Consider the following 57,347-nt stretch of genomic DNA (forward strand, 5'->3'; position numbering starts at 1 on the left):
CGGTACATCGGCAAGCTCGTGCAAGGTTTTTGAGAGGTTTTACACTTTTTCTTTGCACTTTAGCAGACTTGATCTCGCTTGAAAACTAGGCACTGTAAACCTTTGCTGCTTTTTTCAGCAAACCCTAAGTAAAGACCAAACTAAGGGTTATAAGGTTGACTATAGTTTCCATTCAATTGGTTTCCCCAGCGAGTGGGGACCTATTCGTTGCGTCATGAGCCGTTTGTGGCGTTTGATTTAGTTTCCATTCAATTGGTTTCCCCAGCGAGTGGGGACACGAGAGCCGTATCCAAAACCGCTTGAAATTTCAAGGTTTCCATTCAATTGGTTTCCCCAGCGAGTGGGGACATGGATCTGGCACGGTATGAGATGGCCAAAGAAAGGTTCAGTTTCCATTCAATTGGTTTCCCCAGCGAGTGGGGACGAATTGATTCCCTAAGCACTAAGCCAGAATAAGGAATTAGGGTTTCCATTCAATTGGTTTCCCCAGCGAGTGGGGACTCTCCTCTCTCGTGCTTTAACTAAAACTACTGATGAAACGTTTCCATTCAATTGGTTTCCCCAGCGAGTGGGGACGTATACGATGCTTGGAATGAAGAGGTAGTAAGCCTTTCGTTTCCATTCAATTGGTTTCCCCAGCGAGTGGGGACCCTCTAGAAGTGATTTGATGTTACCCAAACTACTAGAGAGTTTCCATTCAATTGGTTTCCCCAGCGAGTGGGGACTTAAGAAAATGAAATAAGGATAAGATCCCCTGAGTAAAAGTTTCCATTCAATTGGTTTCCCCAGCGAGTGGGGACTTTAGAAGCAACAGGGCAAGATCTGGCTCAACTAGAAGTTTCCATTCAATTGGTTTCCCCAGCGAGTGGGGACTTCAATCAAATTCCACGTCTCAGTTTTATAGTGTTGGGTTTCCATTCAATTGGTTTCCCCAGCGAGTGGGGACAGTAGTAGCACCACCAACCGCAGCATCATAAACTACGGATGTTTCCATTCAATTGGTTTCCCCAGCGAGTGGGGACCTCTCGCCTATAAACTACGGGTGGAGCGGGCCACCTTTAGTTTCCATTCAATTGGTTTCCCCAGCGAGTGGGGACTTTGGCAGAAGTATGATCCCGCGTTCAGCACTAGGAAGTTTCCATTCAATTGGTTTCCCCAGCGAGTGGGGACGATATCAACCCAATAGTAACCCTCAGTATTTGTTCATTATGTTTCCATTCAATTGGTTTCCCCAGCGAGTGGGGACATGCTGAATTTGGCTACGAGTATGAGGGTATTACCTGTTTCCATTCAATTGGTTTCCCCAGCGAGTGGGGACCCCCCATATTACTATAGGGGGCTTAGTGGCGTTAATTGAGTTTCCATTCAATTGGTTTCCCCAGCGAGTGGGGACTAAGATATCAACCCAATAGTAAGTATTTGTTCATTATTGGTTTCCATTCAATTGGTTTCCCCAGCGAGTGGGGACTCCCCCTCATTCAACCCCATATCCTGCAAGGTGTCCAGAGCAGAGTTGCGAGGGGGAGGCAGAACGAAAGAGGATGCGCCTTGAACAGTTGCCTCAAAAGCCGTAAAAGCCTTATGGAGAAAAGCATCGAGGTCTGCAACGTAATCAGTAGGGTTTCGAGCATTTTGCCGATTCCTCGCAGCGCTCAAAATTAGCGATTGAAACTAACACAATCAAACAATCGTAGAACCAGGTGGTTGAAGAACTGGAGAACCACCCCAAACCTCCACCTGGCCCAACGTATGGGCAGACAACGGATAAAACCGAATACTATCCTCCGACTCAACCTGCCGCCGTAAGCGATCGCGTAACTCCTGGTATTTAGCAATTGGCAAGACACATTCAAAGACACTATACTGAACGCGTCTCCCATAGCCTTCCAACAGATTGGCTACTTTTAGACGACGCTTGTTACATGAGATATCGTAAGTGACAAGATAAAGTAACATTAGCGGATCAAATAGGGTTTGTAACCCAAAGCAGGATTAGAAACAAACTGTTTAAACAGCTTTACCTGACGATTCAATAGATCCCAGCGAGGTTGCAGGCCATCCGCTGTTGCCAAAGGTTCCTCCATCCTCTGAAGAAACGCCCGCAAAAACTTTCTGCGCCCTTCCTCATTGAGATAACAGGCTCCTGCGGGATAATCAAAATCCGTATCAACAGAGACGATGGAGCTATTAACCAAATACAACACCAAAGAATCCACCAACGGGGCACGAAACTCTTCCACCAAATCTGAAGCCAGGGCTGCATGGCGCTCCGACCCCTGATGCAGACACGCCTCATAAGGATCTAAGCCCTGAAGCTCAATCAGGCTCAACAAATGGTTCCACAACACCTGATAACCAAAACTGAGCATGGCATTGACCGGATCAAGCGGCGGCTGCCGCGATCGGGTTTGAAATGAAAAGCTTTCACTCGTGAGACATTCACCAAACACCCTAAAATAGCAAGCCGCTGCGGCCCCCTCAAATCCCATCAAACGTTCAATTGCATCAGCCTGCTCAATTTGCCCAACCAGGCTGCTCAACTGTTCAATCACATCCTTAAGCGTAGCTGACTCCACACGGCGATACTGACGCTGCAATAAAACACGTCCATTCTTCACCTTCGCCCGCACAATCGCTTTGGCGACACTCAGACGATCGCCCGTTGATAGGGCTTGCTGTTGCCGTGCTAGGGAACGATACCCTCGCTCAATGGGCAACAATCGCCCATAGCAACGGCCCATACGCGACAGATAAACAATGGGAATATTACGATAGAGACAAGCACGAACCAGTTGAGTTGTAACCTGGGACTGACCAAAAATTAGAATCTGCTCCAGCATAGGCAATTGCGCCTGATCAAGCAGATCTTGCCCTTGCTTGATGAGTACCTGTTCCTGTTTGAGCGAGAGAGCACAACCGGATTGAGAGATGTAGAGGGAGCGCATAGTTACCTGGTTAAAACCTCGCAATGGGAGTACAACCAAAAAACTTGAGAGACAATGCGGTTCTATCAACCAGGTTCCACGCACCAAAATAATTTTCAGCTTCGGTATTCGCTGAACTTTCAGGCTTTAGTACAAATTTTCTTCGGTATTTTTTCCAAAAGGAGAGATACTTTAATTCCTGCTTTACAGAGCAATTGCCCCTACCCAACGCTCCGGTAGAAGTCATTAACAAGACTGACGCATTTGTGTTGTGTGTGGAGTGCTTCGTATCCCACACACAACACAAATATTCCAGGTACGGTGGACTTGCGCAAATCCTGATTAACTATGGAGCGATCGTAAAACGTCCTGATTGAGCAAATTATAAGGATTGGCAAAATCTGTTTGCCCCAATTCACACAGCACCTGACGTGCTTTTCTGAGAATCTCCTCGGTTCCCTCCAGGTTTGAAATTCCCTCAAACTGATGGATGTATCGGTTCCGCTGATCACAGTAAGAACTCAAGGCTTGCAATGGTTCTAGGGCCGTATCCTGGCTATATTCTAAAATCGCCATATACGTGGGTCGGTTTGGAAACCCGTCCAACCGTAACGGAACATCTCTGAACCGATACCCTTGCAAAAATTGGTAGAGATCAGGATGCTCAATCGAAAGAGCAGACCAAAAACCACTGGTCTCCGCAAACGATGCGGGTAAAGATGGGCGCGACGATAACTGCCGATTTACAAAAAACTGCAACGCCTTTTCCTGAAACTGAGATACCCGCACTAAAAAATCTGAAAACTTCTTATTCTTCAGTTCCACAATGGCTTTGAAGTATGCCTCTCGCATGAGAGCGATTGGGTTCCGTTGTAAAAGCGCCTCAAGCTCCTGCTGCCAGCGGCTATCCACACCACTTAAGCAAAGACCGCTTAATGCTGGGCCTGCCGATATCGCTTCCTGCGCTTGTTGAAAATCGAGGGAAAGCCGACAATGCCCGTAATTGAGTAACGCCTCTAACAGTGGAGTCGCCAGCCCCGACATCCGTAGCGTCGTCAATGCTCCACTGTAGTTATAATCCTGCAATTGCTGCCGGATGACCTTTGCATCAAACTCCTGTCGCAAAACCTGTACATTCGTCTGGAACACCCGCATCTGGTGGCTCTGCTGCTCCTTTGGGTTCCGCACCTGCCACACTCGGCTTTTTGGCGCATATCCCGCCGCCTGCAATAAGCTCCAGGAAGATTTCATCACAGGCGTACCCGAAGAGGCATTCAATTCGAGAATGTCTTGAGGGGTGGCCTGGGCGATCGCCATCTCCAACCCCTGCCGCGCCGCCTGGACTGACAGCAGCAGGTTCACAGGGTCATCTGATAGCCCATCGCCTGTGGCGAGAAACAGCACCCGCTCCTGGGGCAAATGAAAAGGGTCATCCATCAGCCACCCCTGAGTCAATTCAGCTCGCTCCTTCGTCGCTGTGGTGTAGAGCAATAGCACCTGCTTGATGGTCTGCCCCTCAGCCACTAGATGACGCATCAAACTCACAATGGAGCCATCCTCATGGGTATGGTCTGAGACGGGATCTTGTTGTCCAACAAAGGAAAGAATCAGGCTAGGCATAGGGAAATCAGGGGTATGAGGCCCACCATCTCGATCTATCACCTTGTAGATGAGAAATATCAGGTGCAGCAATTTCGAGGAGGCAATCGGGTTATGTCACTGTTGTTTCTTGAACTGCACCTGGGCGTGAATCAGGTCTTAGATGCTATTCACTTATAATTTGCCTTGATGTAGCTCTATCTCAACATCTTCATACAGTGCTGCTAAAGTATCTAAGAAATTGACACGATGAAGCTCAAACCTGCTTGTCTCATATAGTTATAGTATTGCAAAACCCACAGCCCCTCAGTATTACGACAAAAACACTCGACTCGCTGATGTCAGGTATTGATCAAAACATACTCCTCTAGGCGTTCTAGGGTTTGATAATCGGCAAACTTATCAATATCAACGCGATCGAACGCTTCGCACATGGTTGCGAAACAGAACCGCAATGTTTAAGGCAAGGGGGACATGAGTATCGCTAGCTCCGACCATTACCTAAACAGCACCGTTAATATGCTCATGCTTGATCAGACTCTCGGCTTCCAGATGAAGATAATCTTCAGGGGTAAGGGGGGACTGAGGTGAAGCAATCATAGCAATGAGGAAATCAGAACGGATTTATTGTAAATCAGGCGTCATGAGGTGAGTTAGAGGTGGGGCAATCGCCTTTACTAATTTCTGGTGAACCTTCACCATCAAACTCGCTTCCCGAAACATAGGAAATGATTGATTGGAAATGAAGTTGAGATAGCTTATTATTCTGAGTTCTAGCTCTATCGCGTTAGAAACTTTCCACTCACCAAAAACATCTATAGCTTCTAGCCCTTTTAGACGATGAAAAAGCTTATTCCGTTTCGGCGCAATCTGATCTGTAAACACCGTTAAATCTTTGCAAGTTTGTTTCCAATGGGGCTTGCCTTTTCTTAGTAAGTCATATAGAGGAAAACCATGAAGCCCTAATTTCTGGCGTTCTTTGAACTCTGATAAAAGATGTTCCTGTTTTTTATTACCTAAGTAATCTGGCAATATTTCCAGGATTGAAAGTTTAACTTGGGGAGAATCATTATTGGGTTCAACATGATCAGGATAAGTTACTTCAGCCCATCTTGAAATCAAGCCTTCAACAGAACGAAAGCTGTGGAAAAAGGCTTCTACTGCATTTCCTTGAGTTAAGCGAACTAATGCTAAATAACCAGCTTCATAAGCAACCCACCAATAGTATTGCGATCGCTCTTTTACTGCTTCAGCCAACTCCTGGTCTGATAACTTCTGCAATTCAAGCACAAACTCATCAAATTTTGCACAGTTCCATAAGATAGCAGCATTTAGTAAGATTTTAGTATCGTCGTCTTGTAGATAAGGTTCAATGATTGCTTGTACACCTGGATAATCAGGACGACCCAATAGAGTTTTAGCTTCCTGCTTACGAATTCCCATCAAGTAAGAAGAGCTAGATAAAATCTCTGTTGATCTGGTACTTTGCTCACTACTAACCAGAAAACGAACGCGATCGCCAAACCGCGCCAAGCTGGAAAACTGCACCGCTGAAGAAATCGCTGGTGTCCCAGCTTGATGGCTCACGTACACCATCTGGGGCTCTGGAGCAAATGTTAGTCCAGCAATTTCCCGTTGAACCAATCCTAAAACAGCATCCCAATCATCCAGACCTTTATCAAAAGGTTGAGGCTTGAGAAGTAGCGGTTTCACCTCAGCCTTTGGAAAATACTGATGAAAATAAGCCTCCAAGATCGGGTAAAGCGCACAGGTATCTTGCCAATAGGGACACCGTTTCGTCTCACGATCGCCTTCAGCAAAGAGGTTCTCCTGATCGCTGACTAAAACAATAATTTGATCAATCGAAACATCCTTGGCATGTAACTCCTTAGTAAAGCTCTGCAACAACGGTAGCGTTAATTTCGGTTTCACCTCATCTGGTAATTGCTCATACGCAAGTCCCAACACCCTGGCAGGCAGTCGATATAGATCTTCATCATCATTGGGTTTCGTTGGCTTAAAAGGCAACCGATGCAGCAGCTTTTTGATGTCTGGATACCAGTCCTTCCAATCCTCATGGCCTCCATTTGTAAGTTGAACATCACTGCTTCCAGTTGTCACCAGCCAAACATTCATGATAATTTTCCCTACCAGAGCCGAATGAATTCCGTTTCTTGATCCAAAAACTTGAGAAAATTCTTTGCTCTCTCCTGCTCCTGCTTATCCTCAAGCCCGTTAGGAAAGATCGTCAGCAGTTCTGCGTACTGAGCGGTTGGTTTCCAGACCGTTTTGCCTTCGCTATTTTGAGTTTTGCGGAAGCGCGGGTACATCCGATGCCATAATCGCCCCACCCGTCCCATCTTCCCAGTCAGTTCAGACTGCTTGATCGAGAACCTGGGATCATGGAACCACTCGATCGCTAGACTATCTTCCTCATCCTCTGCCACCCGTCCCCAAACTTGGACATTGCCTTTGTGCCAAGCTTCCCGAATACCAGGTGTTAGATTTCCCTGGGCATGGATGTTTTCTAACCAGGAAAATTCTTTCCCTTTGTCGTAAAAAACATCCAGAAACTTAGTAATTGCTGTCAAACTCTCATTAAATGGAATGTACAAAGGGTAGGAACGCTTCGTAAATTGCCAATGGCAACCAATCAGCTGCCGCTCGTACTGGGGGAGAAATCGAGGATGATATACCCGTCGCCAGGACTTCCCAAACCCACCCAACAACATGGCAAATCTCATCAGCCGAATGGTAAATTGCTTCAACTCATCCTGTTGTTCCGATGTCAAATCAGACTTCATCAACAGCACATCAAGAATGGCAACTCCAGTTTTATAGATTGGAGCTGTGTTACTTCGCTGAGTGGGCGATCGCCATTCATCTAACTCTAGATTCGGTGCATTGAAAGAGACACCGAGCAACCCAACCGTCGCTTCCTCACCCTTTCCAATTCCACCCCATAGCAGCTTCGTGATCCTATCTGCTGTTCTTTCATCAGTAATGCCGTTAAACAGTCGTCGAGTATGTCCCCGCAAAGCTGCTTTAAAGAGATTAGGACGAAACTCCCCCTGTCCATCAATGAGTTTTGAAGCCTGACCTTCACCTAACAAAGAGAAACTTACCAGCTTATTGCCACTGTGAGTTGCAATCTGCCCATAACCTGCACTGACCCGTGAGCCAATGCCTTGCTCTAATGCAGCCTGCCAAACATCCCAGACCGATTTCCACTGCTCATCTCTTAGAGTTTTTGTACTGGAAATACCAAATACAAAGGTCGGTTGATGCAGGGAGATCTGGATGAATGCGCTGTGAGATCCGTGGTTCTTGGTCTGCCAATCCTCCTGAGGATGCACTATGTCTACCAGGGAGTCATCTAACCATTCGGCGTTATCAGGATAGCCCCCATGAAAGCGCAGTACACCCGGATGGAGTTCACCATCTTTTCCTTTACCTCCACAGAAAAACAGCACCTCATTGGCAGGATAAAGCTGTTTACAAGCTCTTAAAAAAGCACCTTTCATGCTGGAACCAGGGAAATAAGCCCATCCCCGTTCTCCAATCACTGGGCGAATCACGCCTGCATCCTGGCCACTATTGGTGACCATCCGCCAGGTAAATGAATAGGTGCGTGTTTGAATATGTGGCTCAAACTGGGGAACAGTCTTATGATCACAGGCTTGCTGCCACTGTTGTGCCCAATCATAGGCTTGTTGGTCAGCTTTCTGGCTTGGAATTAATCGCTGGATTTGCGATCGCCCTCCCACCTGTGCCTGAAACATCAACGGCACATAGTCATGATCTGGCATGGCGAATTACCTCCCGTTGTTAGGCTTCTTGTAACGTTGCGTCCACCAAACCAAGCTGTCGCAAAGCTCAATGAGAATTGCCAAAGCAATTTTACGCTGCTCAATGTCAAAGGCCCATAGCTTTTCTGACATCGACTGAATAGATCCAGTATCACTAGTCACTTTGTCATTAGGAATCGTAATTCCAGCCTGCTTCATAATTTTGCATAGCGCATCCCAAGTGGCTTTCCAGAAATCTGCTTTGTCTTTGTCTTGCTGTTTCTGCCCCAGACGCAAATGCTCACCCCAAAAGCGTTCTAGTCCATACGCTGTTGTAGCCCGCATTTTATGGCTTTCGCCCAACACATCTTTATCGCGGAACTTCAGTGTCAGTTCTTGGGCAACCCGATCGATTTCGTATAGTTTCCAGGTCATGCTGCTACTCCTTCGCCTTTCAGCGTGATCTGACAATTACCAAACCCGATCGACTCCAACCCGCCTAAATAAACTTCACCACTCTTAACATCGTTCCCAAAAGGCTCCCAGGCATTATTAGGATCTGTATCTCGAATGGCGATCGGGAAAACCATGATGGTTCCTTCGGGCAGTGCTTCTGTGTTGAAAAAACCACCGCCATCCACCCGCTTTTCATCGTCCTTCAGGCGAACTCGACTTTGGCGGTACAAAGCCATATCGTGAATCATGCCAATCTCATCATCTTTAACTACCACCGCAGGTAGTTCTTCATCATTGGGAAACCAGGCCTTTAAATTTGTGGTTTCTTTTAATTCCAAAAAACCAAAATTGAAGAAGAGTTTCTTCTTTCCTTCCACATTGAGTGGTTTGAGGGTTGATGATCCAGTATATACAGCAGGTATTTTGGCCTTCTTTAGTTCATCACCCACAATACGCTGATAGCGCTTTAAAAGCTTGGGACAACTGACCCATACCACGGGCTGCCCTGGGCAGAAGACAGGCAACCATAGGAGAGAAGCGTACTCAAACTTCACTACTGATTCCGTTGTTGCATCCGATTCACCTGTTTGGGCTGGAGCGCCATACCAAATACTCTCATCTCCCTCTGCTTTATTCCGCATCTCCGAGCGAAATCGACCTCGAATCGAACTACCAGGAATAATTCCGGTTTGTGTAAACTGATCTCGGAAGATCAAATTCAAGTTGCCGCTCTCTTCTCCTGCGGTTGCTCCCACATGCAAAGGTGCAAGAGCTTCAATAATGCCGTAGGCTCGTTTGTACACAATTTTTCTCCTTATGCAACGCCATCAATTTCAACAGGAAGACATAATCCACAGCCCAAATGTTTGAGGGGTAAGCCTTCTCTCGGAAACCAGTCTTCTGGAAACTCCCACCAGGTTTTATCCAGAGTGTGTTTGAACACATAGACCGTTCCTGAAGGGACGGCATAACGTCCCCGCCCCAATCGACCTCGCTCAGTCGAACGCTGTCCAATTCGATACCGATAGGGAATGGGTTTATCCGTCAGCATCTTGATTCCTTCTTTGGGGAATTCGGAATGCTTGGGATAGCGATAAGACAGATAATTAGATCCCCAAACTCCAGGCGTAAGCAGAGCGCAGGCTTTTTGAATTTTGGTTGTTAATAACTCATGAATGGTACTGCCTAGAGGAATTTCATGGCAGCAAATTTCTACCATATGGCTTTCTCCTCCGAAGCGATACCAGCCATCGGGTAAGGCATAGGTAGATAGATAAACCAGGCAAAAGCCTTCATCCATCTGCACAGCATTTTCCAGAAATAATCCATCTTTATCCAGCACATGACGCTCATCAGGCTTCATCTGCGGATGCAGGAATGACACATATTCCCATGGCGCACGGCCCATCTCGTTATTCTCTCGAATGTCGGCAGTTTTGGGTCTTTTCCAGGAATCAATACTCTGCCACCGATAGGTTGCTTCTATCTCTTGCTTTTGTGGATCACGCTCCCATTTCCGTTGGGGATTCAACCTCCACTCGTCGTCTTTACTGTCATCAATAATGCGATGGCGTGGCATGGGAACGTAAAAATTGGTGACATCTTCGTGGTTTGCCCAAAAAGGCCCAGACACGAACAGTTCTTGCTTCAGTGTTTCATGGGAAGCAAATTGTTGGCTTTTGTTTTCACTAAAAAAGAGTCCTGCCAGGGTAGCAGCATCGGGCGGAAACTTTGCACCCGATCGCCCGACCAAATTTTCAGGGGACAAGAAGGCTCCAGCACTTCCGTAAAGAAAGCCCAAAGGCGACACAATGACTAGGTATTTGAACATAGCTGCCATCCTACCTGCACTAAATCGTTAATCCATCGCACGACCGCAACCTCACTGTTATCCCCCGCAATAGCCGCCCACTGTCGTTTTTGCCCAATTTCCTGCCCTAAGTCATCAAAATAAAGATCAAGCATGGCCACTGCCAACTCTCGATCAACTGGGTTGTTTTCACTGTCCACTTCACGCAACCGAATTGCATGACGCGCCTTCAGTGTCGCCCAATCACTATAAAGGTGATTCCAATTTGCCTGCTCTCCGGTTTTCCCATCTCGATCACGGTACTTCGTCAAAATATTTATGTAGTCCCAAGGGCAAGTCCACTGGATATACTGACCACTATTAAAAACAACTCGGATGGTGACGCGATCGCGGTTTAAACTTTTGGCTCGTTTCTCTGCTTCTCGACAGTGTTGTAATACATCTCGTTGCGGCACATTATGACCTGCCCAAACAAAACCAACACTGTAAGTAAAGCGGTTCCTATTTTTAAAGTCTAACTCTTCAGCTAAAGCAGCTTGCAATTCTCTCCATTGATCTGACAACTGGATTAACCAATTGCGAATCTCAATGGGTTTTAGCTTTTCTGGTTTTTCTTCAGTTTCAGTATCCTCATTGTATAGAACACCCATGAAGTCATCACCACCTGCATAAATAACTCGTCCCTTCGCCTTAGGAAACAAGCCTTTTTGATCTTCAAACTTCTGTCCCCAATTCCTCACCAATTCACTAAAACGAGTCAGGTCTTGATCGCGCTTTTCTTCGTCGTCAGGGTGGCGATTGGCTAACATTTTTAGCTTTTCACCGACTTTATCTCCATCCCCCATAAACCAACCTGTCCAGTACGTAGGCTCACGATAAATATCTTTGAATTCTGGATCTTCAGCCTTTTTCTTGAGCTTTGCTATTTTTAACCTTTCCTGCTCAGGTCGCTCTGCATCAATCCTGTCATAGGTAATTAATCGCTTCACCAGTTCCGGAATACTTAAGCGTTCATTGACCGCAATATACCTACCAATTCCTTGGGGATTGGATACTTCATAATCCTGCAAGGCTTTCAATGACATTGCTCCCGCTTTTCCCTTGCGGGCTTCCGGATTATCTAAAAGCCACGATAGGCGACGGTAGAAAAGCTCAAGTTCTTCTGCTTCTGCTTGTGTAAGCACTTTCCCTGGACTAGAATGCTTTTCACCTAAACGGTTCCATGCGATCGCATCTGTTCCACTTAAACTTGAACTTTCCCCAGTCCAGTTGATTGCTGTCCAATCTCGTTTCAGTTTACGAGTTTCTAGATCCTCCATTGCGGCCTGTGGGCTATCGCCGCTTCCCCAAAACACTTCCCAGGCGTAACTCCCCCACCGTTCCCACTCTCCTTTTTCCTTACCTACCTGCTCTGGCCTTTGTGACCAGTGATAGTCGGCAGGTACATACAGTTCAACCCACTCACGACATACAGTAAGCAAGTGTTGCCAATGCTTTAGCAACGTGTTTTGAACTCGATCGCGCTCAATAAAGCTACCTTTCACCAAAATTCGATTTGGCATTCCTTTCTGATGGTGAATCAGCGCAGGGGAAATAATTTTAAGCTCAGGTGGTTGATGAAACTCCTCAACAAGCTTCTGACTCAGGTAAGACAGAATGAGCGAGGCTCCGTAAAGGTCACGAAGCTTACGAGACTTTTCAATGAAGCCTTGGACAGGGGCAAAACTGATTGCGGTGTAACAGGTTGATGTTGAAGCTGAGGACATCGGCTTTCCTTCTATATGCCGCCATTACTTCTCACTCTAAAGGGAGTACGCTGAGCGTGTCTCCAAAAAGAAGATAATAGTAGATATCCCAATAAAACAGCCAAGATCACGTCGAGATGGGAAACTTAAGATATCTTTGAGAAAAATCATCAATCGCCTTTTTGCCTTGACGATCCACAACATAATGGTTAAAAGACCTGAACTCCATCCCTACAGCGATCGCCCCTCCTTCGATCGCCTGCTGCTACTAATCGCTACCCTTGTACAGTATCCAGGCGTGGGTAGTGCCAATCCCCTAGAATCATCCGATATTCATCATGTAGCGTTGAAAGAGGTGTGGGAGCGCTTGCAGCAAGTGGCAGAGAATCAGGGAATTGCCTTGGGACTGTACACCTTGGCTACCCTCAAAAAGGATGTGCAGGTGTTGCGACAGTACGGCATCTTGCATCAGCGAATGTATCGCTGGGGCTATTACTTGGGAACGGGGGCCATGCAGGTGGAGGAATTGAGGATTGCACTTCATGCCCTCGCATCCCAGGGTCAATACCAGGGCGATCGCCAAGCCCGTCAGGTGTACGACACCTTGAAGCGGCGGTTGAAGGGATTAGATCCAGATGGAGCGTTGTTCTACCCAGTACGCACCCAGATTGATCGAGCCGTGATGTACACTGACCCGGATGAGATGATGGAGCGGCAGGCAAATCGGCATACTCTCTTCCATGAGTTGACAAGGGTGGAGCAGGCAATTTTATCGGGGCAATGTCTTGAGCTTCATCGCTACCGTGACCCCCATAAAACCCAGGGTACAGGGTCGATGCGGATATATCCCCTGCAACTCATTTTTTCTGAAATTGCTTGGTACTTACTCTATGAACATGCTAATAACGGTCTGATTGAAATTGAGCGATTGGATCGCTTCACCGATCAATGCCATCCGGTTGCTGCCAAAGAACGGGGGCTGACCGTACAGCGCGATCGCCTCAACGTTGCCCATCGGCTACTCAGCAACGGCTGGGGGTTATATTTAGGCACAGCCGAAGCCCAACGGCGGGAGTTAGCAGGTACATTGGCCGCAACAACGGTGTGTGTACGATTCTTTCCCCCAGTAGCAGCCTTTATCCTGGAGGCAGAGCGACGACATCCCCGGCAAAAAGTACAGGTGTTGACCACCGAAGAAGGGCAATGTGTCGATTACCAGATTGACCTACCGGAGCGATCGCTTAACGAGTTCTATCGGTGGATCTGTCGATTTATGCAGTATGCACGCATCCTTGAACCACCAGAACTTGTAGATCGGCATCAGAGTGCAGCGCTCAAACTCCTTCAACAGTATCAATAACACTAAAAACCGTGTGTCGGCTGGCAGACCAATAATGTCAAGGCTTTATCAGAAGCTATGATTAATCTTTTTCAAACGTCAGTTTCGGTTAAGGGCTTTTCTGAAGTTTGCGCGGCGCGCAAACTTCAGAAAAGCCCATTTTTGCGTGCGCGTTGCGCATGCAAAAATGGGCACTTCAGCTTATCCAAAACTCAGGTTTTTCAACAAACTAGCCATGCCGTGCGAGGAGGTCATAGAGGCCATCCTTAATCAAGGCAAATAAATTGCAGGCTCCGTCAGGAATCCCCAAAGATTCCTGGCGAGAGCTGGGCATAAAATATTTTTTACATTCACAGATGAACTCAAAATATTTTGAGGGTTTAATAGGTATTGCCAGGTGATTGGTGTTGACATGTGCCGTTTGCATGAAGCAAGTTCTGGGAACAATTCGAGTTTTAAAGATGCAGTGTGCCCAGAATTGGTGGATACAGTAGCCAGTCTATTAAAGGGAAGCTAGCACAGACAGCTTACTCGTCCAGTCTTCGTCATATATAAAACATAAGACCCGGTAGCCTGCTACAAATTTCAGATTGTCGCGCTGGATTCTATCCTGCTCCTTCTGTTCTGGGGTATCGTGAACTGAGCCATCACAGAAAATAGCAACCTTCTTGTCTCGATAGAGGAAGTCTGGCTTGACATTCACATCTGGGATTAGCTCTTGTGCAGTATCAGGCAACTTGATTCCCTGCTTATAGAGCTCGTCCAGAAACTTCCGCTCAAGTTCTGAGGCTAGATTAGTTTGTGCCCGTAGCTGTTGATAATGTTCCTCGTACGATACTCCCTGTGCAGCGCGATAGATTGTCACTGTGTGGAGATCTTCCAAATAAGCACGGATATAGTGACGGTTGAGTAATGGGTGGTCGAATTGGTTGCGGTAAGACAAGAGACACTCGTAGCAGGCTTGCGTGCAGCTTTCCTTCTCATGATGAAAGTGGCTAATGTCGAGCGCTTCATCAGCTAGTTTCTGGAAGGCTTTCGGGTTTTCGAGAATTTGGGAAAGCACACCCGCTCCTCCTTCTGCGGCCTCCCAGAAAAGTAGGTATCGTCCCTGGCCAAGACGCTCAGAGGCTAGCTCGTCTTCTTCTAAGGTATAAACTGCTTGGATGGCGCGTTCCAAAGCATACTGCAATGTTGTTAGGAATGACTCTGCTGATTCAGGTGGAATGTTTGTCGGTTCGATTAGCAAGACATTACAGGTATCTTTAGACTTCAGAGCAGCTATGATATTTTAGTATTCAGCTGCAAGCGACTGTTTGCTCTTAAGCCTCCAAACAATCCCACTATCAGGCAGCATCCAGGAATCGTAGTAATAACGGGAGTAAGACTCTTCTTGGGATATCATCAGCAGATCCTTAAAGATTCCAAATGAGTAGAAATCTAATTCAAACTTGTCAGGATAATGAATAGAGAAGGTAACGTTTTTCGATAGAAAATGCATCTTAAAAATCCTTAAGTCTGCAATTGGCACAGTATACTTTGCTTGGATAGTCACATGCAATCTGTCAAGACGTTTATACTTCTCACTCAAAGGATAGCAAAATCCTATCTCTTCATTATTCTCATTCTGATTATTACAAAGATGAACTATCTCAGCTTCTGGCTTATTCAAAAAAACTTTGCTTAGCGAACATCCCTGAGGGCATTTTTCACATTTTTTTGAGCTTCCATCAGCTTCACCCAACTTAGAAGAAAATTCCTCGTACCAAGAGATTTTATGGAAATTTAATGCTGGCAACCTGGGTAAAGACTTATCTTCAAAATGTTGTAATTGAATCTCAAAATACTCTAGCTCCGAAATCTCTTTTCTATGAGTACTCCAGAGAATGTTTGGTTGAATACAGCCATTACTACCTCTTCTACAAACATAGCTAACAAAGAGTGAGACTGTCATTGTGAAGCTATCAGAGCATTCATCGTGCACAACTAAAGAAAAGTGAACATCTTCACGATAAGGCTCTTCTATAAGGCGCTGTATATGTCTCTTATAGTACTGAAAGAAACTTCCCTCTCTCGCTATGCCATCGTCTTGAAAATAAGCTCTGAGAGCATTAATTTGAATCTCCATTAGTTCATCTTCGCTTAAGTCATTTAAGAAATCTTGCTTTTTAAATACACTCACGACTCGTTCTTCAAAATAATTTCTCCAGCTCTTCAAATCGAGAATTATTTGAAAGAATCCCATTGTAAACACAGTTGTTCCAACTGTGTTCAAAAAAGATCCAAGCTTTAAGTTACTGAATACCTCTATGGTTTCTAGAAACAAGCCAAAAGCTATAACGAGTAATCCCACAAGGATAGTAAAAGCTCCCCAATATAAAGAGTTTCCTCCGTCTTTCTTAAGGCGATTTTTTCTCGATTTCAATAATTGATTCATCAACCCAACACTCCCTGAAATACTGCGAGATTCTTGTAAAAAATTTCTTGTTGAGCCAGACTCTTTCATTTGCATTTTTTGCCTCTTTCGATTTTACAGTTATTAATTTGCCTCAGATTTAACCTTGCTATATAGATATCACTACCAACCCACAGAGCTCATTCTCCTAGCTCCCAAACCTCCATGAACTCTCTTTAAAAATAAACTTCAAATCAATTTTTACTAGCATGTATTTTTTTGAAGAATCAAAAACTGCAACATATCTCACCTTGATAAACTACACAATACTTTTTAAAATTTTTCTCAGTAAAATTTTCAGGGAATATACTAGCTCATTTCAGCAAAATACTTGTAGACGATAAAGTTCCTATTTGAATAATAGAAAGGAAATATGTGGAGATTGTGAGGATGATATCCTGGAAAAAAAATGTAGATTTTCAAAGCTATCCCTTCTTTGCTACTGTATAGAAACCATTTGGGGTCTATGAACTTGTTAACCGCTTGAGCATTAATCGGAAAAAGCACAGGTCGAGCTTGGCTGTGGCATGGTCAAGTGTTCGCTCAAAGTTCTTGGCTAAACTCTTGCACCGCCCCATCCAGGCATTCGACCGTTCCACTACCCATCGAATTCTCTGGGAACAAACACAGTTTTTCCCTATGACGCCTTTTGCTTCTTGATCGGCTTCGGAGTAACTCTACCTGCGAACTTTCGTCATAATCCGCAGGTAGAGTTGCTGCAAGGCAGCAATGAGCTTGTCGGGAAATAGCCGTGGTTCAACAGAATCGTGACTTTCGGGACGTTGATGGGGTTAACACGAAAGTAATCCAGATTGCGGCTCAACGGTTCAATCAAGCCTTGATCATCTGAAACATTGGCTTTGGTGTGATGGGTGAAGAACGGAAATCCCAAATTATCAATGGCAAGGTGACGTTTTAATGCCATTAGTGCACTTGTAGTGACAAAATCCTTTGGAGTCAATACTGGCGTTACAAGTGTTTTTGGACCGCTTGTGAATCAATGACGAGCAGACGCGCCCATTTCGTTTTTTTTACTTTTGCTTGCACTTGTCCATGTAACGTTGTCAAGATGCGGTCGATGACACCCTCCGAGCGCCATTGTTTGTAGTGCCAGAAGACCGTAGAGTAGGAGAGCAAGTCTTTCGGCAAGTCACACCAATTGCAGCCGTTTTTGAGTTGATAGAAAATGCTGTCCAGGATTTGTCGTTTGCTCCAGCGAGGGGGGCGAGTTTGCTTCTTCTAGGGCAACAAGGATTTGATGAGTTCCCACTCTTTGTCAGTTAAGCTGCTGGAGTATGGCATTTATTTCCTATCCTAGCTCGCCATTGAAGATCCCAAATGGGTTCTATAGAGGCCATCCTTAATCAAGGTAAATAAAATGCAGACTCCGCTAGGAATCCCCAAAGATTCTTGGCGAGAGCCGGGCAAAAAATATTTTTCACACTCTCAGATAACCTCAAAATATTTTTGAGGGTTTGATGGCTGATCAGTGTTGAAGTAGCCAGTTAACGCTGACTGAGTTCTGGGCACAATTTGGCTACTAAAGATGCAGTGTTCCCAGAACTGGTGGATGGGTCGCTTTATTTTGAAGACAGCCGATTCCCTCTACCATGCGTATTACTTGAGCCAGTGACGCTGATCGCGCGATCGCCAGAAAGAGCTGACCAAAACCTACAACCGCTTCCATGATTCCAATGAAGCAGCAGACGATATTCAGAAATTGCGAGAGTGTATGTGAGATAGACGAGAGTTAGCGAATGTCTACAATTGGCAAGACCTCGATTCAGGGCGCAATTTCCACACCACTAAACAAGGCATCCGCTTCACCATCAGCGGAACGGCAACACGCGAAGGACTCGATGTGCTCCGCACCACTTCATTAATGGTTGCTGGAGTTGAGCCATCAGCGGTATGCCGAAGAGGTTGCCCAAGGTTTGCACATAAGAAGAAGGCAAAAGGCAAGGGAAAAAGGCAGCAAGTAAAGCTAAACCTTTTAAAGCAGACTCAGAGGAACCAATGCAGGGTAACTTATTTTAATGAGCAACCACTTTCCAATCTTTGAGGTTCCAGTAGATGCTGCTGAAGCAGAAGAAGCGATGGGTACCAAATTCAAATTTTGGTTCCAGCATCCAGAATTTGGGAATTGCCTCTTTAAGCAAGCTCGCCCCAATACGGGCGAAGACTGGGCAGAAAAAATTGCGGCTGAACTGGCTCAATTACTAGAATTGCCTCATGCGACCTATGAACTGGCGGTATGGCAGGAGGAGCCTGGGATCATTTCACCGAATTTTTTGCCCGAAAATACTGCACTGATCCATGGCAACGATATTCTGGCTGGCTTGGCATCGAGCTACCCCAGAAATCAAGGATACCGTCTTTCCCAACATACCGTCTCCATCGTCCTGGAAGCCCTCAAAAGACCGGGCTTGCAACTCCCACTCAACTGGACCCCACCCCCCGGTATTACTGAAGCCATCTCCGCTTTTGTAGGCTACCTGCTCCTTGATGCCTGGATTGGTAATGGCGATCGCCATCACGAAAACTGGGGCTTTGTTGTTCAGTTACCTCAGGGAGTCCCCCATCTCGCTCCCACCTATGATCATGCTTCTTGCTTGGGACGGGAATTACTGGATACTAAACGACAGGAGAAACTACAGCAGCAAACCGTTAAACAGTATGCTGAAAAATCCAGATCCGCCTTTTACCGGCAGGAAAGCGATAGACGACCAATGTTGACGTTTGGTGTCTTTGCAGCGATCGCCCATCAATACCCCCGATCAGCCAAGGTATGGCTCAATCAATTAGCCAATATCTCACTACAAGAGGTGAAAGACCTCCTTCAGCAAATCCCAAGCAGTCGAATCTCGCCAGTTGCTCTAGAATTCGGGTACCAGATGCTCGAAATTAATAGAAGCAGGCTATTGCGTTTACAAGAGGACTTGACTTGAAAACCCTATTTCTAGCGTGGCAAGACCCAACCTCCCGAACCTGGTTTCCAGTCGGGAAGCTCACTCATGAGGGAGGTCTATATCAGTTCAGCTATCTTCAGGGAGCCCTCGAAGCTAGGGAAAAGTCGAACTTTCAGCCTCTCTGGGCATTTCCTGAGTTCTATCACACCTACAGTTCTGTCGAACTTTTTCCTCTTTTTGCGAATCGCCTTCTCCGTCCGTCCCGTCCCGACTATCAAGATTTTGTGCAGTGGCTTAACATTCCTGAGCAACAAGACGATCCAATCGCCCTGTTAGCTAGAAGCGGCGGTCGGCGCAAGACCGATAGCTTTGAGGTTTTTCCCTGCCCAGAGCGAGACGAGCAAGGGAATTATCACATCCATTTCTTTGCCCACGGATTGCGCTACTTCCCCGAAGCCATTCAGCAGTATGTTCAGTTTCTTCAGCCCGGCACCCCATTACTCGTAACCCATGACCTTCAAAATCGGTTCGATTCTCGTGCTTTAGTCCTCAGAACAGAAGACTTGCACTTCGTTGGCTACTGCCCTCGCTATCTCACCCAAGATTTCTTTGAACTCATCTGCCAGTTTCCTCAACAGGTGAACGTGACTGTAGAGCGTGTCAATCCTCCTCCCACCCCAATCCAATTCCGTTTGCTCTGTAGCTTGACCGCTGCCTGGTCAGAAGGTTTTCAGCCTTTCTCCAGCCCCATCTATCAACCATTAACCAAAGATGAGTTTGGTGCGATCGCGTAAAAAACAAGTTGGCCGTGATTTCACCCCACCCAATAAGGCCCTGCAGCACCATCCACAAAACCGCCCACGAAAAGGGGCGTTCGCTTGCTAAAGGGGCTTATTTTAAGTTAGGCACAAGCTCAGCGGAGATTGACCCAACGCAAAGCTCTACTAACCTTCAAATGCTCCTAAAAAATTGAGGCAATCCCTCTCAGAAAACAACATTAATGATAGGCATTCACGTGTTAATCAACTCTAACGCCTCTAGCGCAGCCCAGCCTAGTGAGGCAGAACCCCTACAAGGAGAACTGTTCTAAGCTAGTAACAAGCACAGCGGAGATTTGACCTATGCAAAGCATTGCTAACCTGGAACAAGCCATTCTCGAAAACCTGCGCCAACTTCCTCCCGACAAACAACAGGAAGTTCTAGACTTTGCTGAATTTCTCCGAGAAAAAATAGTTCCAAAACAACCTCGTCGTAGCCTTAAAGGACTTTGGGCAGATCAAAATATCCAGATTACAGAAGAGGTCATTGCTGAAGCCCGTCATGAGATGTGGGGCAATTTCCCGAGGGAGTTTTCTGAATAATGGCTGTTGTTGCCGATACTCACACTCTAATCTGGTACTTACGCGGCTCCAGTAGGCTCTCTGAAACTGCGATCGCTACTCTCGACCAAACGGTTCAAGCAGGCAGTACCATTTATCTCGCCTCCATTTCTTTGATCGAAATCACTTATCTAGTGGAGAGAAACCGAATTCCTGAATCAGCTTTCGAGCAACTCATTCAGGCACTCACTGATTCAAATACCAGTTTTGCCATTGTTGCGTTAGATCTGGCGATTGCTCAAATCATCCCGCAAATCGATCGCGCCACCGTTCCCGAAATGCCCGACCGCATCATCGCCGCAACTGCCCTACACCTGAACTTACCACTCATTACCCGCGACCATCGAATCCAGGCGTTGCAAAATGTCCAAACCATTTGGTAAGCGTTCACTTGTTAATCAATTCTGTGGAAGTTGACAATATGACATTGGATCAAGAACAACGAGCAATTCTTGAAAAATTTATTATCAACAACCCAGACCTGGAAGCCCTGGAAGCCAAAATATCTCAATTCAATATTTTTGAAGCTGTTGGCATGGTTCGACGCTAACTGGCTTCCCACCATTCGCAAAATTCAGACGATTGATGAGATCTGGATCGCCATTCCCAAGCTGCCGGATGATGTTGCCGAGCGGCTGCTCAAATTGACAGAGGGTGAATTTGTCACGCCCCCCGCTGTGATTGCGACCAATCAACCCATCACCGCAAGCCAGGATACCAAGCGTCGATTCTTTGTCCTCGAGAGCAACGATGACCTCATCAAGATGCTGGAGGCTCCTCTGGCAACCTGGGTGGCGTTTCTCCATCCCTCTCAACAAAAGCTGGCCACCGGCAGCTTTAAAGGACCCGTTAAAATCTCAGGCTCGGCTGGCACCGGCAAAACGGTCGTAGCCATGCATCGGGCTCGGCATCTCGCTCGTCAGGGTAAACGCGTCTTTCTAACGAGCTATGTTTCTACGCTCTGCGAGAACATCGAGCGAAATCTCAAGCTGCTTTGCACACCGGAAGAGCGATCGCTCATCACGGTTGCGACGGTGCATAGCCAGGGATTAGCCCTCGCCAAAACTACCCACCCTGAACTCTATCCCATTACCAATGATGAGGTTTGGCAGCTCATTGATGAATATCACAATCCTGATGTGTGTCCTTTAAAGCCAGAACTTCTCAAAACCGAGTGGGAGGTGGTTATTCAAGATCAAGGAATCACTTCCTGGGATAGCTACCGCAACGCAAATCGCATCGGCAGAGGCTTCTCGCTCACCGTCAAGGAGCGCAAACAAGTTTGGCAAATCTTCGAACAAGTGTTTGCAACCCTTCACGACAAAGGCTGTATGGATTATCCTTCCATTTGTCGGCAGGCCCGAGAGCTGGTGGCGACAGACACCATCCGTAGCCCTTTTGATGCCGTCATCGTCGATGAACTGCAGGATCTGCGTCCACAGGAAATCATGCTCCTATCCGCCCTGGCAGGCAATGGAGCAGACTCCCTAACTCTGTTTGGCGATGGAGGCCAGCGCATCTATAGCACCCCCTTTAGCTTAAAAGCATTAGGGATTGACGTGCGGGGGCGATCGCACATCCTCCGCATCAACTACCGCACAACCGAACAAATTCGACAGTTTGCTGACGCCATGTTGGGTCCTGAGCGCGACGACCTAGATGGTGGGCAAGAGAACCGACGGGGAACTATTAGCCTTCTAAGCGGTCCCCATCCGGTCATGAAGGGCTTTAATAGCCCAAAAGAGCAGCAGGAGTTCTTGCTTCAGCAGATCCAGCAGCTTATCCAGGAAGGCCTCGCACCAGATGAAATTGCAATTTTTGCTCGAACCAATAAGTCCGTTTCAGATCTGGAGGACACCTTCAAGCAAGCAGGATTAACGTGCCACAATCTGCGCAAGGGCGTCGCTCGTAATGCAGCCGTGAATCTCGGAACTATGCACCGGGCAAAGGGGTTGGAATTCAAGGCAGTGTTTGTCGTGAACGTATCGGATGATCAGATGCCATTGAAGTACATTCTTAATCAAACATCCGATGCTCAATTCCACAAGGATATCTATGCAAGAGAAAGGCAACTCCTCTATGTCAGCTTGACACGGGCTAGAGATGAACTGTTCATCACATGGGAAGGCACCATCAGTCGATTTTTGAGCCAATCAGGGGAAAATTAAAAAGTGACCAGCAACTTGACGCTCCCAGTGATTCACGAATTCCTTGACAGAAGCGACATTGAAAATTGCAACCTATAATCTTCGACTTGGCGGAAAAGCAGGGCAACGTGTCCACTGAAAGCAGCTGTTTGAGGTTGCTAGTCCCGACATTTTCCTGGTGCAAGAAACCTGTTGCCCCGAGCAGTACGTCACGAGCCAATTTTGGCAAACCTACCAGCATCAGGTTCACTGGACTAACGTTGGGAATAATACCTGGGGCAGTGCCGTCTTCGTACGCTCAGGTTCGGTTAGGGCGATCGCGGTGCCTGAGTTTGAGGGTGCAGTGGTTGGAGTCGAAGTAGAGGCTTTTGGGTGGCTACCGATTCAACAGAGGAAGCTGCGCATCTTTAGTATCCATGCTCCTGCCCCCTACAAACCTTCTGTCAATCGCATCCTCGATTGGATTGCGACACTGCCAGACGACGCGGATCTAGTAGTTGGCGGAGATTTCAACTTAACCGTTGGTGTGCGCCATCCCAAAGAGTCGCGCAACGACAATGACCTGTGGCTGCTCGAGCGCTTACGCAAAGAGTTTGGCTTGATGAGCTGCTGGCAAGCTGCTAACCCCAATCGGGATCTGCCTCAAACGTTGCGCTGGAGTCAAGACAAAACAGTGCCTTATCACTGTGATGGCATCTTTGTCCCAACTGCCTGGTATCGCTATCTCGACAAGTGTGAGATATTCGCCTCACCCGCCTGGGAGGACTTAAGTGACCATAACCCAGTGGTTGCCACGTTTTCTGGAGGGTTAGGCCTGGCAACGTCAGCGAATACCCCATCCGGTAATTGAATGGTTGAATCTAGCCGTTAGGCCAAATCGTCTTGGCTTAAAGCGAGGGAGGAAACCCCTCTACAGTATTTAACCGAATCAGGACTTACGCAGGCGCGCTATATGTAGGGTCTAGCCAAGATAGAGAATCAGCCGTACATTAAGTTCAGTGCTGAGCGCGATCGCCGTTGTATGAGCTTTAGCAAACTGGACTATTGCCAATACTTACTCAGTAGTCAGACCAACTTTACGCTGACTCACCTAGCAGAGCACCTACAAGCGTTCAGTCATGACACCGTGAATCGCTATTTGAGTGGGGAAAAGCTGACCCCCCGCTTGTTGTGCTATCCATTACGCAAAAGTCGTTGGAACGCTTGTAGGGCTTAAGCTCTAGCAGTAAGTTGCGAGCCTTCAAGATACGACACACAGACATCATGGCTAACGCCACAACGAAGTCTTTGTGAGGCAAAAGCGATCGCCCCCCAATCGCATAGGTGAAGAATCCTGGCTGACTAGATATGCTCTAGAAGGTCTCCATCCTTGTTTCAGGTTGCCCCATGAAACCGTATCCTCCGTTCTCGGTGATATTTTTGCTGCTTCTCATTGCCGCACCTGCCAGCACGGTATTGATTCCAAAATTGGGCCATGCTCAGGAAATTCCATCCCAAAACACTGCCGCGGATCGCCTTGTCCAGGCTGATCGCCTTTTTCAGCAAGGCATTCAACAATCTCAGGTAAGCCAGTTTCTAGAAGCGATACAATCCTGGCAACAGGCACTGGAACTCTATCAAGATCCGGCGGTTCAAGCGGCCTTTACCCAACAATCTCGTTGGCGAGAAGGAGACTTATTGTTCAGGCTGGGCCATGTTCGCAGCATGTTGGGCCAGTATCAACAAGCCATTGATGTATATGAGCAAGCGCTTTTCGTGGTTCGAGAAGAAGGCATCCGTTATGGAGAAGGGCGTACCCTGATCGAGCTAGGCCATGCTCACAGTGCTTTGGGTCAATATCAACGAGCCATTGATGTATATGAGCAAGCGCTTGTGGTTGTGCGGGAAACGGGCGATCGCGATGGAGAAGGACGTACCCTGGTTGGCCTAGGCCGTGCTTATAGTGGATTAGGCCAATATCGACGAGCCATTGACTACCATGAACAAGCCCTCATCATTGCTCGAGAAATAGGCGCTCGTGACGGAGAAGGGGGGGCACTCAGTGGATTGGGGGATGCTTATGGTGCATTGGGCCAATATCAGCAAGCCATTGACTATTATCAGCAAGCCCTCACCATTACTCGAGAAACAGGTGCCCGTGACGGAGAAGGGCGTACGCTGGGTAGTTTGGCCTATGCTTATGCTTCATTAGGCCAATATCAACAAGCCATTGACTACCATGAACAAGCCCTCATCATTGCTCGAGAAATAGGCGCTCGTGACGGAGAAGGGGGGGCACTCAGCGGGTTGGGGAATGCTTACAGTGGATTGGGCCAATATCAGCAAGCCATTGACTATTATCAGCAAGCCCTCACCATTACTCGAGAAACAGGCGCCCGTGACGGAGAAGGGCGTACGCTGGGTAGTTTAGCTTATGCTTATGGTGGTTTGGGTCAATATCGACAAGCCATTGACTACCATGAGCAAGCCCTCATCATCACTCGAGAAACAGGCGCTCGCGATGCAGAAGGGCGCACGCTGAGTGGCTTGGCCTATGCATACGATAGATTAGGCCAATATCGACAAGCCATTGACTACCATGAGCAAGCCCTCATCATTGCTCGAGAAATAGGCGCTCGTGACGGAGAAGGGGGGGCACTCAGTGGATTGGGGGATGCTCATGGTGCATTGGGCCAATATCAGCAAGCTATTGACTATTATCAGCAAGCCCTCACCATTACTCGAGAAACAGGGGCTCGATATGGAGAAGGGCGTACCCTGGTTGGCCTAGGCCATGCTTACGGTGCGTTGGGACAGTACCAACAAGCCATTGACTATTATCAGCAAGCCCTCACCATTACCCACGAAACGGGCGCTCGTGATGGAGAAGGGGGGGCACTCAGTGGGTTGGCCTATGCTTATGGCGCATTGGGCCAATATCAACAAGCCATTGACTACCATGAGCAAGCCCTCATCATTGCTCGGGAAACAGGCGCTCGTGATGGAGAAGGAAGTGTACTGATCGGACTAGGCCATGCTTATGGCGCATTGGGCCAATATCAACAAGCCATTGACTATTATCAGCAAGCACTGGCAATTGTTCTGGAGACGGGTGCTCGCTATGGAGAAGGAACTGCGCTGGGTAGTTTAGGAAATGCTTATGGGAAGTTAGGGCAATATCAGCAGGCACTTGAGAGGTATCAGCAGGCGTTAGCGATTGCTCAGGAGATTGGCGCTCGAGCTTCAGAAGGCAGCTGGCTAAGTCATATCGGTGCACTCTTGGCGGCACAAGGCCAGCCTGAGCTTGCCATTGTCTTCTATAAACAGTCTGTCAATATCCGAGAAGCCATCCGAGCCGATATTCGTGACTTATCCCAAGAACAACAACATTCTTACACCGAAACCATCGCTAACGACTACCGAGAATTAGCCGATTTACTTCTCCAGCAAAACCGCATCCTCGAGGCCCAACGCGTCCTCGACCTATTGCGGGTGCAGGAGCTGGATGATTACTTGCTCGGCGTTCGCAGTACCGTTCAGACCGAGAGTGGGATTGACCTACGCTACCCGGAACACGAAATCAGCAACCGCGTCATTGCTATCGGCTATGAACTGGCCCAACTGCGCAATATTCCTCCCAACCAACTCTCCGATGCCCAACTCCAGCGCCTCAGCGAACTGGACACGACTCAACGAGAACTGGCCGCCGACTTCCAGGGCTTTCTCAATCGTCCCGAAATTCGAGCCCTAGTTGCTCAACTCGATGCTAGCCCCCAGGAGCAAGACTTCTTGGCTCGTGCTGATGAATTCATAAACTTGCAACAAAGCTTACGCGCCATTGATCAGAGGGTTGTGCTGATCTATCCGCTGATCCTGGAAGACCGACTGGAGATCATCCTCGTTACCCCTTTTAGTGAACCCGCCCGCTATTCCGTCCCGGTTGGCGCTGCCGAACTCAACGCTGCTATCGTGGAATTTCGTCAAGCACTGAATGACCCCACAAGCGAGCTTCGTCCCGTCGCCCAACGACTCTACACCTGGTTGATGGCCCCCATGGCCAACGACCTAAAAGCCATTGGAGCGGAAACCATTCTCTATGCCCCTGATGGTGCATTACGCTACGTGCCTATCGCCGCGCTGCACGATGGCAACCAATGGTTGATTGAGTCCTACCGTATCAACCACATCACCTCAGCCAGTCTACAGAACTTCACCCTGCGACCCAGTACCACCCCTCGGATCCTGGCTGCCGCCTTTAGCGAAGGAGTTTTTAACTTCCAGATTGGGCAACGCTCTTTTTCCTTTGATGGGTTACCCTTTGCTGGGGCAGAAGTAGAAAACCTAGCCGCGGCCTTTCCTGGGACGACTCAACTCATGAACGATAGCTTCAGCCGCCTGCGGGTCGAACCGATCATGGATAGTCACACCATTGTGCATCTAGCCACTCACGCGGCCTTTGTTCCTGGCTCTTCGGCTGATTCCTTCATCCTGTTTGGTAATGGTGATCGCCTGTCCCTCCAAGAACTGAACAGCGAGGCTTGGAGAGGACGCTTCAACCGGGTGGAACTGGTGGTGCTCAGTGCTTGCGAAACCGGGTTGGGGGGCGGCCTGGGCACAGGTGCCGAAATTCTGGGTTTTGGTTATCTCATGCAACAAGCAGGGGCAGCCGCAGCGATCGCCTCCCTCTGGCGAGTCAATGATGGTGGTACCCAAGTGTTAATGGACGCCTTCTATGCGGCCCTACGCAATGGCTATACCAAAACCGAAGCCCTACAACGAGCGCAAATCGCTTTGATTACTAGCAATCAATCTGTGATAGAAGGTGAAAGGAGCGCTACTGTGAGTATCATTGACGCCCGAACTGGACAGCCCCTTTCCCAAAGTAATGATTTAGCGCATCCCTATTACTGGGCACCTTTTATCTTAATTGGCAATGGATTGTGAAAGGTCTCTATGTGCGCCCTGAATTCTCTCCCGTTTTCTAAACGAGAGAGAATTCAGAAGACGACTGCTTTCCGCTTTCATGGAGCAGCAAGAATTACAGATATGGAGAGTCATGCAGAGAAGGATCGCGTCAGCCGTGAGTTCTCAAAAAGATTGCGGGCAGGCTGTAGCGAGGAATCTTTGGGGATTCCTCGCTACAGCCTGATGCGTTCCTTCTCTGCTAGCGTAGTTCCCCTAAGATCAAGAGGTTACCCAAGTCAAATACAGTTAGCTGTTGGAGACGCTCCTCATGACTACAAGCTTGTTAGCTGACTATCATGCTTGGTCGGCGGGTTCCAAGATTGAATTGGTAAATGGGCAATTGATTGTTGAAGACAGCCTCGTTCACAGCCTTCGATTGCTGAGCCAAATTCTTCGAGGGTGGGGGGTAGAGGCGATCGCCTCCCTTGCACCAGAGCAATTGTGGTGGCAAGCGTTATCTCACAGATTTGGCGCATTGAGCGTTGCTCTGTCGAGTTAGCTAGCGTACACCCGATTGTCACGCAATGATTCTGTTTCTTAGAAGGACCGAGCCTCTAGGAACCGAGGAAACAAGGGGCCAACTCAACTGATGAAAGAAAATGTAGGCTCCGTCAGGAATCCCCAAAGATTCCTGGCGAGAGCCGATCGCAAAATATTTTTCACATTTCCAGGACTATGCGTTGCACTCTAGGCTCTTCTCAATACAATCTGCTCTACCACCTACGGCAGGATTTAGGAGGGTCAGCTTTGGTAAACCTTACTGGCCTTAAGCTTCGACCAACACGATGCTAAACAGTTGCAACCCCTATAAATGTTTTCAGTTGAGTGCTGAAATGAGGCAAAACCATATTTTGGCAGTGTTGCAGGGTATCAACCCCTAAAGGCTTTGCAGATGAGTATCGCTTGGCGTAGCTTTCCGACAACGCTGTCGGAAGCATGTTTCAATCCCTAAAAGGTTGAGTTTAGGACACGATTTCCACACCACAAAACAAGGCATCCACTTCACCATCAGCGAAACGGCAAGATGCGAAGTGCTCGATGTGCTTCGCAGCACTACATGAACGGTTATTGGAGTTAAACCATCAACGCTACGCCGAAGAAGTTGCTCAAGGCGTGCACGATAAAAAAAGCAAAAGGCAGAAAAGCCACTGGAAAGGACCCGCAGGACGAGCAGCCAGCCTGTTCTCGTCCAGTTTGAAGTTGATACAATTGTGGCAATGCCCAAAATAAAGAATGTTTGCAACTCCTGCAATATTGCGATTTGCAGCCCCAGGAGGTTTCCATGACAGCCCAATTTTTAGAAACACCTGTTAGTTTTGACCAATTTATTGAGTGGCTCCCAGAATCATCGGAACATCGCTACGAACTCCATCGGGGGGTCATTGTTGAAATGCCAAAACCGAGAGGAAAACACTCCCAGATCGCTGGATATATTGCCCTCAAAGTGGGGATTGAAATCGAGCGATTAACACAACCCTACTTCATTCCTAAAGAATGCATTGTGCGGTCGCTCGATAAAGAATCAGGCTATGAACCTGATGTCATTGTCCTAGATGCACCAGCCCTTATTGATGAACCTCAGTGGGAAGGCGGCTCAATTTTGACATTAGGGAAATCGATCAAAGTCATCGTAGAGGTCATTTCGACCAATTGGCGCGACGATTACTTCACAAAACTAGGAGAATACGAAGCCCTTGAAATTCCAGAGCTTTGGCTGGTGGATTATGCTGCCTTTGGTGGACGACGCTACATTGGCTCTCCCAAACAGCCCACCTTTACAGTTGGCTGTTTGGTGGATGGAGAGTATGAGCTACAACAGTTTCGCTCAGGCGATCGCATCCTCTCCCCAACATTTCCAGAATTGAACCTAACCGTTGCTCAGGTATTTGCCGCAGGGAGCTAGCAGATGCTTAAATGCAACAGTTGGGAGGCAGCTTTTTCTCGAATTAAGACGCTAAGTCAGGACGAAGAACACGTTACCACAGCACGAAGCTGTAAGAGAGCTATCAAAATTTAATTGGGAATATGGTCAGAACCTACTGGAATACTATCTATATCGATAAGGATCCCAATGACCCATACAAGGGATGGAGTTGGGTAGAAGTCACAGCAGAAGACCGCCAGAGGTTTGGCATCCCGACCAAACTCCCAGATACATACAAGAAAATTTGCAGTTCCTTGTCTGAGCGAGCCAAGCTGCCCAACAACGGTAACCTGCCATCCAGAGGTAGAGCAGGTGCCAAGAGATTTATATTGAATATTGACGGGGAGCTAATTCCAGTCAGGGTACACAAGACGCTAACCATCGACGCGATCTGTGGTTGGGTCAAAACTTGGGCCGCCTCAAATACAAGGCTGATTACCCCAGGGAATAGAACAATATCCCTTGATGGCGAAAAACTGGCTCATCAAAGTCATTTCATTTACTTCGTTCTAAATGAGGATAGCAATGCTATCAAGATAGGCCGAGCAAAAGACTTAGCGAAGCGGTTGAAGACACTCCAAACATCCAGTCCAGCGAAGTTAAAACTCATCAAGTCAATACAAGTTGAAGGAAGCGAAGACGCTCACAAATTAGAACAATCACTACATAAACAATTTCATGAGATCAGATTAGCTGGAGAGTGGTTTAAAGCTGAAGCAAATCTTTTGAGTTATATCGATCAGCTGTGACCATATAACGACAATTTAAATCAAGATAGTTTCTTGTTTAACTTTGACAACTTTTGTTTGCGGTTACACAAGAAACTCCATTGCTGCTCTCACCTGAAACGGCGCTCTTTGACCAACAAGAAGTCAACACAACATACAGATCGCTCCTAAGCCTGAGGAAGTAAGCGTTAAACCGTATCATCTTTCCACCCACAATTGCCACAGTCCCAATGAACTTGGGGTGAGTCTTGAGCCAGAATAGGCATTTCACACTCAGGACATCGCCCGGTAAACAGGGGATGCCAGTCTAACAACTCTTCCTGCTCTTGTGCACTCAGCGAAGACTTAGACTGCAAAATGAGTTCACCGTTGTAGTAGCTGGCTCCCTTGGGCTCCCACATCTCACGCTCCCACTCCAAGAATGCCTGGTGCTGGGACTCTGCTGCTGGGTCGTGCCGAAAATCAAAGCACTCCCCCGTACCGCCTTGGGGGTGAATGGCACAATGGAGATGGGAATCGCGGCTGTAGAAGTGACAACGATCGCACTCAGGCCGCTTTTGAAAAGGTGAGTTTTGCAGCATTAGAGTTTAAAAGATTTCCTGTTCATTGTGCCCATCTGATTCTGTTGGCTTAATTTTTCTAAGGACTTTACTGCTTTCTGCATTGCCGACAAAGAGCTGGGGCATACTTCACCTAGATCCTAATGCCCCTTACACCATGGCAACCATCATTCCAGCTCTTAGCACGTGTGCCCAGCGCATGACTCCTGGAGAACGGCGCTTAGCTCAGCGACTCGAAACCAAGCTGGAAAATGATTATCTGCTCTGGTATGACGTGCCCGTTGGTCGCAAACGTCTCCACCCAGATTTCGTCATCTTGCATCCTGAGCGGGGCATCATCGTTCTCGAAGCTAAAGACTGGAAGCTCAGCACCATCCAGCAGCTTGACCCCGATCAAGTAACGCTGCTCCTCCCTGATGGCACCAAAACAGTTGAGAACCCGCTGAACCAGGCTCGAGGCTATGCCCTGGCGATCGCCTCACTGCTAGAGCAAGACCCGCTGCTGGTGCAAGGAACTGGACGCCATCAAGGGAAGCTAGTGTGTCCCTACAGCTATGGGCTAATTTTGACCAACCTCACCCGCAAACAATTTGATAGCGCAGATATGGGAGCTGTGCTGGAACCCCATCTCGTCATCTGCCAGGACGAAATGTATGAGGACGTAGACCCGCTGGAGTTTCAAGAACGATTGTGGAGCTTCTGTACGTACAGTTTTGGGGAACCTCTCAATGCAGCTCAAATTGATCGGGTGCGCTGGCATCTCTTCCCCGAAGTGCGGATTGGGGTGCAGCTCTCCCTCTTGCCAGATGAGCCGAACCCAGAGCCAGAATCCATCACAGTTCCCGACCTGATTCAGGTGATGGACTTACAGCAGGAGCAGCTGGCCCGCAGCCTAGGGGAAGGGCATCGGGTCATTCACGGGGTAGCTGGCTCTGGTAAGACCCTGATTTTGGTCTACCGTTGCTTGAAGCTAGTCGAAGAACTCAACAAGCCAATTCTGGTGTTGTGCTTCAACAAGGCTCTGGCTGCTCGGTTGCGATACCTGCTTATGGAAAAAGGAATAGGCGATCGCCAGGTAACGGTACGCAGCTTCCATAAGTGGTGTGCCGATCTGTTGCAGGAGTACCGAATTCCAACACCCAGCCGAAACCAGTTTCAAGGAGAAGCCTATGCGGGTGCCCTGGTTCAGCGGGTCATTGATGCAGTAGATGCTCAGAAGATCCCCGCAGGCCAATATGGGGCCGTGATGATTGATGAGGGCCATGACTTTCAACCAGGGTGGTTTAAGCTCACGGTACAGATGGTAGATCCTGAAACCAATTCCCTGCTGGTGCTGTACGACGATGCCCAGAGTATCTACGACCGTCAGCGATCGCAAAAGTTCAGCTTCAAGAGTGTCGGAGTACAGGCGCAAGGGCGCACGACTATCCTCAAAATCAACTACCGCAACACTCAGGAAATCCTGTCTCTAGCCTATGCCTTTGCTCAGGAGTGGCTGACCCCAGAACAGACTCAACTCGAAACAACTGAGGAGAGTGAAGATGCCCCCGTGCTGATCAAGCCCCAGAGTGCAGGACGACATGGTGCAAAACCACAGCTGATCAAACTTCCAAGCTTCAGTGCTGAAGCGGATTACATCGCCCAACGTACCCAGCAGTTCTATGAGAGTGGTACAGCCTGGGGAGAGATGGCGGTGGTGTATCGGGCAAAGTGGATGGCGGAGAAGGTGGGCGAGCGCTTGGAGCAAGCAGGAATTCCTGTCGCTTGGCTGAATCAGACAGAAAACTACGATTCAGTACATGCCAGCATCAAGCTCGTCACGATGCATAGTAGCAAGGGCCTAGAGTTTCCGGTGGTGTTCATCCCTGGTTTGGGCTACCTGCCCAATCCTCATGAAGCACCAAAAGATGAGGCACGGCTGTTGTATGTGGGAATGACTCGGGCGATCGACCAGTTGGTGATGACAGGCGATCGGGCCTCGGCATTTATAAAGCGGTTAGATGCTGTAGTCGGGGCCAGTCAATGATGAGGAGCCTCCGCTAATGGAACCCAATGCTGGCAAAGTCATCAGCACGATTCTGAAGCACGACCGCAAAGTCACCAGCTACAAGATTGCTCTGCTGCGGGCCATCAATGATGTGGTGCTGTCTTTCCCTGACGTATGGACCTTCCAACAAGACGTAGCCATTCCCTTGCGAGTCTTGGCGGAATACTGGGTGGTCTACTACTGGCCTTTCGTTGATCCCGCCAACCCCATTTACCAGGGGCAGCGAGCCAACGGGAAGAACGACATGGGGTTTCGGGCCGAGCTGACTCAGTTCCGCGCTGAGTGGGAAACGTTTAATGGGGAACTGAGCCGTCCCGCCGATGGCTTTTATATCCTCAATGAACTTCGCATTCCCCGCCGCCGCTCTATCTATCCTGCTGCCCTGCTGGACGCTTACCAAAAAGCAATCAGGGCGATCGCCAAGACCCTAGAGATGCCCATCCGCTACGCTGGCCCTGGCAACTGGAGCGTTTTTGAGGAACCAACACGGTATGACCAGTTGGGCGCTCGCGCTGTTCCTGTCCCTGGCACCCAACCTCAGGACAAATGCTTGCTCATCTCCGCCAGCTTGTGGCAAACCTTTCAAGGCATGAGCTTGTGGGTGGAAGCCCTCTGCATTCATGAGTGGTGCCTGTTCTCAGAAAGTATTGAGCAGGAGGAGCAAAGCCTTAACCGTGGAACGGTCTACACCCTCTTGACCGATCGCCCTGATAATCGCCGTCCACTCACCTGGGAATCCAACCAAATCGATATCTTGCTGATGGAAGGCCAGGAATTTGTCTGCCCCTGGACCAATAAGCGGATTATTGAAGGGGTCGCTTATGATCTAGACCACCTGCTTCCCGTGTCCATCTATCCCATCAATGAGCTATGGAACCTTGTGCCCTCTGATCCAGATTTTAATCGGCACCAGAAGCGCGATCGCTTACCCTCAACAGAACGACTAGATGAAGCGAAGCCACGCTTACGACAGGACTACCAAGGGTATGAGGCATCGGTTGTATTGGCGCGATCGCTCCGAGAGGAATTCAGCTTGCGCTTTGCAAAAGGTGAGTATGGCCCTGAAAACTTTGCCAGTGCTGTTGTATCCGCAGTTGCAGGGCTCATCGAGCAGGTAGCGGAATCCAGGAACTGGGAACGATTTTGACCTATAGTTCACATCGTTGCTCGATTAAAGAGAACAACGAATTATTTTGCAACCAGTGCTCAAGCTTCCGGACATTGCTTTCTGGATCAGGATGCACCGTTGTGTACTTGATAATATCTTCGAACATGGCTAAAGGAACTAATACCGCTTCAGTCTCTATCTCCTCATCAAACGCCACAGGTTCAAATTGAAACTGATACCCGACCCAGCGAATCGTCTCTAGACGACGATTGGCAATGAGTTGAAGGTTGCTTACAACAGACTCCCGTTCTCGATCTGTTAATGCTAATCCTTTGTCCCGCCCCATCTCGCAGATTTTCCACACCAAGTGATGGCGAACAAAGGGGCGGTTATTCTCATCCCAGCACACTTCGATCTCAACTCCATCAACGTGGAAAAAAGCTCGATTCATGGATTTTGGAATAGCGCTTGAAGGTTTCTTGCCATGCTGCTCTGAATCAAGATTTGGCTGAATTGTTAAGTCGGTCATAGTAGCGTCTGTTGCTTGGAGTGAACCTGAATGTGGAACCGATAGAGAGGATATTTGACTTTCAAAATCTAATTGCGAGGCTGCGTTAGAAGTGGAATTATCAAACCGATGATCTTGTCCTGAAGATGGACTCCACAGCAGCCGAATCGGATCATGGATGAGAACCTGGATACCTGGATAGTTGTCGATGAGATAAGGAGCCTTTTCAACCATCATCTCTAATTGCTTCGGCTGAAGAGCCAGTATGCCAACTCCAGCTAGCGATCGCCCAGTAGCTTCTGAACGAATTGTTTGAACAATGTCTGGGGATTCTGTCCATGGTCCAAGTTCAATTGCAATTCCATTGCATTGAGTTCGCCACCAAGCTCCCCACTTGCGTCGTTTGACCTCTGTCCACTTCAATCCGGAAGCCTTTTGATTGCTTGCCTTAAAGATGCGGCGTAGCGTACTAACATCCCGCCCCCAGCCGAAATATCTGAGATTAACGGTGGGGATTTCCCTCAGCTCAGACTCAGGTGCTATCCCAAAGACCACCGTGTACTTTGAGATTTTTGTGAGCGTCGCTTGCAGAACCGTCTCTGCGGGCGTGATTTTGCGAGCAGGAACCTGAGTTCCGTTCAGAAGCGGGTGAAAGGTTTTGATGTAGTGCGCTTCTAACACACTCAATGTATGGGTAGACTGGCGACAATCGAGCCAAGCTAGCTGTACGGGCGATCGCTGATTGATGCGTAGCAACTGATCAAGCCGATGATGGTTTTGGCCCTGCCATCGAGAAGCCAGATTTCTGGCAAGGCCAATGTAGAGCACCTGCCCTTTTGCATTGATAGCAAAGTAGATTCCTGGGGATGCTGGCAGCTGATCTCGCTGCTTGAGGGAAACCGATGGCAAGCGATCTAAGCAGAGGTCAGGAAATAGATGAACACCATGCATCATCAGAGATGGGGAGTATCAACGATGAATTAAGGATGCCCAAATCAAGTCATAGAATCTGTCTAGTATCAGGAAACAACGTATGTTAGAACGGACGGGAATGACGCACAGTTTAACTGATGAGCGAGATTAATCTGTCTAACAGTGGCTGGCACTTTAGGAGTGAATCTGCATTAGAAGATTTTGTTTGGAGCTGCTTGACCGATCTTCTCGGGCTGATGCCCCTCAAACGGCAATCCTGGATTGAAGGGCAAGTCTGCGACATCCTTGCGGTTGCCGAGCAGGGACAGCTTACCATTATCGAGCTGAAAAATACGGAGGATCGCTATGTTGTTCAGCAGTTGACTCGCTACCATCACGCGATTGTGACCACACAATCCATGGCAGAACAGATCAATGAGGCACTGCCGATTCGGCTCATTGCGATCGCTCCCAAGATACACCCCCATAACCTGGTTGATCAGCAGTACTGCCAGCTCCAGATTGAGCTGATGACCTTTGCGATTGAGGACTTCAATGGATACCCCAATTTTTGCCTCAATGATCAAGAGAAGCAAGAGGTGAGAGCTATTCCAATTCCTCAAGCGTTTCACTATCAGCTCATCAATTCAGCAACAGACCATGAGGAAAGCATAGAGTCTGGCAGACCTGCACCTCCTCGATCCCTCAACCAATTGTTGCAGCCTCTGTCAGAGTCAGAGGTGCAATTCGTCTTATCGATTCGAGAACAAATCCTGTCTTACAGCGATCGCATGATTGAGATAGGCCGCTCAACAACCACGCAGTACGGACTCAAGAAAGGGGAACGAGATATATATAAAACCAAAGTTTGTGCTGAGTTTCGTCCCTTAGGCCCTCAAACTCGGATCCCTAAGCTTTGCTTACAATTGCCGTACCCCAAACGACAGAAGGGTGGGCCTGCAAACACCTATCTTCGTGAACCGGTAAAAGGGCTAGCTTGGGTTAAGGTATCCCCTCAAGCTTTGAGCAATTGCCCCCAAGATATCCAGCTCTACTTCTACTTGGGAAAAGGCAATCGTTTCAGCTTTACCTACTCTGCTCGCCAATATGAAAGAATTTACATGCAATTAACCGGGAAGGTTCGCTCCCTAAGCACAATATCAGCTGTAGTTGCGTTGGCTTTAGACGAATGGCGTGAGCTTAGCGATCGCACTTAAACATAATTCAATGCGTAGGGAGTTGCAATCGTACCCATTACACTCCCAAATTGATTAGTCAACCGAACTATGTAAGCTCGCCACTTCCTTTTAGAAGTGGCGCTGTTGTGTTACTAGTTCGACCTCTGTCGGAGCACTTCAATGGCTCCATATGATGCAGTAGATAGAGCATGGAGGCTCTAGGTGGCTGCCATCAAACCAGCTTGCTTATTTCTTGTGTAACTTCTGTTGGTTTTGGTCTGTAGTTACACAAGAATGCTTTGCCGACTCTGGCGCTGATTTCATTATCTTTTCCTGTGAAAACTCGGTGAATTCCAAAAGGATACAGGCGATTTATTGCTCATTCGGGGGAATGCTAACTCTGGTTTTGCTTCATCGTGACCTCCGGGAGACTCCCGCCATACCGTCAGGTTGGCGGCGAGAGGATGTCAAGGCAGTCTCGTGGTATTACAAGCGCATGGATCACGAAGTTGGTCCTTTGTCCCCAACGGATTTGGTTCAGGCTGTAATGGATGGAGTGATTGTGCCATCCACTGAGGTACGGCAGGAGCCAGGCGATTGGATGCCTGCTTCGAAAGTAAGTGGCTTGTTTGAACGGGCAAAGCTCTCTCAAAATCGTGCGCTGCAAGATAGCTCAGCTGGAGCAAAAGCCAGCGCGATCGCTCCTCCCTCTGGCTTCCCTAACAACAAACAAAGCGTCTGCTCAAAGCTCAGGGGATGTGATTCAGGTTCTTGATACTGCAATGAATGGTGGTTTCAAGGTGGAAGTACTGGCCTATCGCAGTTTGTCTGGTTCCCACGATCCATTCACAGCTCAAACGATCTTCTTTGCCAACCAGGCGGGCTTACAGCTAAAGCAAGTCAAGATCACACTGCAAAATAGTGAAGCCCAACTTGAAGCAGGAGCTTTGCACTTTATGCATGGCCGTTTGGATGTGGATAACAAGTCTGGGGGTATGGCTGGAATTGGGAAAGCGATGTTGAACAAAATGCTGACCAGTGAGGCTGCGTTCAAGCCTCGTTACAGAGGAACAGGTGAGCTTTACCTGGAGCCATCTTTTGGACATTTCCTGGTGTATCAACTTCGAAATGAAGAATTGATTGCGGACAAGGGGCTGTTCTTCTGCTCAGAAGGGAGCTTGGAGGTCGGAATTGCTATGCAGAAGAATGTCTCGTCTGCCTTTTTGGGAGGGGAGGGGTTCTTCCAAACGAGAATCAAGGGGTCTGGAATTTGCGGGTCTGAGTTACCCGTACCTCCCCGTGAGATTCGGTTTATCCAGCTAAACAATGAGACACTGCGGGTGGACGGGAATTTTGCCCTGATGCGAACTGGCAACATTGAGTTTTCGGTTGAGAAATCCACCAAGAGCTTGTTTGGAACGTTGACGAGTGGTGAGGGGCTGCTGCAAACGTTTCGAGGAACCGGGAAAGTATGGCTGGCTCCGACAAAAGGGGTCTACCAAAGAATGCAGATGGGTGGTATTGGTAGCCTAGCTGCAACGCCAAAATCCTCAAATACAACGACTTGATGCAGCTTCGTTTGCTTGCCAAAATTCTGCCACAGCTACGCTGCAGGAGCCATGTAGTGTCCACGCTGTCCTTCAACATTCGTCCACACACCTGCCAGTTTCCCTTTGGATAGCTCAACCGTGATCAAGCGACGAGCAACCTGCAAATTCTCCTGGCTGATTCGCTTACCATATAGGGCTTCCAACACGTCGTTTGTACTGAAAGGTTGCCCTGCATGTCGCTCTAGAACAGTTTGAATCGCAGCCCGTATGGTTTGCCCTTGAAATTCTTTCAGTACTGATTCTCGAGGGTTGAAGTTGGACTTTCCTTCGCTCGGCTCAGCAGAAGACTCGCTGGTTTCCTCTGAAGGGTCTGCCGATTCTGCTGCTCTAGATGCTTTCGTTGTTTTTGGGGATTTCCGAGCTGTGGTTTTCGGTCTACGCCCCAACTTTGTAGACATTTTTCTACGGTTAGATTGGCGCTTGGTTGAGGGTTCTGGCTCTTCCATTGCAGGAGTCCCATCATCAGGCTCTTCCATTGCTTCCGCCTCTTCTGCCGTTGATACTTCTGCTCCTTCCTCCTCCAGCTCATCGGTTTGCAAGGGAGCAGCCTCACCTTCTTCTAATGGCACAATGGTGGCTACTTCAATTGCAGAAGCCAGCTCTGGCCGTGAGCCGTTCATGAGCTGCTTCATGGCCCCTAGCGTCTCTGCCGTAGTTTGTAGCTCTTCTAGTAACTGTCGCTGACGAGCTTCCCGTTGACGAACTACGACTTGCAGAGATTCCACAAATGTCTCTGCCCGTTGAGTGCCTAATGCAGATTCTAGTTGACATCCTCCCCGGCCCACAGGGCGCGGGGATTCCCAGTCTGCCAGCACTAGGCTGACTCCTGATGAGTAGACGAACAAGCAACTGCCCCATTGCGGGGTCTTACACTGCTTGGCGTTCGCCCATTCGGGTCGGCTTGACCAGCCGCCAAAATATTTGTCCCAGCATTGGTATCTCTATCCTGCAAGGTGCCGCAGTTGATGCACAGCACCGACCGCACAGAGAGGTCTAACTTGCCCCAGTGATACCCGCAACATGAACACTTCTGAGAGGTTGGCTCCCACCGACTGATGGTTCTAACTTCTCGGTCGTGAATCATGTTGGCCTTGGCTTCGCACATGGTTCTGATTTGCCGCCACCCAGCACGACTAATCGCCCTGGATAGACTGCGATTCTTCACCATGCCTGAGACATTCAGATCCTCCAGCGCCACCACGCTGTTTTCTCGCACCAGGCGAGTTGACAGCTTTTGGTTGAAGTCCTTTCGGATATCGCGTTGCTTGGCCTCCATCCGAGCTACCGCCACCCGCAACGATTCACGCCGCCTAGAACCTTTAACAGCTCTGGCCAGTTTGCGCTTGCCTTTGCGGATTTTTCGGTCTAGCGCACTGGTGTTTGGGGCTTTCACCTTTTCACCCGTACTCAATGCAGCCAGTGTTTCTAAGCCCAGATCAACGCCGACCCTTGGTTTTTGGGTTCAACGGTGATGGGTAGAATCTCGACTACAAAGCTCAGAAAGTACCTCCCTGCACAGTCTTTGATGACCGTGACGGAGCTGGGTTCAGAAGGCAGTGGCCGTGACCACTTCGTTTTGATATCCCCAATTTTGGCCAGGTAGACTTTCCTGGCCTTGATAGAAAAACCACCCTTCCGAAACCTGGCAGATTGCTGGTTAAGTTTCTTCTTGAATCGAGGAAACTTCACCTTCGGCCCTTTTCGTTTGCCACTACGGCTCTCGAAAAAGTTCTTGAACGCTAAGCCCAGGTCTTGAATGGACTGCTGCAACGGGATATTGCTGACCTCAGCCAACCATTCCCGGCCCTCTGCCTTCTTGGCCTGGGTGATACAGATCTTCTGCAACTCGGCATTGCTCGGCCATTTCTCGCCCTTCGGCGTGGCCTTCACGATTGCCAGCGCATCATTCCACACGACCCTACAGCACCCGAACAGCTTGGCTAGTTCGATTTGCTGATTGGCCGTAGGACAGATTCTGTACTGATACCGTGCTTTCATTCTGTTATTATAGGTTGGTCATACCCCCAAGAGCAATGGATTATCGCCGCGAAAATCACAGCGTCTCAGACCTAAAGGCGCATCTAATCTTCGTGACGAAATACCGGCAGAAGGTGTTAACCGCTGCCGGGTTGGCTGTGGTCGAGGCTGCTTGTCGGGCCGTGGCGGTGAAAATGAACTTCCAGGTGCTTGAGTTCAACGGTGAAGCTGACCACGTTCACATGCTGGTTGAGTACCCGCCTAAGCTGTCCATCTCGCAGATGGTTAACGCTTTGAAAGGGGTGTCTAGTAGGCGCTATGGACAGGCTGGATTACCTAAACCCTATGGCAAGAAATCTCTGTGGACTCCTGCTCACTTTTCAGCGTCTGTAGGCGGAGCACCCCTTGAAGTGTTGAAACAATACATCCAGGGCCAGGAAAAGCCGCCCTAAAAGGGCGGGGCTTGAATCCCATTATTTTTGGCCATTCTGGCCTCCCAAAATATTTTGCCCACTTCTAACCGCTCACGCAGCGATCGCTGTGCGTTTAGCAGGAGCAAAAAAACTATGGGATTTCAGAAAGCAACAAAGGAAGGTGTTCATCTGCGATTAGCCCTGATGGGGCCATCTGGTGCAGGGAAAACTTACACGGCACTGCGGGTAGGAGGGTTCTTGGCAGAAGGTGGGAAGATTGCGCTGATTGATACAGAGCAGCGATCATCCTGCCGATACTCGCATCTGTTTGACTTCGATGTTGCTCACATCGCAGAACCGTTCCATCCCAATAAATATATTGGGGAAATTCGAGAAGCCGCAGAGTCGGGCTATAAGGCGCTAATCATCGACTCTCTGAGTCATGCTTGGTTTTGGGCACTCTCGACGGTCGGCTCGTTCAACGACTGGGGCAAGGTTCGCCCACTAGAGCGAGCACTCCTCAATCAAATTTTGGCGTTTCCAGGGCACGTCATTGTGACCATGCGATCGCAAACCGAATGGGCACAATCAGAAGGGACAAACAAGAAGGGGCATACAACCCTTGTTCCTCAGAAGGTTGGAACCAAGCCGATTCAATCCAACGGCATCGACTATGAGTTCGATGTTGTGGGCAATATGGACACCGACCATATCGTTCGGATCGACAAAACTAGATTGCATTCGCTGGACGGTAAAATCTATGCCCTTGCGGGTGAGGAATTTGCAGAAGATCTCTTAGTCGCACTTCGAGAAGGAGGAGAAGCAAATCCACCTCCCAACCGCACCCTGCTATCGAATCGAGTGGGTCAACTGGTGACAAAGCTGGGCTGGGAAACCGAGGAAGCTCAGCGATTTCTGATAAACCAATACGAGAAATCGGGCCGAGGACAGCTTAGCGTTCATGAGCTGCAAGATTGCATCGTGCAGTTAGAAAAGTTGGTAGCAGCACAAGCTGTTCCAGCTCACGCTGAGGGTTAACGGAGAGTGCGTCCCCTTCCAGCAACCAGGGGGGGCGCCTCTCCCTGGTTACTTCTTTTGAGAGGCTGTTTCACGTGAACGAGGATCAACAAGATCAGGCTCGATCGGATTGGGCTATCGACGGATTCACTGATGCCATCGATCGTATCAGTTCGGAAATCCAGCAACCAGACTACTTAGCGGGTTATGCAGCTGTTAGATGGGAACCGAAGCCAAACGACCAACAGCCTATCGAAGAAATATATTGGCCTTTTTAGAAAGTTTTTTGGAGGGCAATATGCAGCCAAAGTTTGTCTCGACGTACCAAGGTGTCTCAAACTACGAAATTCAGCGAACCAGGGGAGTTGACCGAATTTATCTGACGTACAGCATCGATGCCGCCAGCCTCCCCCGCCAGAAGGCATCTGCAATTGCTCCTAAGTTTTGGGAATTGATTGCAGAGCTGGGCACAGTTGCGATCGCAGAAATGGCAGATTTTCCAGATTCGCTCACTATCAAAGCTTTTCGAGGATATGTCGGTGCAAAGCTTGCAGGTGGAAAGATCGAAAGACAGAACGGGCATTGCCTCGTCGGTTTTGACCGGATGGGCCTCTTCTGCATCGAACCAGGGGAAAGCAATCCTTGGCGAGAGCCTATCTTGTGGCAAGGTCAGCACTGTGAAATCAAGGATGCCTGGGATGAGGCTATCCTGCCTCACTTAAGCTAACGCCTTGCATCTCAAAATATTTGGAGGTTGCTATGCCGTTCTCAGTAGGAGATATCGTCAAGATTAAAAACACTCAAAGCCTTGCTTATGGGCGATTCGGACGGATTAACGGCGGTGAGCCAACATTGGTGGAATTCCTTGATATGCCAGGTATCGCAGACGGCAAGCCAATTAGCTTCAACAAGGACGAGTTGACTTTGATTGAGCCTGCTACATCGGGTGTCGCAAACGGCCAATTCCTTTACTTTTCAGCAGTCGTCGCAACAAGCGACAGTGGGTTTCGGGAATGTGGAATTGCCTCCGTCAATATTGCCCAAAACACAGACCTCATAGAAGCGGTTGTTCAGGCGTGGCACAGGGATGGGTATCGTAAACGTTCAATAAATTTATAGTCACTTATAGTCAAACATAGTAAAATACTCATGTACTAGAGATGCGCCTTGACGCGGTGTGTCAGCACTACGCCAAGACGACTTCTCCCCAGTTGTGTCAGCAACAAAGGAGCATATTAATCATGCCAAAATCTCGGTACGACGAAGAAGAAAATAAATCACGCCACGCGGCAGCAGACGAAGATTGCTGCGACGAAATGGCTGAAAAGTATGGATGGCAATTAGTTGACGTTGAGGAGACGGGCGACCCCGTTCTTGAGGTCGATTGCGTGTTTGAGGGCAAAACTGAGTTTCCAAAATCCTATTACGACACCGATAAGGAGGAAGACTGATGCGGAAATGGATTGTCTTTCGTGCTGAGAAGCGGCAACCGGGTTGGAAAGAGCGCAAATACGCTCACACCGAGTCTCTGACAAAAACTCTATTTGAGCATTATGATTGTTCCGATAAAGAGTTGCCTGAACCTGGTTATCGCCCACCAGAGTTTATCCGAGTAGATCAGTTTGTTGATCCGAATTACCCAGAAGCGAAAACGCATTACCGTCAAAGCGACTGGGAAGTGACGCGGGTAGAAACTTACACGCCTGATATTCCAGTCGGAATGGACTTTGACATGATTGTAATTTGCCACTGCAAATTCAATCCAATTAACGCTCCTCTCAAGCCCATGCCAGAACGTCAAGTCTCTGTCGATTCTTTCGGTGGCGATGAGGATGCTTATGAGCAATGGCTAGAGTCTCAAAAGCAACCTGCTGAAGTGTAAATTTAGCCGCTCTCCCCTATGAAGTTGCCTTTGTAGGGGAGGCATTAAAGCCATGAAATTATCAGATTATGCAAAGCAAGCAGGAGTGAGCTATCAGACCGCATGGCGATGGTGGAAGAGTGGCGATTTGCGAGGCTATCAACAGCCTTCTGGAACCATCATTGTCGAAGTTCAAAACTCATCTCCAATCGTTGATGAACCAATTGCCTGTATCTACGCCAGAGTATCGTCTGGCGTAGATACAGGCAACTTAGATAAGCAAGCTGAACGATTAGTTCAATACGCAACTGCTAAAGGCTATCGAATCTACAAAGTTGTGAAGGAAGTTGGCAGTGGATTGGATGATAATCGCAAACAATTAGCAAGGATTTTACCTGATAAAAATTACAACATTCTTTTAGTTGAACACCGCGACAGGCTGGCACGGTTTGGGACAAATTACCTGCAAATTCTGTTAGAAGAGTCGGGTAAAAAGCTTGAGATAGTCAATAACGCAGAGAACGACCGCGATGATTTAATGCAGGATTTTGTCTCAATCATTGTTAGCTTTACGGCTCGTCTCTACGGGCAACGTAGAGCCAAACGTAAGACAGAGAAAATCATTGCAGAACTCCAGACAAACGGAGATGAGAGTGATGCCAAAGCGAGTTGAACGGCACATTATTAAACCCAGTCATCCCAACTTTGCTGAGGTTGATGTAATTTGCCTTGCCTCCAAAAATCTCTATAACACCATTCAGTTTACGATTCGGCAGAGCTTCTTCTACGGTCATGGTGTTCCAACTTGGGGTCAGCTTAACGAATGGTTCAAAACTTCTGAACAATACATAGCTCTCCCTGCAAAGGTTTCTCAGTTAATCATCAAACAGGCTGCAGATGCTTGGTACGGCTACTTCAAAGCGTTGGAAGCGTATCGGGATAATCCTGCTGCGTTTACAGGGATGCCGCAAATTCCAGGATATTTGGAGCAAGATGGGCGCAATCTGGTTAAGTACAACATTCAGGCTTATTCCAGACAGGAACTTGATAAACACAACGTTATTTGTCCATCTAAAACAAGCTTGAGAATCCCCGTTAAGGGCATCAATCGAGGCAACTTAGTTGAAACTCGTATTGTCCCCAAGTACGGCTTCTAAGTGGTTGAAATTGTCTATGAAGTCGATGAACCTGTTGTAGTTAGGTCTCCGTCTACAATTGTTGCAGCAATTGATCTAGGGTTGGATAACCTCGCAACTGTTGTGTTTAACGATTTGGGAATTCAGCCCTTCATCATCAATGGCAAACCGCTTAAATCAGTCAATCAACAATGGAATAAAGAAAAGTCGCGGCTGCAATCGTTGTTACCAGAAGGTCAACACACCTCTCATCGCATTGAAGCAATTACCCGCAAGCGCAACTGCTACATTGATCATTATTTGCACAATGCCACTAAGCGGATTGTGGAAGAGTGTGTGGAGGTTGGAGTCGCTAAGGTGGTGATTGGCAAGAACCCAGATTGGAAGCGGGAAGCTAATTTAGGGCGCGTCAATAACCAAAAGTTTGTGCAAATTCCCTACAACAAATTTGTTGACCAACTGACCTACAAACTTGAAGCAGTGGGCATTCAGGTTGTTGTAGATGAGGAATCATACACCTCAAAAGCGTCTTTTCTCGATTGGGACATTATCCCAACTTACACCTCTGGCGTGAAGGGTAATTACAAGTTCAGTGGCAAGCGCATTGCTCGCTCCTGGTACAAAACAGCAGACGGCACATTGATCCATGCAGATCAAAATGCCGCCTACAACATCGGACGAAAAGTAGTCCCGACTGCATTTGCATCACCTACAGCAAATTGTAGCGAGGGATAGGGGATGTCTGGTAGTGCATCCAAGGCGCATTACACCGATTAAATCTTCACTCTTCACCTGCTCGAAGTAACGTTGGTGTAGCTCAAACCTCAAATACTGGTCAAATCGCTGCATGGGAGATTTGTCTGCGCTTTTGAGAACTATCAGCACTTATGCAGCAGCAAAGGCACATACAGAATTCTTGCGAATTCTGAAGCTGAAGAAGACCATACAGATCTCTATGAGCTAACAGTGACCTCCATCCGGGTACTCACATTGGCACAATATTTGACTCTGCGGGGGTTCATCAAAACCTATGCAGCTTAAACCAATTCAGTGGGAAGAGTTGCAGGGGTTGGAGGTCAGGGTTTATCGCAATTTGCTGTTCAGAACGCAGCGAGTCATGTCCGTGCAAACCCGTCAGAGAAAAAGTTGGAAGCTGGCAGGGCACACCGCAAATATTGCGATCGCCAATGTCAGCTTTCACGTTTCTGAAGCGGGTCGCCAGCGGGTGATCCGAGAGCAGTGCAAAAACGTCCATGCCTGGGTACAAGGGCTTTGTGTTGGAGAAACAGGTTTGGTTTCTAGCAACACAATTTCGCTCACCTATGACCCATACAGAGATAGCAGTTTTGTCGAGATTGGTAGCCTAAAGCCAATCTCGAACTGCAAACTGCTGGTTGTTCGAGAGGGATTTGTGTACGCATCTCCTGATGCTCTCAAGCAATCCGAACAAGACGACTTGCCTCTGCTGTCTCAACTATCTTTGCAAACCGAACAATGTCAACAATTCCGTAGCCTACAAGCGATCGCAGCCTAAGACCGCTAACGCAGGGGAATCTCAGCAAAAGGTCGAAGGGCTGGGGCACAAACTCCCACCGCTGAGTTCTACCGTTCCTAAAAAGATGTAGAAAAACGTTGTTCCACACCACGCCAGCCGAACAGTGCTGCTGACGATTCGAGTACAGGAGTCTCACCTGCAAATCAAAGTGCCTTTCGACTTGCCATTGCACCTGTCAACCGAAGCCAACTCATCCAACAGCGTGACCTTGATTCGGCTGTTAGCCGCTCTAAGATTGAAGAAGTCATGACGGCGTACACCACGTACACCGACTAACTTCTTCTTGAGCACATTCCAGAAGCTCCAGGCGTGTTTATGGTTGTCCACTGGCAAGCATAAAGCGTATCTGGCTGGAATGCGCTCTGATTTTTGCAATGCACGACGCAATAGCACAAACGCTGCTGCGGTAGCAGAATTCATGCCGTACATTGCCATGAATTTAACGAGTCCAATCTGACTGGAGTACGCCGGATTGATCCGAATCAACTCACTTCCAAATCGCTCACATCGACTACTGAGCATGGTGTCAAACAAGCCGTAAGCGAAGTTTGAGAGCATTCTGGAATAGCGAACACCCTGTTCTCTCATGGATGCCTTTTTGCGGTCAAAATCAAGGCTCTCTACCACGATAGAGCACTCGTAGGTTTGCGCCAGCATCACAAGAGATGCACAAGCATCACTCAAAATTGCTTTTGTTTGCGCTGTTGACTTGTCCTGTAAATTGATAGCAAATTGCCCTGAAGCTTTGAGATTGCCATCGGCATCGCAGTACGCCCAACCGACACAGCCCGGATTGAGGTCAACGCCTAAGGCTCCATTGTGCCGATGAGACTGATAAGGCACTTCAGGACGTTCCACAGTGGCAAAAAGATACCACTGCCCCTCTTTTCGAGCAAAGCGGTAGCTAATCGCTTTTGAGTTTTGAACAAAATTCGCCGCACTCTCCAACCTCGCGTTAGCAGGTTGGTGTCAAGACGAGGCCGTCGTAGCGAAAGCGGAGACTGCCAATATCCCTTTTGCTAGTACAATTGATCTATGTCAAATCGAAAGCCTATCATTCGTACTGACAAATGGAGTCTTAATCCAACGGCACAACAGCGTTTGCTGCTCGCTGAAACGGTTCAGATCTATCGTCGTTTGTGCAGACATTTGGTCGGTGTAATCTACACGCATTGGACAGAATTGGGAGGTTTATCGAATCAACAGGTCATTCCTGCTGTAGAACGATTCATTCACCAAACCGCTCAAAACCCAGATGTGAAATACGGGTCATTTGACAAAGTGTTTCACAAATTCCCGAGCTACTACCGTAGGGCTGCTATTGCCTTTGCCGTAGGTCAGGTTAGCAGCTTTGCTACTCGATATGGGCAATGGCAGTCAGGCATTCGTAGTAGGCGAGATGCTAAACCTCCTACCCTGAATGCAAAAGCTGGGTGCTATCCAGTTTTGTACAAAGGGCAATGCTACAAACTGCATGGCTACGACCAAGTAGAAATCAAGGTTTTTACAGGCACAGATTGGATTTGGACAACGGTTCAGATTTCAGGACTGAGAGAACGACATACGGTTGATAGCAACACGTTGTTATCACCATCATTGATTTTTAATCAGCAAGCGTGTCACCTTTCAGTTCCGTTTGAGTGTCACCCAGAAAAGCGACAACCAGACCAAGATGTAGTTGCCGTTGATTTGGGCATCAATACCACGGCAACGGTTTCAGTTGTCACCTTCGACGGTACTGTAATCCATCGTGAATTTATTCACCCTGGACGAGACATAGACCGCCGAGACAAACGACTGAAATCGGTTTCAACTAGAGCCAGCAAGACGATGGGTAAAGGAGGGAAACTCCATAAAGGTTTCTGTTCCAATAGCTATCGCAAGTGCCGGAATATTAACCAGCAAATTGCTCATATCGTCTCGAAACGAATTGTACAGATTGCCAAAGAGTTTAATGCTGAGGCAATCGTGTTTGAGAACCTGAAAGGGTGGAAGGCAACAGGGGGACGAAAACGGTCTACCCTGCGGCAACGCTTTCACGGTTGGCTCAAAAGTATGATTCGTAGCTATACCGAGATGAAGTGGCAGGAAGTGGGTGGCAAGATTGTGGATGTCATTGCTGCCTATACCTCCAAGCTGGCGTATGACGGCTCTGGAGTCGTACAGCGCGACTCCAAAAACTATGCTCTGGCAAAATTCGCTTCTGGCAAACGCTATAACTGCGACCTGAATGGAAGTCAGAATATCGCTGCCAGGGGGATTCTTAAGCTCACTCGCAGAAATGACAGTGAGGAGCGTTCCAGCAAACGTTCTGGACGTTCGCCTGGAAGCTGGGCTTGTCTGTGTGACCTATGGACTAGTCAGATAGCTGTAGGTTAGCACCCGACACCCCCACCTCGTTAACAGGTGGGGTGAGCTTCATGTGCCCAATTGACATCGCTCTGCCCATAGGCAAAGTGAATGGCATTAGTGGTGATGTACTTACCAAACTTCCTTTCCAGTGCAGGCGGAACACGAATTTTGAGCGTTCCAGTCGTTCCATCCATACTCAACTGACAAACTTGGCAACCTGCGGTTTCATCTTTGCTGCCCACAAAATAAAACTGAGAATTGCGGTTGCTCTGCCACTCGTTAAGCCATTGTTGGTGCGATGAATACCCATTAGCTTGCGGGTTAAATTGAGCATTCCAGAGCTTACGTCCACTAAAGATTAGCTTCGGTTTGCTATCTTTCAGCCGCTCTAGTTTTGCTTTGAGCGTCGCGAGTCTCCGCTTTTTCTGGTGGATCTTCCACCGCAACATCTGACGAGGAGTTTTATCGCCTGGTTTCAGTGGACAAGTTAATGGAATCTTCTCAACTTGCTTTTCCCATTGCTTAAGGCGTTTCTCCAAATCAGCAATGCCCGATTGAAGCTGTTTAATCTGTCGTTTATGGCACTCTATCCGACTTTTTATCTTGCCTTTGAGCGTGGCATAAACCGCATTGAACTGACGAGCATTGATGCCGTAATACCGCTGGTACTCTCTCTTTAAGTCTGTAATGTTACGACCCACTTCCAAATCCCGATACAAATGCCGCTCAACTGTGGGCATCAAATTTGCCATTGCCTCACAGAAGGCAATGAGAGTATCGGGGACACGGGTTTGGTAAGTCGCGATTGACATAGAGCGATTGTACTACAGGTTTCTGTTTTTTACTGCTTTCAGCGGTTTTCTACGGGTTTTGGGCAGCAGTTCCCTACCCTAATTTAGCCGACGATCGCCTGTTGGCTCTGCCATACAGGTGCGGTGCTGAAACCAACAAAACAAACAACAAACGCAAACGCAACACTCAATTAACGCTTGTTTGGCAAGACGCGCATCGCCTCTTGCCAAACAAGCGCTATTCTCCAAAAACCTAAATATAGATAAAGGCAAATCACATGGCCAAAAGTAGAGGCATTGAATCGTTTGAAGGGGTTACGAAGCGTTCAGGGCTGATGATTCCCGTTGGTCTACTAAGGTTTAACCCCAGTAACATTCGACAAGACTACGGTTTTGTGAATGAAGAAGTCTGTTCGATGGTTCGAGGGCAAATTCAAGTTCTTCAGGAAGAAGCCACGACTCTTACTGATGAAGAAATTGAATTTGTGAGACAGAGCAGCGGGAGCGTTGACGATGATCAGTCAATCCTTTGGCTAGCTCACTCTATCTCCACCTATGGAGTTCAAAGCGAAATCAAAATCCTCTCAATTCCTGGATCGGAGGAGGTTAAGCCAACCGATGGAAATCGTCGCTTAATGGCGATGATTCTGGCTAAATTACTGGGACTAACTGTCCCTGAGCGAGTCCCTGCGGCAATTGAACCGTGGAAAGACGAGTTTGGTGTCTTAAAGCGCCAAATGGTATCCAATCAGGGAGCGCGAAGGTTTAATCCCTTAGAAGAAGCTCGGCTGTTCCAACGGGCAGTAGATCTGGGTAAAACTCTGGAAGAAATTGCTGAAGAGTTGGCAAACGGAAGGACAATCCAATATGTCCGGCTACGCTTACAACTGCTCGATCTGCCTTTAGAAGCTCAGAAGATTGTGCAATCTGGGCAAGCCAAAGCAACCCCAATCCTGCAAGTATTTCAAGAGAACACTGACATCCCTCCAGATGAAATTCTGCATGCGGTGCAAGAGGCCGTTGCTGAAACGCAATCAGCCTCAAATGGAGCATCAAAAAAAGCCAGCAAAGCTAAAATCCAGGCAAAGCTGGCGGCAAAAGGGGCTAAGTCAGGAGCCTCATCAGGAAGCACATCAGGAGCCGCTCCAGAGGAGGAGGGGGAGCGCGATAGCATCATCGATGCGCTCGACGGCATCATCTCCGCACATGGAGATCAGTTGCCAATCGCAGATCTCCGCTCATTGCTCAAAACGGCTCGAAAAATGGTGAAGGATGCAACCGCTCATTGAAAGCAATGCAATGCAGGGTCATGCCGATGCCTGGCTCTGTTTTTTTCTCAACACTTCTTGACCTTGAGAGCTTGCACAATATTTTCGTTGTGCCTCTGCTTACCGTTCTTCGAGGCGATCGCTCATTGCACTTGATTGAGCGCTGACGCACCGTTCCCTTAGAAGATCAACGCAAGAGAGGTGAAATATGGCAGACGGAAGCGAGCAACACGCAACATCCTCAGTGCTCATCCAAGCGCTGATGGAGGGTGATATCAGTCTCGTTGATATCACGATTAATCTGGGGTTTGGTTCTAGAAAAATCAGTTGGGGCGACTTGGAAGAGGACTTTTTTCGGCTTCAGGAAATCAAGGATTCAAAAGCGACCTGTCCAACGATTAAACTTTTAGAGCCTCTATCCAAAGCAGGAAACAGGTTGAACTATCTTCGACAAAAAGCTTTTGGATTCGTGCTTCAGTCTCGCCCCTATAAGTTTGTAAAAGAATTGTCTTTGCCCGATTATCAGGCAGCAGTGGATGAAATCTTAGTGGAGCAAGCAGAAGCACTGACACACATCCGGCAAGGATGGAGTGCTGAACAAAAATCGTATGAGAACAGGCTACGCCAAGCTTTGCCCGACTTCGTTGCAGAATCTCGAATCCAGCAATATCTAGAAAAGTTTCCTTCTCCAGCAGAGATCGAAAGTGGGTTTAGTGTAGTTCTGTTTGGGCCAATCCCTATCCGTAATCTAAGAGAGCATATCCATCTCTCAGCGCAAACGCTAGAGAACCAGGAAGCGCTAAGGGTTCAGCAAGCGAAAGCTGACTTGAACCGTAAGGCCATGCGGGGGATTGAATCGTGTTTAGAAAAGGCTTTACTCGGCACACAAACAGAGCTACAAGAAATTATTTTGGCTCAATTAGATCGCATCCAAAAGAGCAAAACAGAAACGCTCTCGACTCAAGCGATCGCAGCGATGCAGGATGCGATCGCACGGGCAAAAGTCTTGGCCTCATTTGATGGCAATCTCTCAGAAATTGCACAGAAGTTAGAGGTTGTCTCTAATTCTGCGATCGCTGGAAGCGGATTGCTAGAGAAGCGTTTGGCCGAGTTCACAACATTGGTTGATGGTGTGGTGGATTTGTCCAAGTCCAAAGTTTCGATTGATTCATTCATGGTGTAGTTCAATGTCCCACTTTACAAGCATTCGACTGATTTTCAAAGATGCAGAATGCATCATCCAGGCGCTAAATGTTCTTATGCCGCACTGGAAATTTTCGGTACATGAAGATGCACAACATTTGTATGGTTATCAGAATGACAAACGACCGGAGACGGCCCATATTGTTGTTGCTCGGCAATCAATTAGCAACGCCTCAAATGATATTGGGTTCTTGCGGAATTCTGATGGAGCCTACACGGCAATCGTGTCCGAGTGGGATCAAGCCATCTTGAATTGGAAAGACTTTCTGCCCAAGCTGCAACAGGAATACGGCTCGTTGGTCGCGGAAAAGCAGCTCACAGCGATGGGCTGCATAGAAGTGATTCGTGAACGAGGACAGGACGGCCAAATCCAACTGCGTGGCCGTAAGCCTATTGAAACCCAAAAAAAGAAGCAAGTTGTACGGAGATAGCTATGCCCCAATCCCAACCCCAGCACATCGAATTCATTGTCTCCTTTGATGACGAATACCAACCCAAGATTGAGGTCGTCAACGGAGATGGAGCGAGTTGCCTCAAGGAAACCCAAGCCCTTGAAGAAGCGCTTGGCGAGGTGACAAGCCGGGAAATGAAGCCAAGTGCCATCGTTCGCCCACAGCAGCAAGCCCAGAAGAAACATATTCAGCAACGGCATTGATCAACCGGGGCGGTGAAATTCCGCCCATTGTCTTGAGAAAAATTACCTCAAAGGAAAAATATGCTAAGCCAAGCGATTAAAGACTTGCTGTTGATTCATTGGAGAGCTTCTCTACCAGTGGTGGCAATTGAAGCAATGGCCGGGGATGAAACTCGTTGCATCATTTCTGTGATTGAAGTCGCAAAAGAATTTGGCAAGCTCCTATCTGGGGCAGAGGTGCCAACTTTCATCTTTGATCAGGTCAACCTGCTGCGGGTGGGGCAATCACACCCAGAAGCAGGATTACAGACCACTGCTACAAACTGGACTCCAGAGCAAGATCCAGTGCTGGAGTTCTTGCAGCACGTTCGCGATACCCCTGGCCCAGCGATCTTCATTGCTCTAGACATCCATAAGCTCCTCAGCGGTGAGCGCAAAGATATGGCAGTCCTACGGGCTATTCGGAGTGTGGCCGCCGAAATTAAGGCGAGTCACAAGAAGCTAGTTCTCCTGGGTGAAGGCATCGAACTCGATAATGAGTTGGATGGCTCACTCAGTCTCATCGATGCCGGAACGCCCACTCAAGAGGAGATCAAGCAGTTTCTCAATGGTCGGCTTAAATCCATTGGGGAGAAATACAGCAAGATTCGACCTGATTTCAAACTGACCTTAACCGATGAGGACACCGATCGCTTGGTTCGTGCCGCCCAAGGACTGTCTCTAACAGAAGCCTATGATCACTTACGCCTCTGTGCTGGAGCATTAGGGGCTATTGATGAAGGGGCGATCGAGTTCATCAACCAGAAGAAGATGGAAAAGCTCGCTCGTACAGGCTGTGAGTTCTCAGCCCAGCCTGACGTTGAGTTAGCAGGGTTGGAGAACCTAAAAGACTGGCTCAAGACGCGAGAATCAATCTTTCACGGCAAACATCCCAACCCAAAACTGCTGCCACCCAAAGGTATCCTGTTGCTCGGCCCTCCAGGGACAGGCAAAACCTTGATTGGTAAAACCGTTGGAAAGCTGTGGGGTGTGCCTGTTCTTAGCCTGTCAATAGATGCCATTCTTGGCTCTCTGGTGGGCCAGTCAGAAGGGAACCTCAAGCGCATATTGCGACTTGCCAGCACCCTCAAGCCTTGCATCCTGTTCATTGATGAGCTGGAAAAGGCGTTTGGCGGGTCTTCGGATGGTGGAGATGGTGGAGTCGGTAAGCGGATTCTCGGCATTCTTTTGTCATGGATGTCTGAGAATCGGGGAGTATTTGTCATAGCCACCGCTAATGACATTCAATCTCTGCCGCCTGAGTTGTTGCGTCGAGGACGGTTTGACCAGATTTTCTATGTGGGCTTGCCGAACTCAGAAGAAAGAGCTGCAATTCTCAATGTCCATTTGAGCAAGTTCGATGTTCAAGTCGGCTCTAAAGTTTTAGGGTCTTTAGTTCAAGCAACAGACGGCTTTAGCGGTGCTGAGATTGCTGCCATTGTTGAAGATGCAGTCACAGAAGCCTCTGCAATCGGGGGAGCAAAAGCGGAGGATCTGATGCTGGACATTGCCAAGCAGACTCGTCCTCTATCGGACAACATCAACATCCCTAATGCTGTCCTATCCATTACCCGACCAGCCTCTAGACCTGTCGTTAAAGTCAGCAAGGCCAAGCAGCCAACTGCTGATGTTGAAATGGTGTGATGTCTCATCCCCCTTGTGCGAAAGTGCGATCGCACAAAGGGGTCAAAAAATATTTTGCTCAGCGCTGCAAGTCTGACCTTCAGCGCTTTTTGTTGTTTTTATAGAAAAATGGAGGGCTCGGGAACCAGATAAAACCCCTTCCTTCAGGTCGGGGATACAGAATGGTTCCCGAGCCGCCCCTGGACGGCAGAGTTGATCAACCCTGGCACTCCTCGATATACCGCTTAACGGTTTGTGCCGACACATTACCGCAAGTCCCCCAATAAAAACTCCTGGCCCAGAGTTGGTCTTTTTGGTAGAGCTGCTTCAGCCAGGGAAACTCCATTCTCAGGTGCCGAGAACTGTAGCCCTTAAGAATATTGACCACCTCAGAGGCTGACAACCTGGGCGGGAATGAGGCAAAGACGTGAACGTGGTCTTGCAGGGTGCGGTCAATCTCAATGGCCTCAATCTCAATATCGTTGTTGGCCGCTGCCTCTCGGATGTAACGCTTCGTGGCCTCAATGATGGCCTCATCCCTGAAGATTTTACGCCGCTTAAACGGTATCCAGACGAAGTGATGCCCCGACTGGTATTTGGCGTGGCGCGTTGACTTTAGCTGTATACCATCTTGCCTCATGGCCGCTAAACCTTTAACTAGAACGGTATTGCAATTCTGCATACCTACAGTATGCTGGACAGTACGGACGCACTAAAGTCATGCAGATCCACAAAGCCTACAAATTCAGGATCTATCCCAATCCGGAGCAGGAACAATTCTTCGCTCACCACTTCGGCTGCGTCCGATTCGTCTACAACCGGATGCTGGCGTTGTTCAAGGAGACACGCCAGTTCAGCAAGAACCAGTACAAGGTGATGTTGCCCGACCTGAAGCGGCAATTTGAGTGGCTGAAGTATCCCAACTCTCAGTCCCTTCAAAGCGCTGTTGACAACTTGGCCGCTGCAATTGAGCGGTGGCGGAAAGGGCTGGGCGGCTTCCCAGTATTCAAAAAGAAGCATCTCAAAAGCAGCTTTGAGGTGCCGCAAAACTGGTGGGTAGACGACGATGGCAGGCTGCACATCCCTAAGCTGGATAGTGGCATCAAGGTGGTGTGGCATCGGCCACTGGGGGAGCACAACAAGCAGCGCTATCCCTTCAAAGTCAACTACATCGCCATTTCTCGGAGTCCGTCCGGGAAGTATTGGGCATCGTTCTCCTGCGGGGTGGAGGTGCCTGAACCCGTCCTCAACCCAGCCCAAGACATGGCGGGGATTGATAGCGGTCTGAAGGACTTGGTGGTTGGCGTTAACCAGCAGGGCCAGGTTAAGTACCAGGTTGCCGCACCCCGCCATTTCAGGCGGTCGGAGGCTCGTATTTCGCGGCTCAATCAAGTTTTGGCCAGTAAGCAAAAGGGCAGCAGCAATTGGCGAAAGGTAAAGCGTAAACTGGCTATCGCCCATGAGCGAGTAGCCTTCAGACGGGCTGACCTGGCCCACAAAATCAGCTACCAGCTAACCCAGGAAAACCAACTGGTGGGGCTGGAAACGCTGAACGTGCAAGGAATGCTGAGAAATCACTGCCTTGCAAAATCTGTTTCAGATGCCGCCATTCGGGCGCTGCATACTTTCACTGTCTACAAGGGCGAGTGGTACGGGGCTGTCGTTCAGTTCATTGAGCGATGGTTCCCGTCCACGAAGCTTTGCTGGGATTGCGGGTCGCTGAACGACAACCTGACGCTCAGCGACCGTGAGTGGGTGTGCCCGCCTTGTGGTAGGCATCATGTTCGAGATGTAACCGCTGCATGGAATATCCTGCAAGAGGCGGTTCGTCTTCTACCGGGGAGCCCGGAACAAAGCCCCTAACCGGGGTAGAAGCCTTGCCCTTCTAGGGCGGGGTACAGCTCACTTACAGTAGCTATGACAATCCAGACATTGAAAGAGTATGTTTCTGCCATCTGCGGCAGAAACCACATTATTGAGCAACTAACCTATGGTAATTGCGTTCCCGCAGAAGTAGCGGCACGGTTAATGCAAGCCATTGGCGACGAGAACAATCCAGATTTAAGCCCGCTGCAACGCAGAAAGCTGAAAGCAGCGGTAGGCTTTGGAGCCTTAGTGACACAGCACTCTGAAGCCCCAATTGTCGATGCTCCACAAACAATCGCTAATTTCTTGATGGACAAAATTGGGTGGCAATCCCAGGAACATTGTGCAGTAGTTGCCCTACACTGCACAAACCGCATCATTTCGTGGAGAATTCTATCTATTGGAAGTCTAACAGAGACATTCATCCCAACCTCAGAACTGCTCTATTTCCTGGTGCAATGCAAAGCCAGTCGAGCGATTCTGGCACACAACCATCCCTCGGGTAGCACCAGCCCAAGCCAAGGGGATTTAGATACTACAACATCAGCGCTTGAAGCACTAGGACTTCTAAACATCCAGCTACTAGATCATCTAGTGCTGTCGAGAGGGCATTACTCCTCAATTCGGGCACACGCACCCCAATTGTTTGAGTCTACTCAAGCAGCCCCAGTTCCGCAGAGTAAAATCGCTTGAGGATGCTGAGCCAATCCCACCCCTGCATAGCCAACGCCTGGGCGCTGGTTTGCGGCATAGATTCAAACCCAGCGTGGGCTGTGCTGGTCACTTCAGGCGTTGAGGCGTACATCGTTTCAGCAATATGCCCACTTCGCAACATCACCAGACCAGCGGATTGCGCGATCGCATCCCATGCGCGATCGCTCTCCGAGTCAACTCCTCGATAAACCTGCCACCGCTCATCATTGCCTAAGTGGTACAACGCCTGGGGGTTGCGGTTGATGTGATAGACAGCATACGAGCGAGCTGCGATCGCCTGAGCGATAAGGGCATCCATCTCCCAGGATGAAGGCATTTCAGCCCCAACAACCGAGGTCAAATAGTCTTCAAGGCACGTCTCGTTGACAATCTTGACCGCTGGAGACTGCTCAAAGTCAACCAGCAACGTACCTCGATACCAGCGGCCAAAAAAGATAAAGTCGCCACCAGGCTGCAAGCCAACAACTTGGGTAGTCGTTTGCTCTGCCAGGTCGGAAAGGGTGAACGGGTGATCGACAACGAAGTGGTTGGCTCCATCCTCCACAACGACAAAATCTTCAGCCCATAACATCTCATTGCTGGTGAGAGGTTGTATCCCAATTAATACCCTAACTGGGATACAGTCTGGTTCAGTAGCCAATTCTTCCCAGGATGATAAAGCATCGTAGCTTGCTGTGACAGCAAGTCCCCGAACCTCCTCAACATCCTGACTCTCCTCAATCAGAGGAGAGATTTTTTTTGGAGTTAGGGATTCAACAAGCGGTTTGAGAGGCTTCACGGATGGAGCAATGCCAACGTGTGCAGCAGCGTCTTTTAACTGCGCCCGATTCA

General features: G+C 48.4%; 54 protein-coding genes, 2 pseudogenes and 1 CRISPR repeat array (1 of these 57 running past the window's edge). Of the genes and pseudogenes, 35 read left to right on the forward strand and 21 right to left on the reverse strand.

The window, feature by feature from the left end; genetic code table 11:
• Positions 1 to 164: 164 nt before the first annotated feature.
• Positions 165 to 1,468: a CRISPR direct-repeat array (repeat unit 36 nt; unit sequence GTTTCCATTCAATTGGTTTCCCCAGCGAGTGGGGAC).
• Positions 1,469 to 1,680: 212 nt separating this feature from the next.
• From cas2 to ACQ4M4_RS11105, 9 genes are all read right to left on the reverse strand, one after another.
• Positions 1,681 to 1,956, reverse strand: coding sequence for a CRISPR-associated endonuclease Cas2 (cas2, locus tag ACQ4M4_RS11065; RefSeq protein WP_430684566.1), 276 nt, complete (start codon positions 1,954 to 1,956; stop codon positions 1,681 to 1,683).
• Entirely contained in the window at positions 1,956 to 2,945 is a 990-nt protein-coding gene (gene cas1 / locus ACQ4M4_RS11070; RefSeq protein ID WP_430684567.1) for a CRISPR-associated endonuclease Cas1, read from the reverse strand. Before cas1 ends, cas2 begins: the two co-directional genes overlap by 1 nt.
• 321 nt (positions 2,946 to 3,266) lie before the next feature.
• Positions 3,267 to 4,544 carry a hypothetical protein gene (locus ACQ4M4_RS11075; protein WP_430684568.1) on the reverse strand — a complete coding sequence of 426 codons (1,278 nt, stop codon included), beginning with the start codon at positions 4,542 to 4,544 and terminating at the stop codon, positions 3,267 to 3,269.
• Positions 4,545 to 5,147: 603 nt separating this feature from the next.
• Positions 5,148 to 6,659: a hypothetical protein gene (locus ACQ4M4_RS11080; protein ID WP_430684569.1), complete on the reverse strand. Its 1,512-nt coding sequence runs from the start codon at positions 6,657 to 6,659 to the stop codon at positions 5,148 to 5,150.
• An 11-nt stretch (positions 6,660 to 6,670) separates the two neighbouring features.
• On the reverse strand, positions 6,671 to 8,332 hold the full coding sequence (locus tag ACQ4M4_RS11085; protein ID WP_430684570.1) for a hypothetical protein: 1,662 nt from the start codon (positions 8,330 to 8,332) through the stop codon (positions 6,671 to 6,673).
• Between the two features lie 6 nt (positions 8,333 to 8,338).
• Complete coding sequence (locus tag ACQ4M4_RS11090; protein WP_430684571.1) at positions 8,339 to 8,746, reverse strand: hypothetical protein; 408 nt, start codon at positions 8,744 to 8,746, stop codon at positions 8,339 to 8,341.
• The gene (gene cmr4, locus ACQ4M4_RS11095) at positions 8,743 to 9,570 is read right to left on the reverse strand and encodes a type III-B CRISPR module RAMP protein Cmr4 (protein ID WP_430684572.1); all 828 of its coding nucleotides are present in this window, start codon (positions 9,568 to 9,570) and stop codon (positions 8,743 to 8,745) included. The genes ACQ4M4_RS11090 and cmr4 overlap by 4 nt, the downstream gene beginning before the upstream one ends.
• Positions 9,571 to 9,581: 11 nt before the next feature.
• Positions 9,582 to 10,598 (reverse strand): type III-B CRISPR module-associated Cmr3 family protein, encoded by a 1,017-nt coding sequence (locus ACQ4M4_RS11100; RefSeq protein WP_430684573.1) that lies wholly within the window; start codon positions 10,596 to 10,598, stop codon positions 9,582 to 9,584.
• Entirely contained in the window at positions 10,583 to 12,343 is a 1,761-nt protein-coding gene (locus ACQ4M4_RS11105) for a Cas10/Cmr2 second palm domain-containing protein (protein ID WP_430684574.1), read from the reverse strand. Before ACQ4M4_RS11105 ends, ACQ4M4_RS11100 begins: the two co-directional genes overlap by 16 nt.
• Before the next feature lie 184 nt (positions 12,344 to 12,527).
• Between ACQ4M4_RS11105 and ACQ4M4_RS11110 the strand changes: the two genes are divergently transcribed.
• Complete coding sequence (locus tag ACQ4M4_RS11110) at positions 12,528 to 13,682, forward strand: helix-turn-helix transcriptional regulator (protein ID WP_430684576.1); 1,155 nt, start codon at positions 12,528 to 12,530, stop codon at positions 13,680 to 13,682.
• Positions 13,683 to 14,163: 481 nt separating this feature from the next.
• Here the strand turns inward: ACQ4M4_RS11110 and ACQ4M4_RS11115 are convergent, their stop codons facing one another.
• The 4 genes and pseudogenes from ACQ4M4_RS11115 to ACQ4M4_RS11130 all read right to left on the reverse strand — a co-directional run.
• Entirely contained in the window at positions 14,164 to 14,838 is a 675-nt protein-coding gene (locus tag ACQ4M4_RS11115; protein ID WP_430684577.1) for a Zn-binding domain-containing protein, read from the reverse strand.
• Positions 14,839 to 14,949: 111 nt separating this feature from the next.
• Complete coding sequence (locus ACQ4M4_RS11120; protein ID WP_430684578.1) at positions 14,950 to 16,164, reverse strand: hypothetical protein; 1,215 nt, start codon at positions 16,162 to 16,164, stop codon at positions 14,950 to 14,952.
• A gap of 643 nt (positions 16,165 to 16,807) precedes the next feature.
• Complete coding sequence (locus ACQ4M4_RS11125) at positions 16,808 to 17,038, reverse strand: hypothetical protein (protein ID WP_430684579.1); 231 nt, start codon at positions 17,036 to 17,038, stop codon at positions 16,808 to 16,810.
• Positions 17,039 to 17,082: 44 nt separating this feature from the next.
• A pseudogene (locus ACQ4M4_RS11130) lies at positions 17,083 to 17,331 on the reverse strand (transposase); the annotation flags it as partial.
• Between the two features lie 818 nt (positions 17,332 to 18,149).
• Here ACQ4M4_RS11130 and ACQ4M4_RS11135 point away from each other — a divergent pair.
• The 11 genes from ACQ4M4_RS11135 to ACQ4M4_RS11185 all read left to right on the forward strand — a co-directional run bounded on the left by ACQ4M4_RS11135 (position 18,150) and on the right by ACQ4M4_RS11185 (position 30,165).
• Positions 18,150 to 19,061 carry a HipA-like protein gene (locus ACQ4M4_RS11135; protein WP_430684580.1) on the forward strand — a complete coding sequence of 304 codons (912 nt, stop codon included), beginning with the start codon at positions 18,150 to 18,152 and terminating at the stop codon, positions 19,059 to 19,061.
• Positions 19,058 to 19,816: an HIRAN domain-containing protein gene (locus tag ACQ4M4_RS11140; RefSeq protein WP_430684581.1), complete on the forward strand. Its 759-nt coding sequence runs from the start codon at positions 19,058 to 19,060 to the stop codon at positions 19,814 to 19,816. Before ACQ4M4_RS11135 ends, ACQ4M4_RS11140 begins: the two co-directional genes overlap by 4 nt.
• Before the next feature lie 327 nt (positions 19,817 to 20,143).
• Positions 20,144 to 20,383: a DUF2281 domain-containing protein gene (locus tag ACQ4M4_RS11145; RefSeq protein WP_430684582.1), complete on the forward strand. Its 240-nt coding sequence runs from the start codon at positions 20,144 to 20,146 to the stop codon at positions 20,381 to 20,383.
• Positions 20,383 to 20,784: a type II toxin-antitoxin system VapC family toxin gene (locus ACQ4M4_RS11150; protein ID WP_430684583.1), complete on the forward strand. Its 402-nt coding sequence runs from the start codon at positions 20,383 to 20,385 to the stop codon at positions 20,782 to 20,784. Before ACQ4M4_RS11145 ends, ACQ4M4_RS11150 begins: the two co-directional genes overlap by 1 nt.
• A 38-nt stretch (positions 20,785 to 20,822) precedes the next feature.
• Complete coding sequence (locus tag ACQ4M4_RS11155) at positions 20,823 to 20,951, forward strand: hypothetical protein (RefSeq protein ID WP_430684584.1); 129 nt, start codon at positions 20,823 to 20,825, stop codon at positions 20,949 to 20,951.
• A complete protein-coding gene (locus tag ACQ4M4_RS11160) occupies positions 20,932 to 22,569 on the forward strand; it encodes a 3'-5' exonuclease (RefSeq protein ID WP_430684585.1) in 1,638 nt (545 codons plus the stop codon). The genes ACQ4M4_RS11155 and ACQ4M4_RS11160 overlap by 20 nt, the downstream gene beginning before the upstream one ends.
• A 157-nt stretch (positions 22,570 to 22,726) precedes the next feature.
• Positions 22,727 to 23,398 (forward strand): hypothetical protein, encoded by a 672-nt coding sequence (locus tag ACQ4M4_RS11165; protein ID WP_430684586.1) that lies wholly within the window; start codon positions 22,727 to 22,729, stop codon positions 23,396 to 23,398.
• Positions 23,399 to 23,934: 536 nt separating this feature from the next.
• Positions 23,935 to 27,471: a tetratricopeptide repeat protein gene (locus ACQ4M4_RS11170; RefSeq protein ID WP_430684587.1), complete on the forward strand. Its 3,537-nt coding sequence runs from the start codon at positions 23,935 to 23,937 to the stop codon at positions 27,469 to 27,471.
• Between the two features lie 289 nt (positions 27,472 to 27,760).
• A complete protein-coding gene (locus ACQ4M4_RS11175) occupies positions 27,761 to 27,991 on the forward strand; it encodes a hypothetical protein (RefSeq protein ID WP_430684588.1) in 231 nt (76 codons plus the stop codon).
• 783 nt (positions 27,992 to 28,774) lie between these two features.
• Positions 28,775 to 29,395 carry a Uma2 family endonuclease gene (locus ACQ4M4_RS11180; RefSeq protein WP_430684589.1) on the forward strand — a complete coding sequence of 207 codons (621 nt, stop codon included), beginning with the start codon at positions 28,775 to 28,777 and terminating at the stop codon, positions 29,393 to 29,395.
• A gap of 122 nt (positions 29,396 to 29,517) precedes the next feature.
• Positions 29,518 to 30,165, forward strand: coding sequence for a GIY-YIG nuclease family protein (locus ACQ4M4_RS11185; RefSeq protein ID WP_430684590.1), 648 nt, complete (start codon positions 29,518 to 29,520; stop codon positions 30,163 to 30,165).
• A 167-nt stretch (positions 30,166 to 30,332) separates the two neighbouring features.
• Here the strand turns inward: ACQ4M4_RS11185 and ACQ4M4_RS11190 are convergent, their stop codons facing one another.
• The gene (locus ACQ4M4_RS11190) at positions 30,333 to 30,725 is read right to left on the reverse strand and encodes a hypothetical protein (protein ID WP_430684591.1); all 393 of its coding nucleotides are present in this window, start codon (positions 30,723 to 30,725) and stop codon (positions 30,333 to 30,335) included.
• A 136-nt stretch (positions 30,726 to 30,861) separates the two neighbouring features.
• Between ACQ4M4_RS11190 and ACQ4M4_RS11195 the strand changes: the two genes are divergently transcribed.
• Both ACQ4M4_RS11195 and ACQ4M4_RS11200 read left to right on the forward strand, forming a co-directional pair.
• Complete coding sequence (locus tag ACQ4M4_RS11195) at positions 30,862 to 32,730, forward strand: DEAD/DEAH box helicase (protein WP_430684592.1); 1,869 nt, start codon at positions 30,862 to 30,864, stop codon at positions 32,728 to 32,730.
• A gap of 16 nt (positions 32,731 to 32,746) precedes the next feature.
• Positions 32,747 to 33,898 (forward strand): HNH endonuclease domain-containing protein, encoded by a 1,152-nt coding sequence (locus ACQ4M4_RS11200; protein ID WP_430684593.1) that lies wholly within the window; start codon positions 32,747 to 32,749, stop codon positions 33,896 to 33,898.
• Between the two features lies 1 nt (position 33,899).
• Here the strand turns inward: ACQ4M4_RS11200 and ACQ4M4_RS11205 are convergent, their stop codons facing one another.
• Entirely contained in the window at positions 33,900 to 35,321 is a 1,422-nt protein-coding gene (locus ACQ4M4_RS11205; RefSeq protein WP_430684594.1) for a GIY-YIG nuclease family protein, read from the reverse strand.
• Between the two features lie 194 nt (positions 35,322 to 35,515).
• On the opposite strand from ACQ4M4_RS11205, the gene ACQ4M4_RS11210 reads away from it, so the two are divergent.
• The 3 genes from ACQ4M4_RS11210 to ACQ4M4_RS11220 all read left to right on the forward strand — a co-directional run bounded on the left by ACQ4M4_RS11210 (position 35,516) and on the right by ACQ4M4_RS11220 (position 38,025).
• Positions 35,516 to 36,496: a hypothetical protein gene (locus tag ACQ4M4_RS11210; RefSeq protein ID WP_430684595.1), complete on the forward strand. Its 981-nt coding sequence runs from the start codon at positions 35,516 to 35,518 to the stop codon at positions 36,494 to 36,496.
• Positions 36,497 to 36,848: 352 nt separating this feature from the next.
• Positions 36,849 to 37,232, forward strand: coding sequence for a DUF4339 domain-containing protein (locus ACQ4M4_RS11215; protein ID WP_430684596.1), 384 nt, complete (start codon positions 36,849 to 36,851; stop codon positions 37,230 to 37,232).
• Positions 37,233 to 37,239: 7 nt separating this feature from the next.
• Complete coding sequence (locus tag ACQ4M4_RS11220) at positions 37,240 to 38,025, forward strand: AIM24 family protein (RefSeq protein ID WP_430684597.1); 786 nt, start codon at positions 37,240 to 37,242, stop codon at positions 38,023 to 38,025.
• Positions 38,026 to 38,060: 35 nt separating this feature from the next.
• Here ACQ4M4_RS11220 and ACQ4M4_RS11225 read toward each other — a convergent pair whose 3' ends face one another.
• On the reverse strand, positions 38,061 to 38,882 hold the full coding sequence (locus ACQ4M4_RS11225) for a hypothetical protein (protein WP_430684598.1): 822 nt from the start codon (positions 38,880 to 38,882) through the stop codon (positions 38,061 to 38,063).
• Positions 38,882 to 40,053, reverse strand: a pseudogene (locus tag ACQ4M4_RS11230) (RNA-guided endonuclease InsQ/TnpB family protein); the annotation flags it as partial. The pseudogene ACQ4M4_RS11230 and the gene ACQ4M4_RS11225, both read right to left, overlap by 1 nt.
• 47 nt (positions 40,054 to 40,100) lie before the next feature.
• Between ACQ4M4_RS11230 and tnpA (ACQ4M4_RS11235) the strand changes: the two are divergent.
• The 10 genes from tnpA (ACQ4M4_RS11235) (at position 40,101) to ACQ4M4_RS11280 (ending at position 46,005) form a co-directional block, all read left to right on the forward strand.
• Positions 40,101 to 40,496 carry an IS200/IS605 family transposase gene (gene tnpA / locus ACQ4M4_RS11235; RefSeq protein WP_430684599.1) on the forward strand — a complete coding sequence of 132 codons (396 nt, stop codon included), beginning with the start codon at positions 40,101 to 40,103 and terminating at the stop codon, positions 40,494 to 40,496.
• A 114-nt stretch (positions 40,497 to 40,610) separates the two neighbouring features.
• Positions 40,611 to 41,495, forward strand: coding sequence for an ATP-binding protein (locus ACQ4M4_RS11240; RefSeq protein ID WP_430684600.1), 885 nt, complete (start codon positions 40,611 to 40,613; stop codon positions 41,493 to 41,495).
• Between the two features lie 277 nt (positions 41,496 to 41,772).
• Positions 41,773 to 42,201 carry a hypothetical protein gene (locus tag ACQ4M4_RS11245; protein WP_430684601.1) on the forward strand — a complete coding sequence of 143 codons (429 nt, stop codon included), beginning with the start codon at positions 41,773 to 41,775 and terminating at the stop codon, positions 42,199 to 42,201.
• A gap of 32 nt (positions 42,202 to 42,233) precedes the next feature.
• A complete protein-coding gene (locus ACQ4M4_RS11250) occupies positions 42,234 to 42,593 on the forward strand; it encodes a hypothetical protein (protein ID WP_430684602.1) in 360 nt (119 codons plus the stop codon).
• 122 nt (positions 42,594 to 42,715) lie between these two features.
• Complete coding sequence (locus ACQ4M4_RS11255; protein ID WP_430684603.1) at positions 42,716 to 42,925, forward strand: hypothetical protein; 210 nt, start codon at positions 42,716 to 42,718, stop codon at positions 42,923 to 42,925.
• Positions 42,925 to 43,356, forward strand: coding sequence for a hypothetical protein (locus ACQ4M4_RS11260; protein ID WP_430684604.1), 432 nt, complete (start codon positions 42,925 to 42,927; stop codon positions 43,354 to 43,356). Before ACQ4M4_RS11255 ends, ACQ4M4_RS11260 begins: the two co-directional genes overlap by 1 nt.
• 52 nt (positions 43,357 to 43,408) lie before the next feature.
• Positions 43,409 to 44,008 (forward strand): IS607 family transposase, encoded by a 600-nt coding sequence (locus ACQ4M4_RS11265; protein ID WP_430684605.1) that lies wholly within the window; start codon positions 43,409 to 43,411, stop codon positions 44,006 to 44,008.
• A complete protein-coding gene (locus ACQ4M4_RS11270; RefSeq protein ID WP_430684606.1) occupies positions 43,992 to 44,492 on the forward strand; it encodes a hypothetical protein in 501 nt (166 codons plus the stop codon). The genes ACQ4M4_RS11265 and ACQ4M4_RS11270 overlap by 17 nt, the downstream gene beginning before the upstream one ends.
• Complete coding sequence (locus tag ACQ4M4_RS11275; RefSeq protein WP_430684607.1) at positions 44,493 to 45,206, forward strand: RNA-guided endonuclease InsQ/TnpB family protein; 714 nt, start codon at positions 44,493 to 44,495, stop codon at positions 45,204 to 45,206.
• 295 nt (positions 45,207 to 45,501) lie between these two features.
• Positions 45,502 to 46,005 (forward strand): hypothetical protein, encoded by a 504-nt coding sequence (locus ACQ4M4_RS11280; protein WP_430684608.1) that lies wholly within the window; start codon positions 45,502 to 45,504, stop codon positions 46,003 to 46,005.
• Between the two features lie 153 nt (positions 46,006 to 46,158).
• Here the strand turns inward: ACQ4M4_RS11280 and ACQ4M4_RS11285 are convergent, their stop codons facing one another.
• The gene (locus ACQ4M4_RS11285; protein WP_430684609.1) at positions 46,159 to 46,974 is read right to left on the reverse strand and encodes an IS200/IS605 family accessory protein TnpB-related protein; all 816 of its coding nucleotides are present in this window, start codon (positions 46,972 to 46,974) and stop codon (positions 46,159 to 46,161) included.
• Between the two features lie 87 nt (positions 46,975 to 47,061).
• On the opposite strand from ACQ4M4_RS11285, the gene ACQ4M4_RS11290 reads away from it, so the two are divergent.
• On the forward strand, positions 47,062 to 48,405 hold the full coding sequence (locus ACQ4M4_RS11290; protein ID WP_430684610.1) for an IS200/IS605 family accessory protein TnpB-related protein: 1,344 nt from the start codon (positions 47,062 to 47,064) through the stop codon (positions 48,403 to 48,405).
• A gap of 20 nt (positions 48,406 to 48,425) precedes the next feature.
• On the opposite strand, the gene ACQ4M4_RS11295 is transcribed toward ACQ4M4_RS11290, so the two are convergent.
• Entirely contained in the window at positions 48,426 to 49,190 is a 765-nt protein-coding gene (locus ACQ4M4_RS11295) for a hypothetical protein (RefSeq protein WP_430684611.1), read from the reverse strand.
• Positions 49,191 to 49,447: 257 nt separating this feature from the next.
• Between ACQ4M4_RS11295 and ACQ4M4_RS11300 the strand changes: the two genes are divergently transcribed.
• From ACQ4M4_RS11300 to ACQ4M4_RS11320, 5 genes are all read left to right on the forward strand, one after another.
• Positions 49,448 to 50,458, forward strand: coding sequence for a hypothetical protein (locus tag ACQ4M4_RS11300; RefSeq protein WP_430684612.1), 1,011 nt, complete (start codon positions 49,448 to 49,450; stop codon positions 50,456 to 50,458).
• 187 nt (positions 50,459 to 50,645) lie between these two features.
• Positions 50,646 to 51,620 (forward strand): hypothetical protein, encoded by a 975-nt coding sequence (locus tag ACQ4M4_RS11305; protein WP_430684613.1) that lies wholly within the window; start codon positions 50,646 to 50,648, stop codon positions 51,618 to 51,620.
• 4 nt (positions 51,621 to 51,624) lie between these two features.
• Positions 51,625 to 52,071, forward strand: coding sequence for a DUF1257 domain-containing protein (locus tag ACQ4M4_RS11310; protein WP_430684614.1), 447 nt, complete (start codon positions 51,625 to 51,627; stop codon positions 52,069 to 52,071).
• A 2-nt stretch (positions 52,072 to 52,073) separates the two neighbouring features.
• Positions 52,074 to 52,295, forward strand: coding sequence for a DUF2997 domain-containing protein (locus ACQ4M4_RS11315; RefSeq protein ID WP_430684615.1), 222 nt, complete (start codon positions 52,074 to 52,076; stop codon positions 52,293 to 52,295).
• Between the two features lie 60 nt (positions 52,296 to 52,355).
• Positions 52,356 to 53,957, forward strand: coding sequence for an AAA family ATPase (locus ACQ4M4_RS11320; protein ID WP_430684616.1), 1,602 nt, complete (start codon positions 52,356 to 52,358; stop codon positions 53,955 to 53,957).
• A gap of 196 nt (positions 53,958 to 54,153) precedes the next feature.
• On the opposite strand, the gene tnpA (ACQ4M4_RS11325) is transcribed toward ACQ4M4_RS11320, so the two are convergent.
• Positions 54,154 to 54,618 carry an IS200/IS605 family transposase gene (tnpA, locus tag ACQ4M4_RS11325; protein WP_430684617.1) on the reverse strand — a complete coding sequence of 155 codons (465 nt, stop codon included), beginning with the start codon at positions 54,616 to 54,618 and terminating at the stop codon, positions 54,154 to 54,156.
• 38 nt (positions 54,619 to 54,656) lie between these two features.
• Here tnpA (ACQ4M4_RS11325) and ACQ4M4_RS11330 point away from each other — a divergent pair, with 38 nt between their 5' ends.
• Together ACQ4M4_RS11330 and ACQ4M4_RS11335 are read left to right on the forward strand one after the other, a co-directional pair.
• A complete protein-coding gene (locus tag ACQ4M4_RS11330; protein ID WP_430684618.1) occupies positions 54,657 to 55,799 on the forward strand; it encodes an RNA-guided endonuclease InsQ/TnpB family protein in 1,143 nt (380 codons plus the stop codon).
• Between the two features lie 165 nt (positions 55,800 to 55,964).
• Entirely contained in the window at positions 55,965 to 56,495 is a 531-nt protein-coding gene (locus tag ACQ4M4_RS11335; RefSeq protein WP_430684711.1) for a JAB domain-containing protein, read from the forward strand.
• Here ACQ4M4_RS11335 and ACQ4M4_RS11340 read toward each other — a convergent pair.
• Positions 56,455 to 57,347, reverse strand: the 3' portion of a protein-coding gene (locus ACQ4M4_RS11340; RefSeq protein ID WP_430684619.1) for a SpoIID/LytB domain-containing protein. It continues 97 nt past the right edge of the window; 893 of the gene's 990 nt are visible here — the last part of the coding sequence; the start codon falls outside the window, past its right edge — the gene reads right to left on this strand; its stop codon occupies positions 56,455 to 56,457. The genes ACQ4M4_RS11335 and ACQ4M4_RS11340 overlap by 41 nt on opposite strands.

It is taken from the genome of Leptolyngbya sp. AN02str (genome assembly GCF_050565595.1).
GTDB lineage: Bacteria > Cyanobacteriota > Cyanobacteriia > Elainellales > Elainellaceae > Kaiparowitsia.

Excerpts from the sequence above, each read along its gene's own strand:
- ACQ4M4_RS11145 (WP_430684582.1), top strand. The coding sequence starts at position 20,144 with ATGCAAAGCATTGCTAACCTGGAACAAGCCATTCTCGAAAACCTGCGC.
- ACQ4M4_RS11185 (WP_430684590.1), top strand. The coding sequence starts at position 29,518 with ATGGTCAGAACCTACTGGAATACTATCTATATCGATAAGGATCCCAAT.
- ACQ4M4_RS11085 (WP_430684570.1), bottom strand. The coding sequence starts at position 8,332 with ATGCCAGATCATGACTATGTGCCGTTGATGTTTCAGGCACAGGTGGGA.
- tnpA (WP_430684617.1), bottom strand. The coding sequence starts at position 54,618 with ATGCAGAATTGCAATACCGTTCTAGTTAAAGGTTTAGCGGCCATGAGG.
- ACQ4M4_RS11090 (WP_430684571.1), bottom strand. The coding sequence starts at position 8,746 with ATGACCTGGAAACTATACGAAATCGATCGGGTTGCCCAAGAACTGACA.
- ACQ4M4_RS11180 (WP_430684589.1), top strand. The coding sequence starts at position 28,775 with ATGACAGCCCAATTTTTAGAAACACCTGTTAGTTTTGACCAATTTATT.
- ACQ4M4_RS11305 (WP_430684613.1), top strand. The coding sequence starts at position 50,646 with ATGGCAGACGGAAGCGAGCAACACGCAACATCCTCAGTGCTCATCCAA.
- ACQ4M4_RS11220 (WP_430684597.1), top strand. The coding sequence starts at position 37,240 with ATGAATGGTGGTTTCAAGGTGGAAGTACTGGCCTATCGCAGTTTGTCT.
- ACQ4M4_RS11195 (WP_430684592.1), top strand. The coding sequence starts at position 30,862 with ATGGCAACCATCATTCCAGCTCTTAGCACGTGTGCCCAGCGCATGACT.
- ACQ4M4_RS11255 (WP_430684603.1), top strand. The coding sequence starts at position 42,716 with ATGCCAAAATCTCGGTACGACGAAGAAGAAAATAAATCACGCCACGCG.
- ACQ4M4_RS11315 (WP_430684615.1), top strand. The coding sequence starts at position 52,074 with ATGCCCCAATCCCAACCCCAGCACATCGAATTCATTGTCTCCTTTGAT.
- ACQ4M4_RS11135 (WP_430684580.1), top strand. The coding sequence starts at position 18,150 with ATGAGCAACCACTTTCCAATCTTTGAGGTTCCAGTAGATGCTGCTGAA.
- ACQ4M4_RS11265 (WP_430684605.1), top strand. The coding sequence starts at position 43,409 with ATGAAATTATCAGATTATGCAAAGCAAGCAGGAGTGAGCTATCAGACC.
- ACQ4M4_RS11075 (WP_430684568.1), bottom strand. The coding sequence starts at position 4,544 with ATGCCTAGCCTGATTCTTTCCTTTGTTGGACAACAAGATCCCGTCTCA.
- ACQ4M4_RS11290 (WP_430684610.1), top strand. The coding sequence starts at position 47,062 with ATGTCAAATCGAAAGCCTATCATTCGTACTGACAAATGGAGTCTTAAT.
- ACQ4M4_RS11215 (WP_430684596.1), top strand. The coding sequence starts at position 36,849 with ATGCTAACTCTGGTTTTGCTTCATCGTGACCTCCGGGAGACTCCCGCC.
- ACQ4M4_RS11310 (WP_430684614.1), top strand. The coding sequence starts at position 51,625 with ATGTCCCACTTTACAAGCATTCGACTGATTTTCAAAGATGCAGAATGC.
- ACQ4M4_RS11280 (WP_430684608.1), top strand. The coding sequence starts at position 45,502 with ATGCAGCTTAAACCAATTCAGTGGGAAGAGTTGCAGGGGTTGGAGGTC.
- ACQ4M4_RS11105 (WP_430684574.1), bottom strand. The coding sequence starts at position 12,343 with ATGTCCTCAGCTTCAACATCAACCTGTTACACCGCAATCAGTTTTGCC.
- ACQ4M4_RS11120 (WP_430684578.1), bottom strand. The coding sequence starts at position 16,164 with ATGAAAGAGTCTGGCTCAACAAGAAATTTTTTACAAGAATCTCGCAGT.
- tnpA (WP_430684599.1), top strand. The coding sequence starts at position 40,101 with ATGGATTATCGCCGCGAAAATCACAGCGTCTCAGACCTAAAGGCGCAT.
- ACQ4M4_RS11200 (WP_430684593.1), top strand. The coding sequence starts at position 32,747 with ATGGAACCCAATGCTGGCAAAGTCATCAGCACGATTCTGAAGCACGAC.
- ACQ4M4_RS11100 (WP_430684573.1), bottom strand. The coding sequence starts at position 10,598 with ATGTTCAAATACCTAGTCATTGTGTCGCCTTTGGGCTTTCTTTACGGA.
- ACQ4M4_RS11110 (WP_430684576.1), top strand. The coding sequence starts at position 12,528 with ATGGTTAAAAGACCTGAACTCCATCCCTACAGCGATCGCCCCTCCTTC.
- ACQ4M4_RS11250 (WP_430684602.1), top strand. The coding sequence starts at position 42,234 with ATGCCGTTCTCAGTAGGAGATATCGTCAAGATTAAAAACACTCAAAGC.
- ACQ4M4_RS11240 (WP_430684600.1), top strand. The coding sequence starts at position 40,611 with ATGGGATTTCAGAAAGCAACAAAGGAAGGTGTTCATCTGCGATTAGCC.
- ACQ4M4_RS11245 (WP_430684601.1), top strand. The coding sequence starts at position 41,773 with ATGCAGCCAAAGTTTGTCTCGACGTACCAAGGTGTCTCAAACTACGAA.
- ACQ4M4_RS11300 (WP_430684612.1), top strand. The coding sequence starts at position 49,448 with ATGGCCAAAAGTAGAGGCATTGAATCGTTTGAAGGGGTTACGAAGCGT.
- ACQ4M4_RS11190 (WP_430684591.1), bottom strand. The coding sequence starts at position 30,725 with ATGCTGCAAAACTCACCTTTTCAAAAGCGGCCTGAGTGCGATCGTTGT.
- ACQ4M4_RS11155 (WP_430684584.1), top strand. The coding sequence starts at position 20,823 with ATGACATTGGATCAAGAACAACGAGCAATTCTTGAAAAATTTATTATC.
- ACQ4M4_RS11330 (WP_430684618.1), top strand. The coding sequence starts at position 54,657 with ATGCAGATCCACAAAGCCTACAAATTCAGGATCTATCCCAATCCGGAG.
- ACQ4M4_RS11125 (WP_430684579.1), bottom strand. The coding sequence starts at position 17,038 with ATGGCATTAAAACGTCACCTTGCCATTGATAATTTGGGATTTCCGTTC.
- ACQ4M4_RS11260 (WP_430684604.1), top strand. The coding sequence starts at position 42,925 with ATGCGGAAATGGATTGTCTTTCGTGCTGAGAAGCGGCAACCGGGTTGG.
- ACQ4M4_RS11175 (WP_430684588.1), top strand. The coding sequence starts at position 27,761 with ATGACTACAAGCTTGTTAGCTGACTATCATGCTTGGTCGGCGGGTTCC.
- ACQ4M4_RS11170 (WP_430684587.1), top strand. The coding sequence starts at position 23,935 with ATGAAACCGTATCCTCCGTTCTCGGTGATATTTTTGCTGCTTCTCATT.
- ACQ4M4_RS11295 (WP_430684611.1), bottom strand. The coding sequence starts at position 49,190 with ATGTCAATCGCGACTTACCAAACCCGTGTCCCCGATACTCTCATTGCC.
- ACQ4M4_RS11205 (WP_430684594.1), bottom strand. The coding sequence starts at position 35,321 with ATGATGCATGGTGTTCATCTATTTCCTGACCTCTGCTTAGATCGCTTG.
- ACQ4M4_RS11270 (WP_430684606.1), top strand. The coding sequence starts at position 43,992 with ATGCCAAAGCGAGTTGAACGGCACATTATTAAACCCAGTCATCCCAAC.
- ACQ4M4_RS11335 (WP_430684711.1), top strand. The coding sequence starts at position 55,965 with ATGCAAGCCATTGGCGACGAGAACAATCCAGATTTAAGCCCGCTGCAA.
- ACQ4M4_RS11320 (WP_430684616.1), top strand. The coding sequence starts at position 52,356 with ATGCTAAGCCAAGCGATTAAAGACTTGCTGTTGATTCATTGGAGAGCT.
- ACQ4M4_RS11150 (WP_430684583.1), top strand. The coding sequence starts at position 20,383 with ATGGCTGTTGTTGCCGATACTCACACTCTAATCTGGTACTTACGCGGC.
- ACQ4M4_RS11080 (WP_430684569.1), bottom strand. The coding sequence starts at position 6,659 with ATGAATGTTTGGCTGGTGACAACTGGAAGCAGTGATGTTCAACTTACA.
- cas2 (WP_430684566.1), bottom strand. The coding sequence starts at position 1,956 with ATGTTACTTTATCTTGTCACTTACGATATCTCATGTAACAAGCGTCGT.
- cas1 (WP_430684567.1), bottom strand. The coding sequence starts at position 2,945 with ATGCGCTCCCTCTACATCTCTCAATCCGGTTGTGCTCTCTCGCTCAAA.